At 52.2% G+C, this 57,671-nt stretch carries 44 protein-coding genes, 1 riboswitch and 1 other annotated feature (1 of these 46 running past the window's edge); of the genes, 37 read left to right on the top strand and 7 right to left on the bottom strand.

Annotation, left to right across the window (positions count from 1 at the left end; genetic code table 11):
• On the bottom strand, nt 1-118 hold the 5' end (the start) of the coding sequence (locus tag BM322_RS04640; RefSeq protein WP_075428748.1) for a phosphoribosyltransferase family protein. Its footprint begins 437 nt before the window's first position; the window shows 118 of its 555 coding nt (coding positions 1-118); its start codon is at nt 116-118; the stop codon falls past the left edge of the window.
• A gap of 201 nt (nt 119-319) precedes the next feature.
• Between BM322_RS04640 and BM322_RS04635 the strand changes: the two genes are divergently transcribed.
• Both BM322_RS04635 and BM322_RS04630 read left to right on the top strand, forming a co-directional pair.
• Entirely contained in the window at nt 320-1,501 is a 1,182-nt protein-coding gene (locus tag BM322_RS04635; protein ID WP_075428747.1) for a type III PLP-dependent enzyme, read from the top strand.
• A gap of 55 nt (nt 1,502-1,556) precedes the next feature.
• Nucleotides 1,557-1,766 (top strand): hypothetical protein, encoded by a 210-nt coding sequence (locus BM322_RS04630; protein WP_074514709.1) that lies wholly within the window; start codon nt 1,557-1,559, stop codon nt 1,764-1,766.
• A 54-nt stretch (nt 1,767-1,820) separates the two neighbouring features.
• Here the strand turns inward: BM322_RS04630 and BM322_RS04625 are convergent, their stop codons facing one another.
• Nucleotides 1,821-3,119: an aspartate aminotransferase family protein gene (locus BM322_RS04625; RefSeq protein ID WP_075428746.1), complete on the bottom strand. Its 1,299-nt coding sequence runs from the start codon at nt 3,117-3,119 to the stop codon at nt 1,821-1,823.
• Nucleotides 3,120-3,185: 66 nt separating this feature from the next.
• A complete protein-coding gene (locus tag BM322_RS04620) occupies nt 3,186-5,135 on the bottom strand; it encodes a peptidase U32 family protein (protein WP_075428745.1) in 1,950 nt (649 codons plus the stop codon).
• Nucleotides 5,136-5,318: 183 nt separating this feature from the next.
• Here BM322_RS04620 and BM322_RS04615 point away from each other — a divergent pair, with 183 nt between their 5' ends.
• Genes BM322_RS04615 through BM322_RS04600 form a run of 4 tightly spaced genes read left to right on the top strand, consistent with a single transcriptional unit; the run spans nt 5,319 to nt 9,012 of the window.
• A complete protein-coding gene (locus BM322_RS04615; RefSeq protein WP_143102177.1) occupies nt 5,319-5,864 on the top strand; it encodes a hypothetical protein in 546 nt (181 codons plus the stop codon).
• A 33-nt stretch (nt 5,865-5,897) separates the two neighbouring features.
• A complete protein-coding gene (locus BM322_RS04610; protein WP_075428743.1) occupies nt 5,898-6,464 on the top strand; it encodes a biotin transporter BioY in 567 nt (188 codons plus the stop codon).
• Nucleotides 6,465-6,466: 2 nt separating this feature from the next.
• Entirely contained in the window at nt 6,467-7,615 is a 1,149-nt protein-coding gene (locus BM322_RS04605; RefSeq protein WP_075428742.1) for a thiolase family protein, read from the top strand.
• Nucleotides 7,612-9,012, top strand: coding sequence for an AMP-binding protein (locus tag BM322_RS04600; RefSeq protein ID WP_075428741.1), 1,401 nt, complete (start codon nt 7,612-7,614; stop codon nt 9,010-9,012). Before BM322_RS04605 ends, BM322_RS04600 begins: the two co-directional genes overlap by 4 nt.
• Here the strand turns inward: BM322_RS04600 and BM322_RS04595 are convergent.
• From BM322_RS04595 to cbiM, 3 genes are read right to left on the bottom strand one after another with little or no spacing between them, the layout of a single operon-like run.
• On the bottom strand, nt 8,944-9,612 hold the full coding sequence (locus BM322_RS04595; RefSeq protein WP_075428740.1) for an energy-coupling factor ABC transporter ATP-binding protein: 669 nt from the start codon (nt 9,610-9,612) through the stop codon (nt 8,944-8,946). The two genes, BM322_RS04600 and BM322_RS04595, sit on opposite strands and share 69 nt — an antisense overlap.
• Nucleotides 9,609-10,412: an energy-coupling factor transporter transmembrane component T gene (locus tag BM322_RS04590; RefSeq protein WP_318254532.1), complete on the bottom strand. Its 804-nt coding sequence runs from the start codon at nt 10,410-10,412 to the stop codon at nt 9,609-9,611. The genes BM322_RS04595 and BM322_RS04590 overlap by 4 nt, the downstream gene beginning before the upstream one ends.
• A 12-nt stretch (nt 10,413-10,424) precedes the next feature.
• Nucleotides 10,425-11,441: a cobalt transporter CbiM gene (gene cbiM, locus BM322_RS04585; RefSeq protein WP_075428739.1), complete on the bottom strand. Its 1,017-nt coding sequence runs from the start codon at nt 11,439-11,441 to the stop codon at nt 10,425-10,427.
• Between the two features lie 176 nt (nt 11,442-11,617).
• Nucleotides 11,618-11,804: riboswitch (cobalamin riboswitch) on the top strand.
• 353 nt (nt 11,805-12,157) lie between these two features.
• Here cbiM and BM322_RS04575 point away from each other — a divergent pair.
• The 30 genes from BM322_RS04575 (at nt 12,158) to BM322_RS04430 (ending at nt 53,635) form a co-directional block, all read left to right on the top strand.
• Complete coding sequence (locus tag BM322_RS04575) at nt 12,158-14,353, top strand: methylmalonyl-CoA mutase family protein (RefSeq protein ID WP_075428737.1); 2,196 nt, start codon at nt 12,158-12,160, stop codon at nt 14,351-14,353.
• Nucleotides 14,353-16,554: a methylmalonyl-CoA mutase gene (gene scpA, locus BM322_RS04570; protein ID WP_075428736.1), complete on the top strand. Its 2,202-nt coding sequence runs from the start codon at nt 14,353-14,355 to the stop codon at nt 16,552-16,554. The genes BM322_RS04575 and scpA overlap by 1 nt, the downstream gene beginning before the upstream one ends.
• A 13-nt stretch (nt 16,555-16,567) precedes the next feature.
• Nucleotides 16,568-17,770, top strand: coding sequence for a methylmalonyl Co-A mutase-associated GTPase MeaB (gene meaB, locus BM322_RS04565; RefSeq protein ID WP_075428735.1), 1,203 nt, complete (start codon nt 16,568-16,570; stop codon nt 17,768-17,770).
• A 2-nt stretch (nt 17,771-17,772) separates the two neighbouring features.
• Nucleotides 17,773-18,300 carry a peptide-methionine (S)-S-oxide reductase gene (locus BM322_RS04560; RefSeq protein ID WP_075428734.1) on the top strand — a complete coding sequence of 176 codons (528 nt, stop codon included), beginning with the start codon at nt 17,773-17,775 and terminating at the stop codon, nt 18,298-18,300.
• 224 nt (nt 18,301-18,524) lie between these two features.
• Nucleotides 18,525-18,734: a helix-turn-helix transcriptional regulator gene (locus BM322_RS04555; protein WP_075428733.1), complete on the top strand. Its 210-nt coding sequence runs from the start codon at nt 18,525-18,527 to the stop codon at nt 18,732-18,734.
• A gap of 36 nt (nt 18,735-18,770) precedes the next feature.
• Complete coding sequence (locus BM322_RS04550) at nt 18,771-21,629, top strand: DEAD/DEAH box helicase (RefSeq protein WP_075428732.1); 2,859 nt, start codon at nt 18,771-18,773, stop codon at nt 21,627-21,629.
• A 2-nt stretch (nt 21,630-21,631) separates the two neighbouring features.
• Nucleotides 21,632-26,437: an N-6 DNA methylase gene (locus BM322_RS04545; RefSeq protein ID WP_075428731.1), complete on the top strand. Its 4,806-nt coding sequence runs from the start codon at nt 21,632-21,634 to the stop codon at nt 26,435-26,437.
• A 31-nt stretch (nt 26,438-26,468) separates the two neighbouring features.
• Nucleotides 26,469-27,851 carry a hypothetical protein gene (locus BM322_RS04540; RefSeq protein ID WP_075428730.1) on the top strand — a complete coding sequence of 461 codons (1,383 nt, stop codon included), beginning with the start codon at nt 26,469-26,471 and terminating at the stop codon, nt 27,849-27,851.
• A 28-nt stretch (nt 27,852-27,879) separates the two neighbouring features.
• Entirely contained in the window at nt 27,880-28,860 is a 981-nt protein-coding gene (locus BM322_RS04535; protein ID WP_075428729.1) for an Abi family protein, read from the top strand.
• Between the two features lie 148 nt (nt 28,861-29,008).
• The gene (locus tag BM322_RS04530) at nt 29,009-35,425 is read left to right on the top strand and encodes a DEAD/DEAH box helicase (protein WP_075428728.1); all 6,417 of its coding nucleotides are present in this window, start codon (nt 29,009-29,011) and stop codon (nt 35,423-35,425) included.
• The gene (locus BM322_RS04525) at nt 35,422-37,512 is read left to right on the top strand and encodes a UvrD-helicase domain-containing protein (protein ID WP_075428727.1); all 2,091 of its coding nucleotides are present in this window, start codon (nt 35,422-35,424) and stop codon (nt 37,510-37,512) included. Before BM322_RS04530 ends, BM322_RS04525 begins: the two co-directional genes overlap by 4 nt.
• A 36-nt stretch (nt 37,513-37,548) precedes the next feature.
• Nucleotides 37,549-38,220 carry a hypothetical protein gene (locus BM322_RS04520; RefSeq protein WP_075428726.1) on the top strand — a complete coding sequence of 224 codons (672 nt, stop codon included), beginning with the start codon at nt 37,549-37,551 and terminating at the stop codon, nt 38,218-38,220.
• Nucleotides 38,221-38,284: 64 nt separating this feature from the next.
• Nucleotides 38,285-38,479: a binding site (T-box leader), on the top strand.
• 50 nt (nt 38,480-38,529) lie between these two features.
• On the top strand, nt 38,530-39,555 hold the full coding sequence (gene pheS / locus BM322_RS04515; RefSeq protein WP_075428725.1) for a phenylalanine--tRNA ligase subunit alpha: 1,026 nt from the start codon (nt 38,530-38,532) through the stop codon (nt 39,553-39,555).
• 18 nt (nt 39,556-39,573) lie between these two features.
• Nucleotides 39,574-42,009: a phenylalanine--tRNA ligase subunit beta gene (gene pheT / locus BM322_RS04510; RefSeq protein WP_075428724.1), complete on the top strand. Its 2,436-nt coding sequence runs from the start codon at nt 39,574-39,576 to the stop codon at nt 42,007-42,009.
• A gap of 11 nt (nt 42,010-42,020) precedes the next feature.
• Nucleotides 42,021-42,281 carry a cell division protein ZapA gene (locus BM322_RS04505; RefSeq protein WP_075428723.1) on the top strand — a complete coding sequence of 87 codons (261 nt, stop codon included), beginning with the start codon at nt 42,021-42,023 and terminating at the stop codon, nt 42,279-42,281.
• A gap of 157 nt (nt 42,282-42,438) precedes the next feature.
• A complete protein-coding gene (locus tag BM322_RS04500) occupies nt 42,439-44,160 on the top strand; it encodes a methyl-accepting chemotaxis protein (protein ID WP_075428722.1) in 1,722 nt (573 codons plus the stop codon).
• Between the two features lie 179 nt (nt 44,161-44,339).
• On the top strand, nt 44,340-44,759 hold the full coding sequence (locus tag BM322_RS04495) for a prepilin-type N-terminal cleavage/methylation domain-containing protein (RefSeq protein ID WP_143102176.1): 420 nt from the start codon (nt 44,340-44,342) through the stop codon (nt 44,757-44,759).
• Entirely contained in the window at nt 44,756-45,232 is a 477-nt protein-coding gene (locus tag BM322_RS04490) for an A24 family peptidase (protein ID WP_075428720.1), read from the top strand. The genes BM322_RS04495 and BM322_RS04490 overlap by 4 nt, the downstream gene beginning before the upstream one ends.
• A gap of 9 nt (nt 45,233-45,241) precedes the next feature.
• Entirely contained in the window at nt 45,242-45,754 is a 513-nt protein-coding gene (locus BM322_RS04485) for a hypothetical protein (RefSeq protein WP_075428719.1), read from the top strand.
• Nucleotides 45,751-46,167 (top strand): hypothetical protein, encoded by a 417-nt coding sequence (locus tag BM322_RS04480; protein WP_075428718.1) that lies wholly within the window; start codon nt 45,751-45,753, stop codon nt 46,165-46,167. Before BM322_RS04485 ends, BM322_RS04480 begins: the two co-directional genes overlap by 4 nt.
• A complete protein-coding gene (locus BM322_RS04475) occupies nt 46,164-46,691 on the top strand; it encodes a hypothetical protein (RefSeq protein WP_075428717.1) in 528 nt (175 codons plus the stop codon). Before BM322_RS04480 ends, BM322_RS04475 begins: the two co-directional genes overlap by 4 nt.
• Nucleotides 46,642-47,124, top strand: a complete 483-nt coding sequence (locus BM322_RS04470; protein ID WP_143102175.1) for a hypothetical protein — start codon at nt 46,642-46,644, stop codon at nt 47,122-47,124. The genes BM322_RS04475 and BM322_RS04470 overlap by 50 nt, the downstream gene beginning before the upstream one ends.
• Entirely contained in the window at nt 47,099-48,334 is a 1,236-nt protein-coding gene (locus BM322_RS04465; RefSeq protein ID WP_075428715.1) for a PilN domain-containing protein, read from the top strand. The genes BM322_RS04470 and BM322_RS04465 overlap by 26 nt, the downstream gene beginning before the upstream one ends.
• A 16-nt stretch (nt 48,335-48,350) precedes the next feature.
• A complete protein-coding gene (locus tag BM322_RS04460; RefSeq protein WP_075428714.1) occupies nt 48,351-48,908 on the top strand; it encodes a type 4a pilus biogenesis protein PilO in 558 nt (185 codons plus the stop codon).
• Nucleotides 48,909-48,991: 83 nt separating this feature from the next.
• Nucleotides 48,992-50,152: a chorismate synthase gene (gene aroC / locus BM322_RS04455; RefSeq protein ID WP_075428713.1), complete on the top strand. Its 1,161-nt coding sequence runs from the start codon at nt 48,992-48,994 to the stop codon at nt 50,150-50,152.
• A 2-nt stretch (nt 50,153-50,154) separates the two neighbouring features.
• Nucleotides 50,155-50,685, top strand: coding sequence for a shikimate kinase (locus BM322_RS04450; protein WP_075428712.1), 531 nt, complete (start codon nt 50,155-50,157; stop codon nt 50,683-50,685).
• Entirely contained in the window at nt 50,678-51,766 is a 1,089-nt protein-coding gene (gene aroB / locus BM322_RS04445) for a 3-dehydroquinate synthase (RefSeq protein WP_075428711.1), read from the top strand. The genes BM322_RS04450 and aroB overlap by 8 nt, the downstream gene beginning before the upstream one ends.
• A gap of 154 nt (nt 51,767-51,920) precedes the next feature.
• Nucleotides 51,921-52,262: a 50S ribosomal protein L19 gene (rplS, locus tag BM322_RS04440; RefSeq protein ID WP_075428710.1), complete on the top strand. Its 342-nt coding sequence runs from the start codon at nt 51,921-51,923 to the stop codon at nt 52,260-52,262.
• Nucleotides 52,263-52,342: 80 nt separating this feature from the next.
• Nucleotides 52,343-52,864, top strand: coding sequence for a signal peptidase I (lepB, locus tag BM322_RS04435; protein ID WP_075428709.1), 522 nt, complete (start codon nt 52,343-52,345; stop codon nt 52,862-52,864).
• A gap of 18 nt (nt 52,865-52,882) precedes the next feature.
• Nucleotides 52,883-53,635 (top strand): exodeoxyribonuclease III, encoded by a 753-nt coding sequence (locus BM322_RS04430; RefSeq protein ID WP_075428708.1) that lies wholly within the window; start codon nt 52,883-52,885, stop codon nt 53,633-53,635.
• Between the two features lie 92 nt (nt 53,636-53,727).
• Here the strand turns inward: BM322_RS04430 and BM322_RS04425 are convergent, their stop codons facing one another.
• Nucleotides 53,728-55,734: a molybdopterin-dependent oxidoreductase gene (locus BM322_RS04425; protein WP_075428707.1), complete on the bottom strand. Its 2,007-nt coding sequence runs from the start codon at nt 55,732-55,734 to the stop codon at nt 53,728-53,730.
• 120 nt (nt 55,735-55,854) lie between these two features.
• Between BM322_RS04425 and BM322_RS04420 the strand changes: the two genes are divergently transcribed.
• Nucleotides 55,855-57,480 (top strand): peptide chain release factor 3, encoded by a 1,626-nt coding sequence (locus tag BM322_RS04420; RefSeq protein WP_075428706.1) that lies wholly within the window; start codon nt 55,855-55,857, stop codon nt 57,478-57,480.
• Nucleotides 57,481-57,671: the final 191 nt, after the last annotated feature.

Here is a 57,671-nt window from a genome sequence, read left to right as displayed (position 1 = left end):
TCAAGTCAGGGTCACCGAGCATGATGAAGCCGGCGATGGCCAGTTTATCCGTGACGTTCAAGATAGGCAGGGAGCGCGTGCAGCCTGCAACAGTCAATTCATAAAATCTATCAGCCATAGTACACCTCTCTCATTTAGTACCTACCTATTATACTCTCTTTCTAACTTATGTGCAAATCAATCTGACAGGAAGATAAAAAGTTGCATAAAATTGCGGTTTATCCCTTGTTCTATGCGGGATTTTGTAATAGAATACTTTCATGAGACTAACTTTAATTTTTGGTCTTAAATTTATACAATAAGGTCGTGTTAATGTGTTATGAAAAGCTTCAGACTCACCGAAAAAGAAATGAACAAGATGGCAGAGCGGATTCCTACGCCGTTCCTGGTCGCATCGCTGGACAAAGTTGAGGAAAACTACCAGTTTATGCGCAAGCATTTGCCAAGTGCTGGTGTTTATTATGCCATGAAGGCAAATCCGACACCGGAAATCCTCAAGCTGCTGGCTTCTCTTGGCTCCCACTTCGATGTGGCTTCGGCTGGCGAGATGGAAGCGCTGGCAGAGCTTGGCATCGAGGGTTCGCGGATGATTTACGCCAATCCTGTAAAGGATGTGCGTGGCCTGCAGGCGGCGGCTGTCTATGGTGTGCGCCGGTTCACCTTTGATGACGTGACGGAAATCGACAAGATGGCCAAATACGTGCCGGGGGCTGATGTGCTGGTGCGCATCCAGGTCCGCAACAACAAGGCCCTTGTCGACCTCAATACGAAGTTCGGCGCGCCGATGGATGAGGCCCTTGATTTGCTGGAGAAGGCAGAGAAGGCTGGCCTCCATGCGATGGGCATCTGCTTCCACGTTGGCAGCCAGTCGCTGTCGACGGCGGCTTATGAAGAGGCCCTGCTCTTAGTTCGTAATCTTTTCGATGAGGCGGAAGCTCGCGGAATGCACCTTACCGATCTCGATATAGGCGGCGGTTTCCCGGTACCCGATGCGGATGGGCTTGCGGTGGATCTGGCAGCCATGATGGAGGCCATCAACCGCCAGATTGACCGCCTGTTCCCGGAGACGGCAGTATGGACGGAGCCGGGACGCTACATGTGCGGCACGGCGGTCAACCTCGTGACCTCGGTTATCGGCACCAAGGATCGGGCGGGCACGCCGTGGTATATCCTCGACGAGGGTATCTATGGTTGCTTCTCAGGCATCATGTATGACCATTGGACCTACCCGCTCCATTGCTTTGGCAAGGGGGAGAAGAAGCCGTCGGTCTTTGCCGGCCCGAGCTGCGATGGCATCGATGTGCTCTATCGCGACTTTATGGCGCCTCAGCTCCAGGTGGGGGATAACCTTCTCGTAACGGAGATGGGTTCCTATACCAGCGTCAGCGCAACGCGCTTCAACGGTTTCTACCTGGCCCCGACGGTTATCTTTGAGGATCAGCCCGAGTATGAGGCACGTCAGAGCACCAGCAATGACGATGATGCCGAGGCGGCTGTCTGACTTTTGACATCTGACAAGTCAAACTGGCAGCAGTATAGAAAGGAAGAAATACAGAATGGAATTAGCAGAGATCGAGCATATGCTGCTGCATGCCCTGACGGAAGAATCCGTAGGGGAAAAGCTCGATGGTGCCAAATCCCAGCAGGAAGTATACGAGGCTTTAAAAACGCTGCCGTACTTCACGCTGACGATGGAGGAATTCCAGCAGGGAATCCAGGCACTCAAGAACGAACAGGCCGAAGTGCATGAGCACGAGGCCGAGTAAATGACATAGAAATAGCCCCGCTACGATGTAGCGGGGCTATTTTTATGTGTGGTATCAGAGGTTTTTCTCCGTCAGAACCATGTCGATGGCGTTGAGCACGTCGTCGACGTTTTCTTTGGTGATGACAAGGGGCGGCTGGAAGGCCATGACGTTGCGGCCTACGCCGTTCTTGCCGATGATGAAGCCGCGGTCCTTGAGGGTCTCTAGGACGTCATCGAGGATTTCGGGGGCCTCGGAGCCGTCGGCGTGGATGAATTCGGCACCGTCCATAAGGCCGAGGCCGCGGACATCGCCGATGACGGGATGTTTCTTCTGGAGTTCGCGCAGGCCGGCTCGCAGCTGCTCACCGCGCTCCATGGCGTTCTGGGCAAGCTTATGCTCCTCGATGTAGTCGAGGACGGCCAGGGCTGCCTCCGAGGAAACCGGGTTGCCGCCGAGCGTCGAGGCGCCGGGGCGGGTATAGGTATCAGCAATCTTGGCACTGGCGATAAAGGCCGAAATCGGCGTGCCATTGCCCAGGGCTTTCGCCATGCACATGATGTCGGGAACGACATCGTAGTTTTCGATGGCAAAGAGCTTGCCCGTGCGGGCAAAGCCCGTCTGAACCTCGTCGATAATCAGCAGGGTGTTGTATTTTTCCAGGATTTCCTTGACGCGTTTGAAGTAGCCCTTCGGCGGTACCACACAGCCGGCGTTGCCTTGGATCGTCTCGGCGATGAAAGCGCCCGGGTGTCCGGATGTTGCCGTCTTGATGAGGTCTTCGATGGCGTTGGCGCAGGCGTAGTCGCATTCCGGGAATTTCTTGTTCATGGGGCAGCGGTAGCAGTTGGGGTTCGGGGCAAAGTGGATGCCGCCTACTGGCGTCGGCGCTGTGCGCCACATGGTAAGACCCGTGACGCTCATGCCAAGTTTCGTGCGACCGTGCAGGCCTTGGCGCAGGGAGATGATCTCGCTGTTGCCGCTGTAGACTTCTGCCAGCAGCAGGGCGCCCTCGGTGGCCTCGGAGCCCGTGGAGCAGAAGAAGGATTTTTGCAGGTCTCCCGGCGTTACTTCAGCCAGTTTTTCGGCAAGGTTGACGAAGTTTTCGGTCAGGTAGATGTTGCAGACATGCTGGAGCTTATCGACCTGAGCTTTGATCTTGGCCGTGATTTCGGGATTGCAGTGACCGCAGTTCATGACGGATACTCCGGCGTACATATCGAGGTATTTCTTGCCGTTGCTGTCCCAGAGGTACTGCATCGAGCCCTTGACCATCTGCTGGGGATTTGAGTAGAAATGCGCGAGGCACGGCATGATATATTTCTTTTTCTTTTCGATGATGGCCTCAGGGCCAATGTATTTCTGTTCTTCCATTTATACGTATCCTTTCTGAAGACACCCTCCGGCACATCACTACCGGAGGGCGTTTTGCTATATGGGTCAGATGGAATTGCGGCTCTGGCGGAAGCGGTAGGTACCAAGGCCAAGCTCGCGGGGGCCCTGTTTGAGTTCCGCAAGTCTTGACTGGTTAATTTCTTGACCAGCTGCCAGGGCGTCTAAGGCCTCACGATAGATTTTCGTGACTTTGCCCGTAAATTCCGGCGTGTAGTCCTGAGCCTCGATGCGGTAGGAAGCAATGCCGTTGAATTTTGCAAGATATGGATAGAGGCAGAGGTCCTTGGCAAAGTAGATATGGTTGCGGTCGAACTGGTCGATGCGGATGGAGTGCTTTTCCTTGGCATTGTCCACCAGGGCGTAGCGGCGGTCGAGCACCTCGGGATTGTCGAGGTCGTTATACTGGGGCAGGGACATGCCGGGGATATTGTGGTCGCAAATCATGGACTCGTAGGAGCCGTGGATGATGGTCTCAATGGGCAGCTCGGAGCTTTCGACGATCTCGCGCAGCTGCTCGAAGGAAAGCTCCAGCGAGGAGCAGACCTGGGTGAGGCCGTTCTCCTTGAGGAACTTGGCAGCCAGATGGTTAAAGAGGTTAAACGAAACGTCAGCCTGAACCGGCAGCTTGGTGTACTGCTTGGCAAGTTTCAGTGAACCCAGGTTGCTGACCATGATGCCATCGGCGGCAAGCTCCGGACGGGAGGAAACCGCCGTCAGAAACTGCTCAAGCTCGCCGCATTCCCGGCGCATGGTGGTGCGCGGCGTGTTGATGACGACTTTGGCCTTGCCCTTGGCATAGGCGATGATGTCGGCGTATTCCGCCAGCGTCCATGGGCGGAACGGGCGGAAGGCCTCGCCGCCGACGTAGATGACATCGGCGCCGTTATCGACAGCGGCCTTGGCCGACTCGATGGTGTTTACGCGGACGCTAAGGGTGCGATGAGCCGCATTTTCCTTGTTGATGTCGGCCTCCTGCTTGAGGATTTCATCCTGGAAGCCAGCCTCTTTTACTGCATCGCTGAAGAAACGCGGCTCGCGCTCGCCGGTCATGCCGATGTCGTCCTTGGTGGTGCTGCCAAAGGCAAAGGTGGTCGTGAAGTCGCGGGCGCGGTTCTCGTAGAGGCTCTTCCAGCCTTCTTCGTCGACCTGATAGCCCATGGGGTCAGCCAGATAAGCATCGATGGCCTTGCGGTAAGTGGAGACGATGCGGCGGATGAACGGTGCCGGGCGCATGCGGCCTTCAATCTTGAAGGAGAAGACGCCAGCCTGGATAAGCTGAGGAATCGAGCGGTACATGCACATGTCCTTGAGGGCCAGCTTGTAAGCGCCGTCGCTGTCCTTATCGAGGACTTCGCCGGTTTCCTCGTCAATCAGCGAGTAAGCCCAGCGGCAAGGTTTGAGGCAGCGGCCGCGGTTGCCGCTCTGGCCGAAGACGACGCCCGAGTGGATGCACTGGCCGCTTTCGCTCATGCACATGTCGCCATGCATGAAGTATTCGACTTCGATGCCCGTGCGCTCGCGGAACAGGCTGAGCTCGGAGAGCGTCATCTCACGGCCAACGACGATGCGGGTGATGCCGTATTCCTTGAGTTTTTCGATGGCATGCTCGTTGTGGGTGTTCATCATGACCGACGTATGGATGGGGATGTCGATACCCATTTCATGAACGAGTTCGAGCACGGCAAAATCCTGCACGAGCAGGGCATCCGGCTTGATTTCGTTAAGGTAAGCGAGGTACTCCCGCAGGGCTGGAACCTCTTCGTCGCTGATGAGGTTGTTGAGGGTGATGTAGAGCTTGACATCATGCTCGTGGGTGTAGGCGATGGCCTTCTTGAGCATCTCGTCGTCGAAGTTGAAATCGCCTTCGTGCATGCGCATATTAAAGTGCTTGCCGCCGAGGTAGCAGGCATCGGCACCTGATTCAACACCAGCTACGAGGGCATCCCAAGTGCCAGCCGGTGCCAACAGCTCTACCGATTTACGATTAAGAATCATGATATTAATAAACCCCTTTTATAAACATTTTTAATAACTAATTAATCCAATATATAAGTATAGCAGGAAAGACAGCAACCAGCAATAATCTTATGTATGAAGTTGGTTAACTTAATTATCGACATATGGTTGACGAAAGAAGAAACGGTGTTTATAATGAGAGTGTTTGCGGGAGGTCAAGGGATGAGTACGAATCATTTACGGTCACTGGCTAAGGTGCTCGCGCGCCTGCAGGGAGAAAAGTTTTCCGGCGCCGCTATCATGCGTGCTGAATGGTCAGCGGGAACTGACAGAAGGCAGGTTGAGGAATTGCAGGTGCTTAAAGACCGACATAATCTTATGAGGGTCTGCTGCAAGGCCTGCGGAGAGCAGCTTTTAGTGACCATGCTGCTTGGTCATAAGCCCCAGCAAGATGTTGATTTGTCAAAAGTTGACCAGTCAGATTTGACAAGTCAACAGACGGAGCTGGAACGTTGGGAGGTCAGCGCTGCTGAGGTTTGGGGATTTACAGCAGCTGTTGGTGACACGAATATCATCCATCAGCGGGAGACGCCCGTGATTCCCGGACTGTTGCTGCTCGAAAAGCTCTTGGCGCAGCGTCCGGCAGGGACAGCAAAGCTTTCCATGCGCTTTTCCCATGCGGCGTATGCGGGTTTTGTGTTTGTTGACTGGTCAAAGGGAAGGTTTTTGCAAGGGAAACGCTGCACAGCATCTTTTGCCTGGCAGTGAAATCAATCTATTCGGTTAAGGCAGGTCTTTATTATGCAGAAAGAAACAGCAATGGCATTACCAGAAGAAAAATTCACGACGCGGCAGATGACGAAGATGGCTCTTTGTCTGGCTTTCTGCTGTGTGTCGGCATTCATATCATTTCCGCTGCCATTTACGCCGGGCCTGGTGACGGCATTGACGGTGGCCCTTACGGTGACGGCACTCGTACTGCCGCCGAAACTTACTTTTATCACGATTGCGGCCTACGTGTTCTTAGGGGCGGTGGGGCTGCCGGTATTTCCAGGCGGCATGGGCGGTCTTGGCCGTCTCTTAGGGCCGACGGGGGGCTTTTACTTTGGCTGGCCCTTTGTCTGTCTGCTGGTCAGCCTGCTCAAGGGTAAAGCCATCGCGTTTCGCCGCTATGCGCTGGTGGCAGTGCTGGTGGGCGTGCCTCTCACGTATGTGGGCGGTTTGATCTCGATGATGCTGGTCATGCAGGTCGGCCTCTGGCAGGGCCTTGTCATGGCGGTGTTTCCCTTTATCCCCGGCGATATCATGAAGGCGCTGCTGGCGGCATTTATCGGCGTGCGCGTCAATAAGATGCTGGAAAATCTTTAAGTATGCAGGAGGTATATGTACTCGATGTGCTGCGGACACCGATTGTCGGCAAGAACGGAAAGTTCAAGGCGATACGGCCCGAGGTGCTGGGGGCTGAGGTAGTAAAGGCGCTGCTGCGGCGGTGTGAGCTGACGGCAGTGGATGGCATCCTGGGGGGCAATGCCGTGGGAACTGGTGGCAACATCACGCGGCTTATGGCGCTGCTGGCTGGACTTCCCGAGGAGGTACCAGCCTGCACCATTGACATGCAGTGCGCGTCAGCGGCTGCGGCAATAGGGATGGCTTATGCGAAAATCGCAAGTTACCAAGGGGAGATATGGCTTGCGGGTGGATTGGAAAGCTCGTCGCTGCAGCCCTTGCGGACCTACGCGCCGCTGGATGACCGCTATGGCTTGACGCCGCAGGGGGATGGCAGATACTATACGGCGCAGTTCGCCCCCGACGATATGGCTCCTGATACGATGCTGCGTGGCGCTGAGCGCGTGGCGGCAGCAGAGGGGATAACGCGGGGCGCACTCGAAAAATGGGCCCTGTGCTCGCATGCGCGGGCGGCAGCTGCCGCTAAGACAGGTGTCCTGCAGGATGTGATCGTGCCGGTTCAGGGATGGGCGCGTGATGATGGTATCCGCCTGCATATGAATCAGCGCCTCCTCGACCGCTTGCCATTGCTCTTGGGCGAGGGCACGACCCTTACGGCAGGGACGGCCTGCTCGATCAATGACGGCGCAGCCTTTGCGGTGCTGGCAGCGGGCAATTATCTGCGGCGTTATGGACGGCGGCCGCTGGCACGCATCGTGGGCACGGCTGCCGTGGGCGGCAGTCCTGCTCAGAGTCCGCGCGGGGCCATGCGCACGGCGGATGGCCTGCTAGCGCGGCTTGGCTGGCGCTATGAGGATCTGCAGGCCATCGAGTTCAACGAGGCCTTCGCCGTCATCGATGTGCTGTTTGAGCGCGCACATCCAGACTGCATAGAAAAGTACAACCGGTTTGGCGGAGCGCTGGCCTACGGCCACCCGTATGGTGCGTCGGGGGCCATCCTGCTCGCCCATCTTATCAAGTCGCTGCAGGCAGCTGGCGGCGGCCGCGGCATTCTGTCGATTGCTGGCGCAGGGGGTATGGGCGAGGCGATTGCATTGGAGTTGGTAGAATGAATTATCATGAACTGCTGCGCAGCTGGGCGGAGGTTCAGCCGGATAAGCTGCTGCTCGTCGTGGATGGGGAGTCGTGGACGTATCGGCAGCTGCTGGCGCAGGTGGAGCGGTTGATGGGGAAGTGGCAGACGGGATTGCCTGCGGGTCTCACAGGGGGCAGCGTGCTGGTGCTGGCCGATAATCTGACCGGCCAACTGGCAGCCTTTTTGGCCTTGCAGGCGCTGGCGGTGCGGCCGGTCCTCTTGCATCACGGCTTGCGGCCCCAGGAGGTGCAGGCTATCCTGCAGGAGAATCGTCTGCAGGGACTCTTGTCACTGTCCGCAAACAAAAATGACCAGTCAGGATTTGACTGGTCATTTCAATTGGTTGGGAATGAAAAAATTCCGCATAGCGAGCCCGATATCCTCGGTGTGCTGAGCTCGGGCTCCACGGGCACGCCCAAGGTCATGTACCGCACTTATGACAGTTGGGCTGGCTTTTTTTCTGTGCAGAATCCAATCTTTCATGTCGCGCGGGAGACGCGGCTTTTCCTGCAAGGCAGCCTGAGCTTTACCGGTAATCTGAATACCTTGCTGTCGGTGCTCTACGCGGGCGGTACCATCATCACGAGCCGGGGCTTGCATTGCCGCCGCTGGACGCAGCTCATGGACAAGTGGGCCGTCGATGTGATCTATCTGATTCCGACGAAACTGCAGCTTTGGGCAGCGGCCCGTTCAGCGCCTTTGACGGCGGTAAAGTGTCTGTTCACTGGCTCGCAGCTGCTGAGTGCGCGCAACATCCGCGCGCTGCAGCAGCTGCTGCCCCAGGCTGCGCTTATCCTCTACTACGGGGCCAGCGAGCTGAACTATATCACCTATGCCATCTGCGAGGATGCTGACCGTGACCCGTGTAATCTGGGGCGGCCGTTTCCGGGCGTTGCGGTGACGGTGCATGATGGCCTTATCTATGTCGATACGCCTTATCATGTCAGCGGGGTATCGTTGCCTTTTTCGGTCAAGGATACGGGCCATCTGAATGAAGCTGGCGAGCTTATCTTTGCGGGGCGCCGCGATGCCTGGGTCAATAAAGGCGGCGTCAAGATCAGCACCTTGCGGCTGGAAAATGAGCTGCGGGCAATCCCAGGCATCTGCGCGGCTGTTGTGTTGCCCTATAGTGATACGCTGCGCGGCAGCACCTTGGCGGCTTTCCTGGTAAAAGAGGAGATGGCAGCAGCTAGTGATGTGCGCCGCGCTATCCGGCATGAGCTTGCCCCCGTCGAGGTTCCGCGCGTCATCGCGTTCTTGCCCCGGATGCCCTTGAATGACCGTGGCAAAGTTGACCGCGGGGCGCTACGAGAGCAACTCCACCGAATGGTCGGCATGAATGGTAAGCATCCTGTCGGCCAGTGTGCTAAGTGACGCGTCGTGGGTGGCAATGATCAATGTCTTGCCGGCGTCTTTGAGGGCCTGCAGGAATTCGCGCAGCCAGGCCTGGGCTTTTTCGTCCAGGGCGCTTAAGGGCTCGTCGAAGGTCCAGACGCTGGGGTTCATGGTCAGGATGGAGGCAATGGCAGTCTTTTTCTTTTCGCCTCCGGAGAGCGTATAGGGAGCGCGTCCGCGCAAACGTGCAAGGCCGAGGAGCTCGAGGGCGTCGTCGACGCGGCACGCTATCTCGTCAGGCGCAAGGCCCATCTGCTCGGGGCCGAAGGCCAGTTCCTCGGCGACGCTGGCGCAGAAGAGCTGCGCATCAGGATTCTGCCAGACGAAGCCCATCTGCTGATGGAACCATTTGGAGTAGCAGTGGTCGCGCATCTTGTCGGCGGTAATCTTTGTGTCACAAAAATGATAAGTACCAAGTTCTGGATAGATGAGGCCGTTCAGCATGCGCAACAGCGTGGATTTTCCCGCTCCGTTGGGGCCGCGCAGCACGACGGTCTCACCTTTTTTTATGGTGAAGCTGGCATGGCGCAGCACAGGCTCGCCATCATAGGCATAGCAGACATCGTCAAAATGGATCATAGGATAGCCTCCAGTCGCAGGAATAGATAAAGATAGAGAAGGTGGATGAGCAGCAGCAGGTTGTCGCCTGGGCGGAAGGACTGCTGGCGTGCTGGCAGGTATTCGCCGGTAAAGCCGCGGCAGATCATGGCCTCGTACATGGTCTCAGACATTTCCTTCGAGCGCAGGAACATGGTGCCGAGTATGCCGCCAGCGGCGCGCTGCTTGTGCCGGTTCTTGCCAATGGAGCGTAGCTTGAGGGCCGTCAGCATGTCGCGGGCAATCTCGCCGAGCAGGATGATATAGCGGAGCGTGGTATCCAAAAGGAAGATGACAGTCTGCGGTACATGAAACCTGCGCAGCGCTGCCGTGAGCTCGTTCCAGGGCAGGAGGGAGCGCAGGATGCTGAGTGCTGCAACGGACAGGAAGGTCTTAGCTGGCAGCAGCAGGACAAGGGCTCCGCTGCCAAGGGCTATGGCTGGCAGGATGAGCAGCAGCGAAAAGAAGGCGGCAGCAAGGGAGGCTTGAACGGCTGGCCAGAGCATGCGGCCAGGCAGCAGGCATAGGAGCACCAGTGTCAGGGCCAGCTCGCAGAGCAGGAAGGCGCTAGTATGGGCAGTTACGCAAAGGAGCAGCCAGAAAAACAGGAAGCAGAGGGCGCTGCTGGCGGAAATATAACGCGGCAGTGAATGGCCAGCTTGTTGACGGATGGCGAGCAGTACAGTCATCACACGCAAAAGAGACCGGGAGATGAAATAATCCCGGTCCCGATTTGGCTGATAGTTTTCTTCCTGTATTGCCCATGGTGGAAGTTTTATCATGCAGAAAGCCCCTTAGTGTTTGGCAATGGAGGCGTCATAATCGGTAGATTTGTGGATAAATGACGCGAGAATCTTGAAGGTCAGCACCAGAAGTGCCGTGCCGATGATGGCCGAAAGGATATAGCCGAAGGATTCTGGCAGTCCGGCAATCGCATAGTCGGGGAACAGGGCATCAAAGGAGAAGCCGTCTTCCATGCCAGCCGGTGTATAGCCAAGGGCTGAGCCTAAGAAGTCCTGCTCGGCGAGCTCCTCAGGATCCCACTCACCCCAGGCAGTACCTGTGGCCAAAAGTCCGAGGGGCGTGCCGATGATCAGCAGAGCGACCAGCCCGTAGACAGCCTTGATGCCCGCCTCTGCCTGCTGGGCCGTTTGCGAAAGCAGCGAGGGGGCAGTCTTTTTCAGATAGCCCAGGATGGCTGTCGTGAAGACGACTTCGGCAAGACCGAACAGCGTCAGATGGCCGGCCATCATCGCTGGAATCGAGATGGCAATGGGATACGGGCAGTAGAGGGCCTGGCCGGCTGCATCGGTGAAGAGCAGCGGCTGGATTCCAAACTCGATGGCAGCACAGAGGGCGGCTAGATTGATGCCGACGTAGGCACCGATGCCAGCGGCGATAAGATCGTGGCCGGGCAGTTTCTGCTGCAAGGTGCGATAGATGGCATAGCCAGCAAAGGGCATTACGAATGCCATGTTGAAGCAGTTGGCGCCGAAGGCGAGCAGGCCACCGTCCCCGAAGAAGAGTGCCTGGACGAACAGGGCGACGCTGACCGCAAGGCAGGCCGACCAGGGGCCAAACATTATGGCCAGCAGCACGGCGCCGACGGCATGGCCTGTCGTGCCGCCCGGCAGCGGCAGGTTGAACATCATGCCGAGGAATGAGAAGGCCGCGCCAATCCCCAGCAGCGGCATCTTCTCTTTGGGGACTTCCTGCTTGACTTTCTGTACGGCCAGCCACCAAACAGGCACCATGGCGGCACCGAAGACGGCGCAGGTGGATGGGCTCAGATAATTTTCCGGAATGTGCATAGTATCACTCCTATCATTGAATAAGAAAGTAATAAGATCTCAATACGGTTTCAGTTTAAAGTATTTTCACATAATTTGTAAGCCCCAAGGGGGGATACTAATTTGACCTGTGATTTTTTTCGGGAAAATTTGACAATTAGCCAAAACAATAGTAAAATAAATTTCAGTTAAAATAGAATATAGCGATTGGATTAGGTGTCGCAAGACTTAATAGGGAAGCCGGTAAAATCCGGCGCGGTCCCGCCACTGTAACAGCGAGCGACTCCGCAGATATGTCACTGGAGAGGGAAAAAGCCTCTTTGGGAAGGCGCGGAGGAGCGATGAACTGGAGCCAGGAGAACTGCCTGATTGACGATCACCGTTTGACCTGCGAGCGATGGGGATGGGGATCTTGGACGATTTAGTTTAGAAAGAGTCAGGCTTTTACCTGACCGTTAGAACTGAATGTTTTTCAAGATGAGCCTATTTCCGCATGCAGCAGGGAATGGGCTCATTGTGGTATGTATTCTCGCTGTTCTTGACTTTAGGCGAAAGGTTTTTCCTCATGGAATCTTCTGTGGGGAAGAAATTGCTCATACATTTCATTCAGTTCTATGTATTGGCTGCCTTTGTTGCAGCAAGGGTCTCGATTTGTGGAAGGATCGAGACCCTTCTTTTTTTGCCTGGGCGGATGAAATGGAGCATATATTATTCTACCTTTAAAGGGGGAAATGTATATGAGTAATGAAACAAAGACACAGGCAGAGTCGGAACTCGACCTGCAGGCCATCCTGAAGAAGGCTGAGCAGCAGACCGAGTTCCCCGATGTACCGCTCGACGAGTTTACGCCGCCGACGTATGAAGAATGGAAGGAGAACTGTATTACGCTCCTGAAGGGCGCACCCTTTGAAAAGAAGATGTTCACGAAGACCTACGAGGGCATCACCTTTGATCCCATGTACTTCCGCAATACCACCGAGGAAATCCTTCCACGCACGTCCTTCCCCGGCATGGATGATTTCCTGCGTGGGTCCCGGCCCAATGGCTACATCAAGTCGCCCTGGGGCGTTGCCCAGGCCTGCGATGAGACGATGCCTGCTGAGAACAATGAGCTGCTGAAATACGAGCTGGAAAAAGGCTCGACGATTTACCATATCAAACTTGACCAGTCAACGCTTACCGGTCAGGATGCCCGTGAGGCGGAAAAGCCCGGGGACGAGGGCTGCAGCGTAACGACGCTGGATGACCTCCATGTATTGCTGGATGGCTTAAAGCTTGACGAGCATCCGCTGTACATCTATGCGGGGCAGACGGCCCTGCCAATGCTTTCCATGGTGGCGGCGGTGCGCCGGGCATCGGGAAAAGACATGCAGGCGGTCCGCGGCTTTATCGGTGCTGACCCCATTGGCGAGCTGGCCGAGCGGGGAACCCTGGCGGCAGCCCTTAGCGACCGCTATGACGAAATGGCGGAGTGCGCCAAATGGGCTATCGCCAATGCACCGGGCCTGCGCACCATCATGGTTCGCAGTGACGTCTACAGCCGCGGCGGTGCCAGTGACATCCAGGAAGCCTCCTATACGATTGACACGGCAGTAACCTACCTGCGGGAACTGCAGAAGCGGGGGCTTTCCATTGATGAGGCGGCCAGCCAAATCCTGTTCGGCTTTTCCATGGGGGCGAATTTCTTCCTGCAGATTGCGAAGCTCCGCGCGATGCGGCCCATCTGGGCACAGATCATCGCGGCCTTTGGCGGCAATACCGAGTCCCAGCGCATGCATGTCCATGCCAGACCAGCACTTTTTTTCAAGACGGTCTATGACCCTTATGTCAACATGCTGCGCAATACCACGGAAATCTTTTCGGGGGTTGTCGGTGGCATCGACTCCTTTGAAAATGCCCCCTTTGACGAACCGATTCGCAAGGGCGACGTGTTCTCGCGCCGCATCGCCCGCAACGTGCAGATTATCCTGCAGGAAGAGTTCGGCCTCTTGCAGCCTATTGACCCGGCCGGTGGTTCCTGGGCAGTAGAAACGCTGACGAAACAGGTCAAAGAAAAAATCTGGGAGGCCTTCAAGGAAGTGGAAGGCGCCGGCGGCATCGTGGAGGCACTGAAGGCGGGGAAACCTCAGCAAGCCATTGGCGAAGTGCTGGCGGAGCGGTTCAAGAATGCGGAACTCCGGCGCGATCGCATCGTCGGCAACAATATGTACCCGAATATGACGGAGAAACTTCTCGACCCGCGCACCGAGGATTGGGCCGAAAATAAAAAAGCGCGTACCGAGGCCATCGAAGCGTATCTGGCGGATATCGACGGCAAGTATCGCGCGGAGAAACTCGCGGCCCTGTCGAAAGCCCAAACAGACCGGGTGACGGCAGCTATCGCGGCTGCCGAGGCTGGGGCAACTCTGCCGGAGCTTTGGGCAGCACTGCCAAAGACTGGTGAGGCGCCAAGTGTCGAGAAAATCACGCCGCACCGCTGGAGTGAACGCTTTGAGGCCCTGCGTCACCGCACGGAAAAATATGCAGCCGACAAGGGGGATAACGTGCGCATTTTCCTGGCGAATATGGGGCCGATTCCGCAGCATAAGGCAAGGGCGGACTTTACCACGGGCTTTTTGCAGGTCGGTGCCTTCGAGGTACTGCGCAACGATGGCTTCAAGACGACGGACGAGGCTGCTGCTGCTGCCGCTGAATCCGGGGCCGATGCCGTGGTCATCTGTTCGACCGATGCGACCTATCCGGAAATCGTTCCCGATTTAGCACCAAAACTTCATAAGGCGCTGCCAGCGGCTACGGTCTATCTGGCTGGAGCCGCACCGAAAGAATTGCTCGAAACGTACAACGCGGCGGGCATTGACGATTACATTTCGGTACGAGCCAATTGTTACAAAATCCTGCAGTTCCTGCAGCAGAAGAAAGGAATGATGGCATAATGGCAGCGTTCAAGAATCCGGATTTTACGAGCATGAATCTGCGGGAGGCACCGCAGCATACGAAAGAAGAATGGCAGAAGCTCTTTGAACAGCAGGTCAGCGCCAGCTATGACGAGATGACCGCGCGCACGATGGAACATATTCCCGTAAAGCCATTCTATAACCATGATGAATACGACCATATGAATCATCTCGATTTTGCCAGCGGCATTCCGCCATGCCTGCGCGGACCGTATTCGACGATGTACGTATTCCGTCCCTGGACCGTCCGTCAGTATGCAGGCTTTTCGACGGCGGAGGAATCCAATGCGTTCTACCGCCGCAACCTGGCTGCCGGCCAGAAGGGCCTGTCCATTGCCTTCGACCTGCCGACCCATCGCGGCTACGATGCCGACAATCCGCGTGTGCTCGGCGATGTGGGCAAGGCTGGCGTTTCGGTTTGCTCGATGCTCGATATGAACATCCTGTTCTCGGGCATTCCCCTTGACCAGATGTCGGTATCCATGACCATGAACGGCGCGGTGCTGCCAATCCTTGCCTTCTATATCCAGTCCGGTATCGAGCAGGGCGTTGACAAGTCAATCATGGCGGGCACCATCCAGAACGATATCCTCAAGGAATTCATGGTGCGCAACACCTACATCTATCCGCCGGACATGTCCATGCGCATCATCGGTGATATCTTTGAGTACACGACGAAGAACATGCCGAAGTTCAACAGCATCTCGATTTCGGGCTACCATATGCAGGAAGCCGGTGCTACGGCGGATATCGAGCTTGGCTACACGCTGGCCGATGGTCTCGAGTACCTGCGCACGGGTATCAATGCCGGGCTGGCGGTCGATGCCTTCGCCAAACGCCTGTCGTTCTTCTGGGCGATTGGCAAGAACTACTTCATGGAAGTGGCGAAGATGCGCGCGGCGCGCGTTCTCTGGGCCAAGATTGTCAAATCCTTTGGCGCGGAGAATCCAAAATCCATGGCGCTGCGCACGCATTGCCAGACTTCGGGCTGGTCGCTGACGGCGCAGGACCCCTTCAACAACATTTCCCGTACCTGTATGGAGGCTATGGGCGCGGCCCTCGGGCACACCCAGTCCCTCCATACCAATGCGCTGGATGAAGCCATCGCTCTGCCGACGGACTTCTCGGCCCGCATTGCCCGCAACACCCAGCTCTACATCCAGGATGAGACGCGGGTCTGCAAGATTATCGATCCTTGGGGCGGCTCGTATTATGTTGAGGCATTGACCAACGAGATCATCCGCCGGGCCTGGGCCCATATCCAGGAGGTCGAGTCCCTGGGCGGCATGGCCAAGGCCATCAGCACGGGGCTGCCGAAGATGCGCATCGAGGAGGCCGCGGCCCGCCGGCAGGCCAGAATCGACTCGGGCAATGAGACCATCGTGGGCCTCAACAAATACCGTCTCGACAAGGAAGATCCGCTGGAAATCCTTGCCATCGACAACACGGCGGTGCGCCAGGCCCAGATCGAGCGCCTGGAGAAATGCCGCAGCGAGCGCAACGAAGACGATGCGCGCCGCGCGCTCGAGGCCATCACAAAGGCGGCGGACAGCCGCGACAACGGCAACTTGCTCGAATGCGCTGTCGAGGCCGCGCGCGTACGCTGCACGCTCGGCGAGATTTCCGATGCGGTCGAGAAGGTTTCGGGACGCTATCAGGCCGTCATCCATACGATTTCGGGCGTCTATTCGTCGGAGTTCACGAATAAGAGTGCTCTGGAAAAAGCCCGCCACATGGCTGATGAATTCGAGGAACTCACGGGCCGCCGGCCGCGTATCTTTGTCGCCAAGATGGGCCAGGATGGCCACGACCGCGGCCAGAAGGTTATCGCCTCCAGCTTTGCGGACATGGGCTGGGATGTCGATGTCGGGCCGCTGTTCCAGACGCCGGAGGAAACGGCGCAGGATGCCGTCGATAACGATGTGCATATGGTCGGGTTCAGCTCGCTGGCCGCTGGCCACAATACGCTTTTGCCACAGCTGGTTGAGGAGCTTAAAAAACTCGGCCGCGAAGATATCATGGTCGCTATCGGCGGTGTCATCCCCGTACAGGATTACGATTTCCTCTACGAGCATGGGGCAGTGGCTATCTTTGCGCCGGGGACGAATATCCCGGAAGCTGGCTGCAAGCTGCTGACGCTGCTCATCAACCGGGCGAAAGAAGAGCTCGCAGAAGCATAGGGAGGTAATACGCATGGCACAGAAATATTCGGTCAGCAAACCGAGCTGGGTGCCAGAAGAAAAGGATGAGAAATTTGCCTGCTCGGTCATGGGCGGCATCGAAGGCATCAAGGATACGACAGTCGGCAATATCAATCCGGCCATCCAAAGTGGCAAACTGAAACCCAAGCGGCGCTTGGTGCTGACCGAGGATGAATATGTCGAAGGCGTGGCGCGCGGTGACCGCATGACACTGTCGCGGGCCATTACGCTTATCGAGAGCAACAGCCCGCGTCATTTCAAGAAGGCCCAGCGTGTGCTCCAGCGGCTGCTGCCGCGCACGGGCAAGGCCCTGCGCATCGGCATCACGGGCGTTCCGGGCGCCGGCAAAAGCACCATGATCGAGGCTTTAGGCAATATGCTTTGCGATGAGGGGCATCGCGTGGCAATCCTGACGGTCGATCCGACAAGCTCGGTTACGAAAGGCTCGATTCTTGGCGACAAGACGCGGATGGGAACGCTGTCAAGACGGCCCGAGGCTTTTATCCGCCCGTCGCCGGCCGGTGGCACTTTGGGCGGCGTAGCCCGCAAGAGCCGCGAGACCATGCTGATGTGTGAGGCTGCCGGCTACGATATCATCCTCATCGAGACGGTCGGTGTCGGCCAGTCCGAAACGACGGTGCGGTCGATGGTGGATTTCTTTATGCTCGTGGTGCTTACTGGCGCTGGCGATGAACTGCAAGGCATCAAAAAAGGCATCATGGAACTTGCCGATGCCATCGTCATCAACAAGGCCGATGGCGATAACCTCGTCAAGGCCAAGGTGGCCCGCGGCGAATTCGAGCGCATGATCGAATACATCCGTCCGGCTACGCCAGGCTGGCCCACGCATGCGTATCTGGCCTCAGCCATCGAAAAGACAGGGCTTGAAGAGCTCTGGGAGGTCATGCAGGCCTTTGAACAGATGACCAAGAAAAGCGGCGTCTTCCAAAAGCGCCGCGATGGCCAGCTGCTCGACTGGATGCATAGCATGATCGATGAGCATCTGCATAACCTGTTCCTCGAAGATCCGGTCATCAAAGGCCGGATGCCCGAGGTAAAGGACGCGGTTCTTGACGGTACGATTTCGCCGACGCAGGCAGTGGCCGAGCTTATCGGCATGTTTGATGTACAGCGGGCGGCCGCAAGGCAGGATGATTTGTTCCATCCGCGGGAAGAGAAGGGAGGCGGCCGTTAGGCATGTATACGAAAAAAATTTACTTTTCGGGGGGCGATTTCCACGAATTGCAGGCCGTATTCACTGGCTTGCCCGGCGTCCTATCCACGCGGACAGGCTACCTAACGGGAGAGGGTAACGACGATGAGGTGCATGGCATCGAAGTCGAGTACAATCCGAAAAAAGTGGATCTCTCCATGCTGATGGATATCCTGTTCGCCGTCGTGACACCATACCGTCCCGACGGCCAAGGCAAGGCGGTGGGCAAGGCTTTCCGGGCTGGTGTCTGGTATACCGATGCCGAAGACGAGCCACATCTGCAGTTTTACATGCACTTTCTGGCCAATCGCGGCAAAGCTCCGGCGGCAACAGCAGCTGGACTCACCATCAACGACCCCAACAGCAAAGCCGTACGCAAATGCTACGCCAAGGCTGCGCCGCTGAAAGATTTCCGCGCAGCCGCCGAAGAGCATCAGCAGTACTTTGCCAAACACCCCGACGCCGAATCGTTCATCGACTGGAAGGCATTCCGGGAACAGGTGCGGTACTAGCTGACAAAAAAGAGAAATTAAAAATAGAGCCGACATCGAAGTGGTCAAGTTGACGATTTCAATGTCGGCTTTTTTGATGCTGGTAGAAATACGGCACATACTTGTTTGAAAGGTCATTGGCAGTGGTTACATAAGGTTGGGCCATACATTCTTATTTATGTGCGCAAAGTCGTATATTTTTGTTATAATTAATAATATAATGCGCATGTAGTAAGGAGGATGTTATGGCAGTTTCTTATAACAGATTGTTCAAGCTCCTAATCGATAAAAATTTGAAGAAGACAAAGTTTGCGGCAATGGCTGGAATCAGTGGAAGTACCTTGGCTAAGTTATCTCGTAACGAATATATCTCACTGGCTATTTTGGTGAAAATCTGTCAGGTGTTGGATTGTACTTTTGATGATGTGATTGAGATTGTGCCAGAAGATGAGTGAAGGCTAGTCGTATAGGTAGAGGTTCGGGAGGTTGACATGACGAAGTTTGCACCGGGGATGCGCGTCATCATTCGTGACGAAGAATGGATGATTAAGAAGATAGAAAAGAATACCATGGGAGCTCGTGCACTTCATTGCATCGGCATCTCTCCGTTGGTAAGGGATCGCAATGCGATTTTCTTGGATGATATTGATACAGTTATTCCAGTAGATCCGACAAAGGTAAAGCTGATTGTGGATGAATCGCCACAGTATCGTAATACGCTCCTTTATCTTGAAAGTCAGTGGCGTAAACGTATCCCTACCGATAATGCTATCCATGTAGGTAATCGTGCTGCGATGGATACGATGAATTATCAGCTGGAACCGGCGCAGATTGCATTGAATCAGTCACGGCAACGTATTTTGATTGCAGATGCAGTTGGTCTTGGTAAGACTCTTGAGGCGGGAATTCTCATGAGCGAACTTATCTTACGTGGTAAGGGGAAAAGAATCCTGGTCGTAACCGGCAAGGCTATGATGGTGCAGTTCCAGAAAGAAATGTGGAATCGCTTCACCATTCCTTTGGTGCGCCTTGATTCCAATAAGATTCGTCAGATTCGTGCAAAATTGCCATCTACCTATAATCCGTTCTTCTATTACGATAAAACCATCATCTCTATCGATACGTTGAAAAATGATGTGGCTTACCGTACCCATCTGGAACGTGCTTATTGGGATATCATTGTCATTGATGAGGCACAGAGCGTAGCATCCCGTAGTGACCGTACCTCTCAGCGTGCAAGATTGGCAGAACTGCTGGCTGGCCGTTCGGATACCATGATCATGCTGTCGGCTACGCCGCATGATGGCAAGGCGAAAAGCTTTGCTTCGTTGATGAATATGCTGGATCCGACCGCTATTGCAAATCCGGAAGAATATACGGCAGATGAAATCAAAGGACTTTTTGTTCGCCGCTTCAAGAAGGATGTCAAAGACCAGATGAGCGGTGTAGTCTTGGACCGTAAGATTTCTGAGGAAAAATGCCGGGCATCTTTCGCGGAAGAAGATGCCTATCAAGTATTCACAGAAATGCAGCTGGATATGGATATCGAGAAAAAGCAGGGAAAAGGCCAGCTCTTCAAGACAAGCCTGGAAAAAGCATTATTTTCCAGCCCCGCTGCCTGCATGAGGACCATCGAGTCTCGGTTAAAGAAGCTGCGGAAGAAATATGAGGATGACCAGATCAAAGATATCCGTCTGCTGGAAGAGCTTCACTCTGCACTGGAACAGATTACTCCCAGTAGCTTTTCACGCTATCAGAAATTGTTAGATATTCTGCAGGATAAAGAGTATGCCTGGAACCGCAAAACTGACGATGACCGTATCGTTATTTTTACGGAACGTGTCGATACGATGGAATATCTGTATGAACAGTTGGCGAAAGATCTGCGCTTGAAGAAGGGCGAGATTGAGAAAATCTCCGGTGCCATGAGCGATGAGGACCAGCAACGGATTGTTGAGGATTTCGGTCGTGCTAGTGCGAAGGTTCGTGTACTGGTGGCTTCAGATGTCGCATCAGAAGGTTTGAACCTCCATTATCTAAGCCATCGCATGATTCATTTCGATTTGCCCTGGTCTCTGATGGTATTCCAGCAGCGCAATGGTCGTATTGACCGTTATGGACAGACGAAGCAGCCAGATATTCGTTATCTGGTCAATGAAACGGAGAATGAGAAAATCCGTGGTGACATCCGTCTGTTGCAGATTCTTGTGGAGAAAGAAGAACAGGCTCTGAAGAACATTGGCGATCCGGCAACGCTTCTGGGACAGTATGCTGTGGAGGAAGAAGAGTCTGTGGTATCCCAGGCAATGGAGCAGGGGCAGAGTGCTGAGGAGTTCAGCAAGATGATGGATGATAACGTGGCAGAGTTCGATCCATTGGAATTCCTGCTGTCTGATGCATCAGAAGTGGAGGATTCTGCACCAAAAATCAGCAAGGATGAAACTTTGTACAGTGATACGGAGTATCTCTTCCAGGCCATGAAGTATTTCAATCAGTCGGAGGAGCATCCCGTCTCGAAACTTGAGACTGTGCATGGAGTCGATATCAACCTGACTGCAGACATCAAGCATCGCATGAAGAGTCTGCTGCCTGCAGAAGTATCGGATATGCTCAAGGATAAAAATTCCTTGCGTCTGGTCAGCGATAAAACGTACTGCATGGATGAAGTCCGTAAATGTCAGCAGGACAAGAATGGCGATGCCTGGCCGGAAGTCCAGTATCTGTGGCCGCTTCACCCTATATTCGATTGGGTGAATGATAAGGCAAGCCTGATTTATAATCGGGATGAAGCACCGCTGGCTGTCATGCCGAATCTGCCGGATGATACCTGCATTTTCCTGATGAATGGCAGTATTCCTAATCGAAAATCCACACCATTGGTCGATGAGTGGTTTGGTTTGCGCTATGAAAAGGGAAAATTCGTTGAGGCAATGTCCTTGGAGAGCGTGTTGTCTGCAGCACATGTTCAGGCTGAGAATGCTATACCCAATCAGGTAGACCGTGAGAATCATCATGCAGGAGAAAAGACCGCAAATCAGGGACTGCTGCAGGATGCAGTTGCACAGGCAAAAGATTATCTGGCAGGATTCTATCAGGCGTATCAGGAGCGAACAAAAGATCAGATTGATGAAGAGCTCACGAAACTGGCAGAACTGGAAGACAAACATAAAGCTTATCAGCTCACGTTGTTCCAAAATAAGGGTGAGCGTAAGCGTGAAGAGAAAATGCGTGAAGTGGATGCGTTATTCAAGGACTTCACGAAGTGGGTCAATGATTCTATGACTATCGAAAATCAGCCTTATATCCGTGTTATTGCTGTTTTGACTGGTCAGCAGAAAGGAGCTAACTGACAATGGTGGGGAAAGATATCGATTTGACTGGCATTGATAATGTCAATGAATACTATACAAACCATTATCTGAGCACGATTTTTGCCGACAACATCAAAACGCAGATTACGGATTGGAAAACGTCCGCAAAAGAGACGGAATCGAAAACGCCATGGTCGGAGCTGCGGGCTGCCAGCCGACATTACTATATGGCTCATGAACGATTCCAGAAAGAACGCTTTGATACAGAGACGCTGGAACAAATTGCCGGTCTGGCAGGCGAATATCTGACGGCTCTTGGTTATCCTGCTATGAAGACGGAAATGGTAATGCTGGGAGAGGGGCAGGAAGAACTGCCAGTTCCAGTAGCTTTGGAAATCAAGCAGAGTACTGGCGCGCCCTTGTTGTGGGTACTGTTATCCGCTTCTCAGGATTTTTCTGCTGGAGTCATGGAAAGCCGTGTATTCTCTCCTGACATGGGGGAACTAAGCCTGACAAGTATTGGTAACGAAGAATTGGCCAATAAAATTCTGTTTGACCAGACGGAGCCGCCACGTTGGCTGCTGTTCATCGGGATGAATCAGATTGTCCTGGCGGATCGTAATAAATGGAATGAGAAGCGCTGCCTGTCCTTTGATTTGGAAACCTTGTTCAGCCGCAATGATGAGAGTACCTGGCAGGTCGTGGCAGTACTGCTGCATCATGACAGCCTTTGCCCGGAGGATGGTAAATCTCTGCTGGATGAGTTGAATGAAGCATCGGAAAAGAATGTGTCGGGAGTTTCCGAAGACCTCAAATATGCGCTGCGGGAAAGCATCGAGCTGCTGGGCAATGAGGTCCTTTATGACTTGAAGAACAACAAGGGCAGGGATATGGTAGCGGAGCCTGTGGATGCGGGGGATTTGACGCTTCAGTGTCTGCGCTACATGTATCGGATGCTCTTCGTCCTATTCATGGAGTCAAGGGAAGATATCGGCTATGCACCAATGAAGGCAGCTTCCTATGTGACTGGCTATTCCATAGAGAGCCTGCGTGAGATTGCCGAGCAGATGTCTATCCAGCCTGATGAAAAGGTACTGGAAGGGACGTTTATTGGCGATACGCTGAAGAAACTCTTCGAGCTTATCTATACCGGTTACCCTACAACAGAGGAAAAGCAGGCGGAATACCGCAAAATCGAAAGCCATACGGATGACTTTATCCTGCCACCGCTCAAAGCACATATTTTCGATCCGGAGCGTACGCAGTTGGTTCATTCTGCCAAACTTCGGAACCGTGTGATGCTGCGTATCATCAATCTCATGAGCCTGACCCGTGATACGGGCAAAAAGAATGCCCGCCGGGGGCGTATTTCCTATGCAAATCTTGGCATCAACCAGATGGGTGCCGTTTATGAGGCATTGCTTTCATACCGTGGTTTTATTGCACAGGAAAAGCTCTATGAAGTTAAGCGTGCCAAGGATGAGTTCAATGAACTGGATGTTGGTTATTTCGTACCAGAGGAAGAACTGGACAATTATACGGAAGAAGAGCGTGTCCGTGTAGAACCGAAGAATCCAAAGAGTAGCCTGCGTACCTATGAGCAGGGCAGCTTCATCTATCGTCTGGCAGGCCGTGAGCGCGAGACTTCCGCTTCCTACTATACACCGGAAGTATTGACGAAATGTCTGGTCAAATACGCGTTGAAGGAACTGCTGAAAGACAAGACCGCTGATGATATTCTGCAGCTGACCGTCTGTGAGCCGGCTATGGGCTCAGCCGCATTCCTCAACGAAGCCATCAATCAGCTGGCAGAAGCCTACCTGAAGAAGCGTCAGGAAGAACTGGGCGAGTCTTTGTCCTATGACCGCCGTCCTCAGGAACTGCAGAAAATCAAGATGTTCATTGCGGACCGCAATGTCTATGGCGTTGACCTAAATCCAACGGCTGTAGAGCTGGCAGAGGTGTCTCTCTGGCTCAACACCATCCATGAAGGTGGCTTCGTGCCCTGGTTCGGCACGCAGCTGGTCAATGGCAACTCCTTGATTGGTGCCCGCCGTGAATGCTATACGGTCAGTGAGCTCCAGTCTACAGGCAAAGGTATGCGCTGGTACGAAAATGCGCCGGAGCGCATCAAGACAGATAAATATCGTATGCCGAAGAAGCAGGTATATCATTTTCTGACTGGTGATCCGGGGATGGCAGACTACGGTGATAAAGTCATCAAAAGTTTGGAACCGGAGAACATCAAGAAAATCAAAACCTGGCAGAAAGATTTCACGAAGCCGTATGATGATGAACAGGTTTCGGTTATGCTGAAACTTTCCAAGTCCATCGATACCTTATGGCATGAACAGGTGGAACTGCGTAAGGCAATTGAACGGGAGACACGTGATAAACTCTCCATCTATGGTTATCAGGATGATGTATACGATAGCCATACGACCATTCGTTGCAAGGATGAAATCTATCGCAAATACTATAAGTCTGAGCATATGAAGAATGCTGGACCGTATGCTCGTTTGCGGTTTGCTATGGATTACTGGTGCGCACTGTGGTTCTGGCCAATCAATCAGGCGGATTTACTGCCAACCCGTGACCAGTTTCTGGCTGAATTAGGCTTTATTCTTGATGGAACGGTTTCTACCAGTGGTGGTGAAGACCTGATGAGTCCGGAGCAGAGTCTGTTTGATCATGATCAGCAGTTGGGACTCTTTGCCAGTGCCCGCGAGGAAGAACAAGATGCTATGGCGGAAAAACTGCGTAAAATCAGTCCGTCGGGAACTGTAGTGGATATCGATCAGTTGTGTATGGTGTTCCCACGTATGGCACTGGTGCGAAAGATTGCTCGTCAGAATAAATTCCTGCATTGGGAGTTGGAGTTTGCCGATGTATTCAAAGATCAAGGAGGTATGAGCCTCGAAATCGGGAACCCGCCTTGGGTCAAGTTAGAGTGGAATGAGCAGAGCATCCTTGGGGATAAAAATCCAATGTTTGCTGTGAAAAAATTGACGGCAATGCAGACCACACAGGAACGTGAAAAGGCATTGGAAGATGCAGCGACGTATGCCCATTACTTTGAAGACTATGAACGAATGGCTGGTCAACAAAGTTTCTTAAACGCTACGACAAATTATCCATCACTTAAAGGACAGAAGGCAAATCTTTACAAATGTTTCTTACCCCTTTCATTCTATACAATTTCTAATCGAAAGAATCAGGAAGGCATCGCAGCTTTCGTGCATCCAGAAGGCGTCTTCGACGACCCGAACGGTGGTGCACTTCGGGAAAATTTATACGGGCGTTTGCGGACGCGTTTCGCGTTCGTAAATGAACGTAAAATTTTCCACGAAGTGCACCACCATACCACGTTCTCTTTGAACGTTTATGGTGGTCCACACGCTATCGCGTTTACAGTTATCAATAATCTGTATTGGCCAACTACTATTGCGGAATGTTTTGATGGTGACGAATGGAAAGCTATTCCAGGATTCAAAGATGAAAAAGGTGGATGGAATATTACTGGTCATCCTCATCGTATGATTCATATTACCCAGAAGGAACTGCAACTTTTTGCTAACCTGTTTGATGGTGGATGTAAATGGCAGCAGGCACGCCTTCCTGTTATCCATGCAAAAGAACTTCTTGAGGTGTTGAGGTGCCTAAATCAACAAAAGGATAAAGTCGCAGGTTTAGAAGATGCTGTGTATACCACACAATTCTGGAATGAGACAAATTCACAACAAGATGGTACTATGGTTACGAATGTATCTTTTCCTGACTCATATCAAGAGATGATTTTATCTGGTGCGCATATCAATATAGCAAATCCGTGTTTCCAAACTACACGACGAATTTATAAAGTCAATAGCGACTATGATCGAGTAGATCTGACGGATATGTCCGAAGGCTATCTTATTCGTAGTAAATATAAGCCATCTTGTTCGATGGATGAATATCAACGGCGGATTCCTATAACACCATGGAAAAAGAAATTTTATTCACTTTATCGTATTGTGAATCGTGAAATGGTTGGTTCTACATCGGAACGTACTTTAGCAGCATGTATTATTCCGCCAGGAACAGCTTATGTAAATACCGTTTTTGGTATAGCTTATCAAGATGAAGCTTTTGTGCCATTGATGGCAGGTTTGGAATGCAGTTTACCATTTGATTTTCTGGTAAAAACCATTGGAAAGGGTCATGTAAATTATAATACGAATATGCTTTTTCCGATTGTTCATTCGAAGTTTGATAATGCCATCAAATTACGCGCTTTATTACTGAACTGTTTAACTGTTTACTATGCTGATCTTTGGCAGCGGCAATTTGACAAGTCATATGGCACTGATTCATGGGCAAAAAAAAATTCCCGGCTTGATCAGTCAAAATTTGCAAATCTGACCAGTCAATGGGATTGGCATACGCCGTTGCGTACAGACTATGAGCGCCGTGAGGCATTGGTGGAGCTTGATGTTCTGACGGCGATGGCTCTAGGCATGACGCTGACGCAGCTTAAGACCATCTACCGTATCCAGTTCCCTGTTTTACAGAGCTATGAAGCCGATACCTGGTACGATGCCAATGGTCGTATTGTCTTCACCGTCAACAAAGGCATGACTGGAAAAGATGACCAGGGACGCAAATACATCGGTGTAGACAAGAATGAATGGGAAACAATCAAAGATTATTCGGCTGGAAAGACCTATGCTCATTCCTTCACCGACGATACTCAGCCAGGCGGTCCTCGCGAGCGCACGGTAGAATACGTCGCGCCATTCATCTGTTGTGATCGTGAAAAAGATTATGATACGGTATGGGGATTTTTTGAAAAAAAGTATAAGGATTAATTCCATAGTAAAAATACATCGGAGGATTTTCATGAGCGTACTTTTTTCAACTTATTTCTCTATAGATAAAAGAGTTATACGTCAAAAAGGTGTTTTTGATTGTTTGTTAGATAAGGATAGTCCATTTTTTATAAATATTAAGAGACTTCAAGTGACGACTATTCCTGAATTTGCTGATTCGTATGCTAATATTAATAAATATTTTAGTGAAATAGAAATGCTATTAGAATCTGCAGAATCGACAAATCTAAAAGACAAATTTTATAAATCCGCTTTTAAGAAATTTTCTTTTTCAGAAGTAAATGGAATAAATCTTGGATTTTCTAAAAGTGGTCATGGAGCGGGCTTTGGTGATACCCTTAGAGAACAGATAATCAAAGATGCATATCATATTATCAAAAAAGCATCTATTCATCCTGAGCTGTTTCACTTGATTAGTTTGTTTGAAGAAAATGTTGGACCAGATAGAATCAGTGATATGATTGCTAGATTGGTATATGACGATATTAATGCATATTCTAGAAGAATATATGAAGAATTGAAAATTAATGAAACGGCTTATCCTAATATTAGTTTTGAAGAAGGAATACCATTAAATCCTTTTAAAAAAACAAAGATTTTATTATTGCCAATTGACATTCTTCAAGAAATGCCAATTGCTCGTAACTGGGATGATATTGAACGCGTTTGTCGAGAAAATGAAGTTATTCGAAATGAAATAAATGAAATAGTTTTGGATAATTGGAACAAAAATTCTATTAAAGAGAAGAAGAAATGGATTCGAGAAAACGTTTTGAATGATCCCAAAAAACTTATGAGAATTCTTTCAGGATATAATGCTGAAAATGTAAGTCGATTAAATGTCATGGATAATGAACAGTATGTAATAGATACGATACTTGATGAAATTAGATTTTCTGAGGAAAATGCTAATAACTCATTTGAGGCATCAAAGAAGATATTAGATGCTTTTAAACATTGGGTTGAATTTCAAAAAGGAAGTGATTTAATAATAAATCCTTTCAATTGGGACTCGGAAAAGTTTGTACAAAAAACAATTCAAGCAGTTGGTTATTTGTATTGTCAAGAGCATAATTGGGATATGAATCCGGAAGAAAATATGGGGAGAGGACCAGTCGATTTCAAAATTAGTCGTGGGAATGATAAGACTGTTATAGAAGTAAAGCTCACTTCAAACGCTCAGTGTGTTCATGGGTTGGAAATACAGATTGAAGAATATGCAAAGGCGGAAAAAACAGAAAATAAAATTTTTGTATTAGTTGATAATGGAAAATGCAGCAAAAGGATAGAAGCAGTCAATGATAAATTCCAAGAAATGACCTTGAAAGGCTTAAATCCAGCAACTGTTATAATTATAGATGCAAAAGCAAAAGCATCTGCTAGTAAGTATTAAATGTGGGGCGTAGAAGTGGTGCATATTTATGTGTAATCGAATATTAAAACCAAAACGAAAATCCGAAGAACTGATTGCAATGATGCGGAATGAAAAGGGAATTCGCTTCGACCTCATGAATGAAGAGGATGCTATCCTTTACCTCAAGAAGCGTAATAACTATATGCGGACGGCAGCTTATCGCAAGAACTATCCGAAGCATATTTTCGGTAATAACAAAGGAAAATATATCCAGCTGGATTTTCAGAATCTGACAACATTATCTGCATTGGATAAAGAGTTTCGAGAAAAGCTGCTGCAGATGAGCATTGATGTGGAGCATGCCATTCAGGTACATTTGCTGCAGGAACTTGAGGACAATGATGAAGAAGATGGTTATCAGATTGTTGAGGATTTTCTGAGGGATAATCCGTATATTCGCGAGAATTTAGTTCGAACCAGTGGGGGCGTCTATACCAAAGGCCTGTTTGAAAAATACTTTACTGTAGAGATTGTAACAACAGATGAAGGTTATCCTAAGAAAAAGATAACGGAGATTGATTGTCCGGTATGGGTATTGCTGGAGCTCTTGACTTTTGGCGATTTGCTGAAGTTTTTCGAATACTATAGGAATAAGTACCCGCATCCGAATACTATTCCAAAAGGTATTCTTAACATGGTAAAGAGTATGCGCAATGCTTGTGCACATAACAATTGCTTATTCGTAAACTTTGCTCCTAGTGATGGGACAAGACCGCCGAAATATATCTCAGATTATGCATCCCATGTATTGGGCATGAGCAAAGATGATCGTTCGAAAAAGCTCTCGAATCGTCCTTTATTGGAGATGACGGGCTTGTTTTATGTATATGATCAGCTGGTTTCCTCGGAAGCCAAGGAGCGAATGAAGAACACGTGGGATCAGCTTTCCCATAAAATGATTGAGCCATCATTGGGGCAGTTTGAAAATAACTTATTAGTAGTTTCCTCACTGCGGTTTATCTTAAATCTGATTCAGCATATTCATTGACATTTCTATCCATGTCGGTTATAATGGTGTCAACATCAAAAAGGTTTACCTTTTGTAAGGGCATCGTTGCTGACGATGCCCTAGTTTTATGTGAGGGCATCTGTCTTGGACAGGTGTCCTTTTTCGTTTATATATTGGAGGGATTCCTTTGCTTCCATCTATTTTGGCGAAGCAGCTCCAGCAAGGAGTGCGGGATTATATTGAGACAACATTTCCGATGACGAACGCGCCCTTTGCGGGATCATTGTCATCTATGTTTGATGAGCATGATGCGGTCTATCATGAGCCGTATGTATCCGTGAAGTTGCCTTTCCGTAAGGCAGAGACGATGCCAGACTTTTTTGAAGGAGTAGAATTATCCTTTCTTCCGTATGTGCATCAGCAGAAGTCCTATGAGCGGTTGACTGGTGATGCAGGCCGTTCGACCTTGGTAGCAACAGGCACCGGTTCAGGTAAGACAGAGTGCTTCCTGAATCCAATCCTGGAATACTGCTATCAGCATCAGGGGGAGCCAGGCATCAAGGCGCTCATTATTTATCCAATGAATGCTCTGGCAACAGATCAGGCCGGGCGTATTGCCAAGGCTATCTATGTCAGTCCGAAACTTCGTGCGGCAGGCATCACGGCAGGTATGTATGTTGGTGGTGGTCGTGGCAAAGGCTCAACTATGATGTCTGAACCCAATAAGGAAGAAAATATTCTGGGGGTTATCACTGACCATGAGACGATGATCAATCAGGCTCCGGATATCCTGCTGACTAACTATAAAATGCTGGACTATTTGCTGGTGCGTCCAAAGGATGCAGGTCTTTGGCATGATAATAATCCGGAAACGCTGAAATATATCGTTGTGGATGAGTTTCACACTTTCGATGGTGCGCAGGGAACGGATTTGGCCTGTCTATTGCGTCGTTTGAAAGCTCGCCTCTATACGCCTATGGGATATCTTTGCTGCGTAGGAACATCGGCTACGATGGGCGATAAAGGGAGCGACAAGGAGATTCGTCAGTATGCATCAGAAGTTTTTGGTGAAGTATTTGACGATGAGTCTGTGGTCACGGAGAATCGTCTGAGTCCTGAGGAGTTCTTTGCAGGGATTGAACGTGAATCGGTCCAGCTGCCATCCGCAGAGGATGTGCAGGAGCTTGTGGAATTGTCTGATATGGAGGATGAAGCAGCATATCTGCGTGCGGCAGCCAGAGCATGGTTCCCGGAGGCCGGACTTACTTTTGGAGAGAATGTTGTTTCTGAGCGCCTGGCATTGGGGGAAGCGCTGAAGTCGCATGGCTTTTTCCAGGATGCCATTACGCTGATGAAGGGAAACTACTGGCAGTGCAGTGGCCTTTACGAAGAATTGCGGAGCCGTTTTCCGGCTATGGATAGCTGGACGGATAAAGATGCTGGTTTGAATTCTCTTTTCGCATTGGTATCTTATGCACGGACAGGCAGCGCTGATCATCCCATTCCGTTTCTTTTCGTTCAAGTTCAGCTCTGGATGCGTGAACTTCGCCGTTTGATGGGACGTGTCTCTGGACATAATATCGACTACATGTTGGCTCCAGATCTCAATGCACAGCAGACGAAAGCCTATTTACCGGTAGTGAACTGTCGTGATTGTGGCGCGACGGGCTGGGCTGCGGTAGAGGATGAACAGCATCATGCGGTCATCAAGAATCTGGAGGGATTCTATAATCTCTATTTCAATGCCAGTGACAAGATTGTTTTGATGTATCCGGGAAGCCATGATCATGCATCCCAAGACTTGCGTCCAGCTAAGCTCTGTCCAAACTGCCACTATCTTTCCTTCATAGATGATAAAGCAACGCATTGCCCAGAGGATAACGGCGAATACATTGATGTCTTAGTGCCGAGAATCAAGACGTCTGGGTCGCAGAAGCATAAGCAGATTGAATGTCCTTTCTGTGGTAGCCGTCGCGGGGTTTCTCTGATGGGCTTGCGGAGTACAACGGAAATCAGTGCCAGCATCTCTCAGATGATGGCATCGCCATTCAATGATGATAAGAAGACGCTGGCTTTTTCCGACAGTGTGCAGGATGCCGCTCATCGTGCCGGTTTCTTCAATTCGCGAACCTGGCGATTTGGACTTCGTGGAGCTATTCAGCATTTTATTGGAACAGAACATTTCCATCACCAGAATCTGGTGGATTTTGTGCGGGATTTCCTGGATTACTATGAGAATACGATGCCACGGGAAACGTTTGTCAGCTACTTCATTCCACCAAATATGACCTGGATGCGTGGCTATCAGGAGCTGCGAGAGAATAGACAGTTGGGCGAGGATCAGACGGCTGAGGACTTGCTGCATGATATCCGTCGACGTCTTGGCTATGAAATCATGCTGGAATATGGCGTTACAAGCCGTATCGGCAGGACTTTGGAGAAGTCTGGTTGTTCCTGTCTGACGTTTGACAGGGAAGAAATCGATGCTTTGGCAGAGGCAGTGCAGGAGCATGTAATCAATGAATTAGGAGTCATGACTTCGTCGTCAATTATTGATTTCCAGCGTATGGTCTATGGCTGGCTTACTGTTCTGCGTCAGAATGGCGCTTTTGATGACAGGGTATTTTATCGTTACTGTGCGGAAAATGGTCATCCTTACCTTCTGTCGAATGATCATGTACGCTGGATGCCAGGTCTGCAGTCTGGACGTAATACGCCACGCTTCCTGTGTGATTGGCATGGTCAGGGGAAGAGTCCTTATTATTTCGATACGACTAGAAATTGGAAATACACATCCTTGATTGAAAGCTGTATGGACGCAGATGACTTGATGCGTGAAGATCTAGCTGATCAAATCAGCAGCATTATTTTGGCGGAAGCTGTCAAAATAGGCATCTTACAGGAAATGCCTTCTCAGGACAGCCATGCGAAAATCTATGGACTCAACAAAGAGCATGTTTATCTTTCGGATGATGTTCTGTCCTTTACTTGTGATGACTGCAGAAATGAAGCAGCATTCTCACGCGATTTTGCAGATGTCATGGAAGGGGCTTCCTGCGCAAGACGGAATTGTGGTGGCTATCTGCAAATCGACGAAGATGCAAATCTGGGCTATTATGGGCGATTGTATCGGTCAGGGAATTTGGTACGTATCCATGCCTACGAGCATACAGGTTTATTGGAGCGTGAGGATCGAGAGCGTGTCGAGAATGATTTCAAGCGCAGTGAGAAAGAGCAGCGACAGGATTGGGATCCAAATGTACTGTCCTGCACGCCAACCTTGGAAATGGGGATCGATATCGGTGATTTGTCTTCGGTCATTCTGTGTAGTATGCCGCCAGCACAGGCTCAGTTCCTTCAGCGCGTAGGCCGAGCTGGCCGTACGGATGGCAATTCTCTGGTTCTGGTGGTGGCGAATACCAGTGCCCATGACTTGTATTTCTATACAGAGCCCCTGGATATGATGCAGGGAACGGTGGCTACACCACATATTTTCTTAAGGGCATCTGCGGTGCTCCAGCGTCAGTTTATGGCTTTCTGCATGGATAACTGGATCAAGAATGGAACAGAAGAAGCTGCGATACCCAAGCATCTTGGGCAAGCGGTAACGAATGTCAAGAATGGTACAGCAGATACCTTCCCGCATAATTACCTGAATTATGTCCAGAAGAAAAAGGCGCAGTTGTTCCAGATGTTTACCCGTTTATTTGAGAATGAACTGGATGACCAAGCCAGGGAAGAATTGGAGATTTTTGCCAAAGGAAAAGGCTTGTCAGAGCCGCCTTTACAGAATCGTGTGTTGGAAAGTTTCCGTGAAATGGCGGAGGAGATTGACAGCATCAATAAGAATATCAAGACTTTGAATATCCTGCAAAAGGAATATGAAGCAAAGCCGAAGGACGCTTCCTATGAGGAAGAAATCAAGACTCTAAAATATGAAAAGATGGCGTTGCTGAATGTCAAAAAGAATCTGAAGCGTAAGGATATCTTTAACTTCCTTTCGGACGAGGGATTGCTGCCGAATTATGCTTTCCCGGAAGAAGGAATTACGCTGAAGGCCGTCCTGTTCCGCAAGGTCGATGATGATGTTAAGGATGCGTCATCAAAGAAAAAGAGCAAATATCAGAATACGGTCTATGAGTATAATCGGGCTGCTTCGTCAGCAATCAGCGAGTTTGCGCCCGATAATAGCTTTTTTGCGGGAGGCCATCATTTCACCATCGACCAAGTGGATATGAATTCGTCGAAGCCTGAGCTTTGGCGTCTTTGCCCGAACTGTGCTCATGCAGAGCCGGAATCGACACTGAAGAATCGGGCAGCATGTCCGCATTGTGGCAGTCCTATGTGGGCCGATGATGGGCAAGTTCGTGAGATGCTGAAGGTTAAGATGGTCTATTCTAATATGGATATGAACAAAAGTCTCATTGACGATGGAAGTGATTCACGTGAGGTGAAATTCTATACGAAACAGCTTCTGGTCGATGTAGACGAAGATCAGGATATCGTCAGTGCCTATTCGATGAATAATGATGAATTTCCCTTTGGCTATGAGTTTGTCCGCAAAGCAGATTTGAGAGAGATAAACTTTGGTGAGGCAGATATTGCTAAGACAGAGGAGATGACCGTCAATGGTATCGAGGAAGCACGTAAAGGATTCCATGTCTGCAAATATTGCGGTCGTATCAAGAATGATGAAGGCAAAATCAATCATGCACCATACTGTAAAACGCGTAAGAATGAAGCGTTGGTAAAAGATGCAGAAGAAGAGTGTCTGTTCCTTTATCGTGAATTCTCAACGGAGGTTCTCCGTATCCTGATTCCGGAGACAACAGCTGTGGGAACACGGATGAAAACAGAATCCTTTACAGCAGCATTTATGCTGGGCATGAAGGAGTACTTTGGCAATGTAGATCACCTGCGGGCTACAGTCAGTGAAGTTCCTGTCAAGAATGCGGATTACCGTAAACAATATTTGGTCTTATATGATTCTGTCCCAGGTGGAACAGGTTATCTCAAGCAGCTTATGCAGCATAATGATGCTTTGGCTACTGTTTTTGAGAAGGCACTTCAGGTACTGGAGAATTGCAACTGTAAGGATGATCCCCATAAAGATGGATGCTATCACTGTCTCTATGCATATCGTCAAAGCCGTAATATCGGCGATATTTCCCGTCGGGTGGCTATCAAGCTGCTTCGTACTATTTTGAGTGGTAAGGATAATATCGAGAAAATTGATAAATTAGACAGTGTGCAGACAAATCATCTTTTCGACAGCGAGTTAGAGCAGCAATTCATCGTTGCTCTTGGTCAGATGGGGAATGAGCACCGCAAGGTGGAAATCCAACAGGCTCTCGTCCATGATAAGCAAGGTTACATCTTGAACATCACAGAAGAGAATATTGTGCATCATACGGTTGAGCGGTATTCTTGGGAAATTGAACCACAGGTGCTTTTTGATCAGGTGCAGGGTGTCAGTGTCAAATGTAAGCCTGATTTTGTTCTGTGGCCGAATTTCGATACCAGTGATGGGCAGCATTTACCAGTCGCTGTTTTTACGGACGGATTCCTCTATCACAAGGATAAGGTGGCCGATGATACCTTAAAACGTGAGGCAATTCATCGCAGCGGTAATTTCCGTGTCTGGTCGTTGAGCTATAAGGATGTACAGTCTGTTTTCCAAGTGCAGGACGATTTCGCGACCAATGCACTGGATGCCAATCAGATGCCCTCAGGTCCGCAAATGTATAGCCCAATGGTTAAAAAGAAAAATGCAATGTCTCTGCAACCTTCACGCAGCACAGCAATGGAAATGTTGATGCAGTACCTGAGTCTTTCCAATGCCGAGGACCAGTTCCGTGGGCAAGCAGACGCTTATGCAATGTCGCTTTCGGAGAAGAGCAAGGCAACGGCAAAATTGGAATTCAATCGATGGAATCAGAAAATCGGAGCTATTGCAGAAGAGAGTCATTTTATTGATATGAGCTTTGGTTTTGGTAAGACGATATTTGGCTGGTGGCAGCCACGTTCTTCACAGTCGGATTTAAGCTGTTTGATGGGCATGGATATTGTTCGCTACAAGGAAAATCCTGCTAAAGCTATAACGGTCGCAGCGGTCCTTGAGGATAGATCCGATTGGCGTGGTGATAAATATGAACAGGAATGGAATGGTTTCTGGCATTTCCATAACGTGATGCAGTTTATGGATAATTTCATTGGTGTTTCTGAACTTGGTATACAGGATAAAGTCTATCTGGCATTGCCGATTCCAGATTTGATTACGGATGACAATGAGATGACTGATGGTGTTCTTTCGCCTTGGAATGAAATTATTGAGAAATTGAAGGAATATGCAGATGAACAGGAGATGATGTTACTGTCGTCTATGTGTGAACAGGGAATTGAATTGCCTGATGTTGTTGCTGAAGACGTCCAGGATGGCGATACTGTCCTTGACGGTGTCGAATTAGCTTGGAGCAATCGAAAACTGGCCTTCATTATCAGTGATTGTGAGGAGAGCCGTGATAACTTCGAGAAGGCAGGATGGACTGTCTTTGATGAGACGGTAGACAATGTGAATGAGTATTTTGGAGGGGATAAGGCATGAGTGATGTGAAAGTAGTCATTGGTGATACATTTCTGGATTCGTTTGCCCGACTGCCATCGCAGGCACAGAAGCATACCTCAGATTTCTTGGTAAAGTTCCGCAGCAATCCGACGTCACCTGCAATAAATTATGAGAAGATTGCCAGCAAACTGGATAAGAAGGTTTGGTCTGTACGAATCGATGATACTTATCGTGGCATTGTTCTTCGTGAGGATAAGAGTGGTGTATTTTTACTTGTATGGGTAGATCATCATGACGAGGCCTATGCGTGGGCAGAACGGAAACGCTGCAATATCAATCCTTTCACAGGTGCGATTCAGCTTTATACGGTACAAGAAATTACAGAACAAGTGCAGGTAAAGGGAATCTTTGAGGATATTACCGATGATAACCTTCTGAAGTTGGGAGTCCCTGAAGAACAGCTGCCATTCATCCGAACTTTGACATCCAAAGATATGTTTATTCAAAGCAAAGGTATCATTACGCCAGATGTCTACGAGGGTTTATCTTGGATTCTAGAAGATATTCCAGTAGACGAAGTAATTGAACTTTTGGAAGCTGAACGAGAAAATGCAGCTCCTAAAGCAATGGACCTTCGTGCTGCTTTGGATAATGTTGAAAATCAGAGATTCTTCCGTGTGGTAGAAGGCGAAGATGATTTACAAGCGATGCTGGAGCGACCTCTTGAAAAATGGCGTGTGTTCCTGCATCCGGCACAGCGTAAAATTGTCAATAAGGACTATTCAGGATCAGCCCGTGTAACTGGTGGTGCCGGTACTGGTAAAACGGTGGTAGCAATGCATAGGGCTAGACGCTTAGCGGGGAAACTGACAGGACGTCAGCGGGTGCTCTTCACAACATTCACGGCTAATCTGGCAGCGGATATTCAGGACAACCTGCGAAAGATCTGCACCAATGACGAATTGCGTCATATTGAAGTCATCAACCTGGATTCCTGGGTAAGTGATTTCATGCGGAATGCTGGTTATGATGCCCGTATTGAGTATAATGATGCGTTCCTGAAGAATTGCTGGGAAAATGCAATCGGTGAAGCTATGGCTGAAGACACGGGCCTGACAGTTGATTTTTATGCAGAAGAATGGGCACGCGTGGTTATTCCACAGCATGCTATGAATCTTGCAAAGTATATTCGTTGCTCGCGTAATGGGCGTGGGGTACGCCTGAATCGCAATATGCGTAAGCAAGTCTGGGCCGTGTTTGAAAGCTATCAGCGCCAAATGAAGGCTGCAGGTAAGCGGGATGTTCAGTGGGCAATGGATGAGTGCCGTTTCCTCATTGATAAACAGCATGAAACCTTATATCCGTATATCGTTGTGGATGAAGGACAGGATTTCAGTCCTATTGCTATGGAGCTGATCCGCAGCATTGCCGGTGAAGAACACCCGAATGATATCTTTATTGTTGGTGATTCCCATCAGCGTATCTATCGCAATAAAACAGTCCTTTCCAAGTGCGGCATCCAGGTACGGGGACGCAGCAGCATACTGCGCATCAATTATCGTACGACGGAAGAGACAAGAGCGTATGCGTTTGCCTTGTTAGAAGGCATCTCTTTTGATGACCTGGATGGCGAAGCTCTCGATAAAGACGAGTGCCAATCATTGACACATGGAGAGAAACCGATGGTAAAATATTTCCGTTCGGCTAATAAGGAAATTGAATTTATCGAAGAACAGATTAATAGCCTGGAAGCAAGTGGCATACCGCTCAAAGATATCTGCATTACGGCTAGGACTCATAATATGCTGGATAACTATATCAAAGCATTTACTGAGTGTGGTTTCCGCTGTTATGAACTGAAAAAAGAAAAAATGGATGATCGCCATCAGGAGGGCATTCGTTTAGCAACGATGCATCGGGTAAAAGGATTGGAATTTCAGTATGTGTTTATCGCAGGAGTAAATAAAGGCATAGTTCCCTTGAGTAATGTAGTTGATATCGATGACTCTGTGGCAAAACAGGAAGCAGAAGTTTCAGAAAAATGTTTGCTGTATGTAGCCCTTACTAGAGCACAGAAGGGGGCATACATAACTAGTTATGGAAAAAAATCAGATTTATTGAGATGATATTTACCATGGGAGATTTTTGTTGGTGTATGCGTGTTGTTTTTATATGCGCCAACACAGACGTGGGCGCAGGAAGGTGTATGGCTGAAGTCATTGATTCCTGTATTTCGCATCGAAAATAAAACGGGATTGGATGAGAATTGTACTGGGGATCTCATGTGGTCAAATTTTACCTATGAAGATGAGGTCTTAGGGCTGGAACCGGAATTGCGAATGTATAATGCAGGGGGGTGCCGAAAGAACGGCGGCGGACGCATTAAATTGATAGCGGGCAATAAGGAGTGTATGTCCTTTCCGGTTAATCAAGACGAATCGGTGAAGGCGGATTTGATTCAGACAAATCAGAAGAAGGCGTTTTTACTGATTCGCACCTATAAAGATTCTGCAAATGGAAGTTCAAGTTGTAAGAATATGTGGCTGATTGGTAAAACGGGGGATGGTTTCGTGACTTACGCTACCAAGGCGACGCTTGACCAGGCTGGTTTGGTATATGATGATATAGTGCCCAAGGTGCATGATGGACAGTTGGAGATAATGAGCATTGCTCGTTGCTATGCGATGGGCGTAAATGGGACGCGAGGCCCTATCGGAGAAAAATATCGGGGCCACAAAATACACATACTCGATTCTTGGTATGCAGCTGCGAATTCGGTATATTTTTTCTGGGATGAAAATGCACAATGGTTTGGGTTCCGGCTGGTGGAATGATGCTGATAAAATTTCGTGGGTGAGCGATTTGCAAAATACCTGTATCTATGTTACACTTTAACGTATCGTGACGATGAAAAAGAAGAGTAGGCTTGCAGAGCATCTTTAGAGAGTCCCCGGTTGGTGGAAAGGGGACGGTGTGGTGGGTTGAACGTTCGCTTTGGAGTCTTTCGGAGGAAATGCCGGACGTAGGACTGCGTTAAAGTCATTTGAGTGAGAAATCAGGGTGGTACCGCGAATTTATGCCTTCGCCCCTCGTGCGCTGTTGCGCAAGGGGCGAGGGCTTTTTTGATAGTAGGAGGTTATTCGATGGAAGAGAAGATTGCACAGCTGAAGGCCGAAGCTGCCGCAGCCGTCAAGGGCGCCAGCGATGTGGCAGCCCTCAACGATATCCGCGTCAAATATCTGGGCAAGAAGGGCGAGTTCACCGCGATCCTGCGCGGCATGGGCAGCCTCAGCCCGGAGGAGCGCCCGAAGGTCGGCGCTATCGTCAACGCCGCCAAGGGCGAGATTGAAAGCCTTATCGGTGAGCAGAATGAGGCTCTCAAGGCCAAGGAGCTGGAAGCAAGACTGGCCAGCGAGCGCATCGATGTGACGCTGCCGGGCCGCAATGTGCCGATGGGCCATCTGCATCCGCTGACGCTGACGCTTGAGCGCATCAAGGACATTTTCGTGCACATGGGCTTTAGCGTAGAAGAAGGTCCCGAGATTGAGCGCGACTACTTTAACTTTGAGGCGCTGAATCTGCCGAAGGATCATCCGGCCCGCGATATGCAGGATTCCTTCTATATCACGGAAGAGATTCTTATGCGTTCGCAGACGTCGCCGGTTCAGGCCCGCACAATGCAGAGCAACGAACCGAATAAACCGATTCGCATGATTGCACCGGGCCGCGTCTATCGCCGCGATGAGTACGATGCGACGCATTCGCCGATGTTCACGCAGGTTGAGGGCCTGGTCATCGACGAGGGCATCAGCCTCGCGGACCTCAAGGGTACGCTCGAGCTTTTCCTGCATCAGATTTTCAACGAGAATGTCGGTGTCCGTTTCCGCCCGAGCTTCTTCCCGTTCACGGAGCCGTCGGCTGAAGTCGATATTTCCTGTGTCATGTGCCATGGCGAAGGCTGCAAGGTCTGCAAGGGCACGGGCTGGCTCGAAATCCTCGGTGCCGGCATGGTTCATCCGCATGTCCTCGAGATGAGCGGCTACGATCCGAAGAAGGTCAGCGGTTTTGCCTTCGGCATGGGCGTCGAGCGTATCGCCATGCTGTCCTACGGTGTCGATGACCTGCGCTTGTTCTACGATAACGACACGTGTTTCCTGAGCCAGTTCTGAGATTGAGGAGGTTATACGATGCAGGTTTCCATTAAATGGCTGAACGATTACATTAAATTCAACGAGACGGCAGAAGAACTTGCCGATAAATATACGATGTCCGGCGTGCCGGTCGAAAACGTCATCCGTGCGGACGAAGGACTCGACAAGGTCGTGACGGGCCGGATCGAAAAGCTCGAGGCACATCCAGATTCGGACCATCTGCAGATTTGCCAGATGAATGTGGGCGAAAAAGATCTCATCCAGATTATTACGGGGGCTCAGAATGTCAAAGAGGGCCAGATCGTGCCGGTGGCTATGATTGGCGCGCATCTGCCCAATGGCCTTCATATCAAGAAAGGCAAGCTGCGCGGCCTGCCGTCCAACGGCATGCTTTGCTCGGCCGATGAGCTCCACATGGATCTTGATAAACTGCCGGAGGAGCAGAAGAACGGCATCTACATCCTGCCGGCGGATACGCCGGTGGGTGTGCCGGCCAAAGATGTGCTGGGCCTTGACGATGTGGTGCTGGAGTTCGAGCTCACGGCCAACCGTGGCGACTGCTTCAGCGTCATGGGCCTCGTGCGTGAGGCTGCTGTGCTCACGGGCAATGAGCCCCACTATCCGGAAATCAAGGTCAATGAGGACGATGCGGCAAGTGCTGCTGACATGGTCAAGATTGACATCGAGGCCCATGACCTCTGTGACCGTTTCTCGGCCCGCGTGCTGAAAAACGTTAAGATCGGCCCGTCGCCGGAGTGGATGCAGCAGCGCCTGGAGGGGGCTGGCATCCGCGCCATCAACAATGTCGTCGATGTCACGAACTTTGTCATGATCGAGCTGGGCCAGCCGATGCATGCGTATGACTATGATGAAATCAAGGGCCATCACCTGACGGCTCGTGTCGCCAAGGCTGGCGAGAACCTCCATACCCTCGACGATTCATCGCGGGTAGCCAAGGGCACGGAGCTCGTCATCGCTGACGATGAGAAGCCGGCTGGCCTGGCTGGTGTCATGGGCGGCCTGGAGACGGAAGTCACCGAGAAGACCACGACGGTCGTTCTCGAGGCAGCATCTTTCTATGGCCCGAACATCCGCCGCACCTCCCGCAGCTGCGGCCTGCACTCCGAGGCATCGGGCCGCTTTGAGCGCGGTGTCGATGTGACGAATACGCCGCGTGCTCTCGACCGTGCTGCCCAGCTCCTGCAGGAAATGGGCGCCTGCACGGTTACGAAGGGCATCGTCGATGTTTATCCGCAGCCGAAAGAGCCGGTCAAGATTGACTTCACGGCGGAGCAGATCAACAAGCGCCTGGGCACGAAGCTGGCTGGGGCTAAGATGGTCGAGATTCTTGAAAGCCTTGGCTTTGCGATTGAGGACAAGGGGAACGAGACCTACACGGCTACGGTTCCTTCCTGGCGTAACGACTGCACTTACATGGAAGACCTTTCCGAGGAAGTTTCCCGCATTTATGGCTTTGACAACATCCAGTCCACGACGCCTTTTGGCCGCGTCATGCAGGGCCGTCAGAGCAATCGTCAGAACTTTATCGATAAAATCAAGCACGTACTGGCTGGCCTCGGAATGACCGAGGAGTTGTCCTTCAGCTTCACGAGCACCGAGATGTTCGACAAGATGCAGGTGCCGGCCGATAGCAAACTGCGTCAGGCTATCCCTATCATGAATCCGCTGACGGATGATGCGCCGTTGGTTCGCACGAGCCTGCTCACAAGCATCATGGAAAATGCTGTGCGCAACTTTGCCCGCAAGAATACCGATATCCGCCTCTTCGATGTGGCGCCGGTATTCTATCCGAAGGCATTGCCGGTGACGGAGCTTCCCGATGAAGTGGTAAAACTCACGGGGCTTATCACGGGCCGCCGTTATCCCTTCGGCTGGAACCAGAGCAATGAGATGGTGGACTTCTACGATATGAAGGGCATCGTCGAGGAGCTCTTCCGGGCTCTGTCCATTTCCGGTTACTCGGTGGAGGCTGGCGAACACTTTGCCCTGCATCCGGGCAAGACGGCCCTCTTCAAGAAGGGCCGTGAGGTGATCGCCACGGTGGGCGAGCTGCATCCGGCAGTCGCCGCTAACTTTGGTATCAAGCAGAAGGTTTACCTCTTCGAGATGGATGTGGAGACGCTGATGAAATACACGGCCAAGAACTTCCACTACGAGTCCCTGCCGAAGTATCCGGCTATTGCCCGCGACCTGGCTATTGTCGTTGACGAGTCGGTGGCCGAAGGCGATATCAAGGCAGTCATCGAGAAGAACGGCGGCAAGTTCTTCTGTGGTGTGACGTTGTTCGACGTCTACACGGGTGAGCATGTGGCCGCAGGCAAGAAGAGCCTGGCCTTCAACCTCAAGTTCCAGTCCAAGGACAAGACGCTGACCGATGAGGAGGCCGATGCAGGCTTCAACAGCATCCTCAAGGCCGTTGAGGACAAGTTCCAGGCGGAACTGCGCGCGTAAGGAGATCCGCTATGGCAGATGAAAAAAAGAAACCGTCGGAGCGCGTTGTCGTAGAGATCTATGGCAACAGTTACCCGCTCAAGACGGATAATCCGCAGCATATGCTCAAGCTTGCGGCTGAGCTCGACAAGAAGATGAAGTTCATGTCGCGAGCTGTCCGCAGTTTTGACGATCGCAAGATTGCGGTGCTGACGGCGCTGCAGATTGCCGAGGAGTACTATCAGCTCAAGAAGGACTACGATGAGCTGGTGGACTTGCTCGAGGAAAAATAAACACGTACGATGAGGAAATAGAACCATGGAAACAACATGGTTCTATTTTTTTTATTCGATTTGGGAGGAAAATATGTTTTTTTAGCGAAATAACAAGTAAAAATAAATTTAAGGGATAAAGGGATACCCTGCATAAAAGGTAAAGGAGTGTTTTATAATGGGATGGATGAATAATTTACGGGTGGCTTACAAGCTGCTGATCTTAGCGGTAGTTGCCGTCATCGGCATGAGCTTTATCGGCTGGAATGGCTACTCAGCTGTCACGAAGGCACAGCGGGATATGGAAGTGATGTATGAAGGCACGGTCAAGGGTGTCGATGCGGTCGGCAAGGCCGGCTATGGTATCCGTTATGCCCAGGGCATGGCGGTTATTGCAACGACGGTCAAAAACAATCCACAGCGGCTGCAGGACCTCAAAGGCAAGTATGAGAGCGGCGTCAAAACGGTAGAAGACAGTATTGCGGCCTATGATGCAATCCCGCATAAAATTGCTGGCGAAGACCCGATCATGGACAAGGTCAAGAAGGATTGGGCCGCTTTGAAGACGAACCTTGGCGAAGCGGTGGCTTTAAGCATGGAAGGCAAGAACGAAGAAGCGCTGGCTCATTACGAGAAAACTGGTTCGCCGCTGGCAGCAGCCTTGGGAAAGGAACTAGGTGAACTGTCAGAGCTCAACAGCAAACATGCGGAGGAGCTCAATACGCAGAATGATATTGACTCGGCTGCGGCTGTCCGCAATACGGTCATCCAGCTGCTGGTCACGCTGATTATCCTGATTGCCTGCGCGCTCTGGATCACGAAGGAAATCACGAATCCGCTGGAAAAAATGATGCTGTCACTCGATCGTCTTGAAGGTGGCGATTTCAGCGATCATGCGCGTACAATCATGCGCGGCGATGAATTCGGCCAGATGGCCGATAAGGTTGCATCGGTTCGCATGAGCCTCAACAAGCTCATGCGTGAGACGAGCTCGACGGCAGAGCAGCTGGCAGCATCGTCTGAGGAACTCACGGCAAGCTCCCATCAGTCGGCACAGGCTTCGGAGCAGGTGGCCCAGTCGGTAACGAATGCAGCTGGTGCTGTGGCTGAGCAGCAGCAGGATGTGGGTGATACGATTGCAGCCATCGACAAGACGGCAGCAGCTATCGATCGTCTGAATCAGACGGCTAAGGAAGTCTCGGATCATGCGGCAGTCACCAATGATGCAGCTACGAGCGGTAACGAGTCGGTCAAGACGGCAGTCGAGCAGATTGAAAGCGTTGCCCGCATCGTCAATACGTCGGCGGCTACGGTCGATAAACTCGGTCAGAGTTCCCAGGAAATCGGCCAGATCGTTGAGACGATTTCGGCTATCGCTGAGCAGACGAACCTCCTGGCACTCAATGCAGCTATCGAGGCTGCCCGTGCTGGTGAGCATGGCCGCGGATTCGCAGTCGTTGCTGACGAGGTAAGAAAGCTCGCCGAGGAATCCCAGGAGGCTGCACAGCGCATCACGAGCCTTATCAATGGCATCCAGGGCGATACGGCTGAGGCCGTCCGCTCGATGCAGGCAGGCAGTGACGCGGTCAAAGAAGGCACTCAGTCGGTCGAAGAGCTGCGTGAGAACTTCGCAAGTATCCGCGATGCGGCAATGGCCATGGCTGAGCAGGCTAAGAACATGTCGATGGAAATCCGCGCTGTAGCATCGGAGACCGAGATCGTCAAGGAGAAATCCGATGGCATCCTCAAGAAGGGCGGCATGGTCGCTTCTGAGATGGAGAGCGTATCGGCTGCCTCCGAGGAGCAGTCGGCATCGGCTACAGAAATCGCCGATGCGAGCACGTCGCTTGCTAACCTGGCCCAGGGCCTGCAGAATTCGCTGCAGAAATTCAGATTCTAACTGCATAATAGGGAATGGGAAGACTCCGTTGGATCGTAAGATTCAACGGAGTTTTTGATTTATGTGTAATGTTGTAACATATATTTTTTTAGATGCACAGGAAATTCCTGCAGTGTGGCGAAGTCTACCACCGGTAAACATCTATGTCGTGAGTAAGAGATTGGAGTAGAAAGGAGAACATGATGGAAAAGACAGATGAAGCGGGATTCTCATTGTTGGGCGTGCTCATAGCGGTCATGATCATCGGCGTGGTGGCAACGATTGCTGTGCCGAAGTTCAACTCGATGATTGTCATGGCCAATACGAGCAAGATACAGGCTGACCTCAGTACCCTCGATGCGGCAGTGGCTGTCTATGAGGCCCAGGAGGGCAACGTGCCAACTGAATTGTCGCAGCTGAAGGATTATGTCAATGATGTGGAGAAGCTCAAACCGCCGGTGGGGGAATGCTTTTTGAAAGACAGTGATGGAAAGGCTGTAAAGCATACGATCAAAGATACTGCTTACAGGCTGGTGGAGACGGAACACAGTGCCCTGGGGCCTGTGAAAACGAGGCGGGCTGCCTGTGATGATCATTTTTCGGGTGATTTCGGCAAATGATGGCAAATGATATGGAGAAGGTTATCGGCGGTATCTGGCTGGGCTATTGGCTCTGGCGTTTGGCCTGCATCGATAGGCAGTTGGGGGTGCTGCCCAATCGGTGGGTATTGTTGCTTGCCGTGTCAGCGGTATATCCCTTAGGGTGCGGATTGGTGGATTTTGCCGCGGCGGTACAGGGAAGTGTCTGTGGTGGCGGAGCCTTATGGTTCCTTCGTTGCCTCAGTCGGAGCGGCATTGGCTGGGGCGATGTCAAGCTGACAGCAGCCATGGGGTTGTGGCTAGGCTGGCAGGCAATGGCAGTAGCCTTGGGGGTGGCATTTTTTCTAGGCGGTATCGTGGCTGGTATCCTTGTGCTGCGGGCTGCGTATCGTCCTTCTGATAAGCTGCCGTTTGGTCCATTCTTGGCTATGGGCTTTTTCGGAGCTTATTGGTTTGGTGTGGCTTGCTGGCGATGGTATTGGTCATTATGTTGAGGTGAGGCTATGAAGGATGAACAAGGCTTTGCTTTATTGGAGACTGTCGTGGCAGTAGCTGCGGCTGCATGTCTGGCTGCTGCTATCGCGCCGGGAATCCTTAAATTCTATCGTGAGACGGCACTGGAATACGAGTCGGAATGCTTGTTGGCTGATTTGCGGCGCACGCAATCATTGAGCCGCATGGTAGCAGAGCAGGGCTGGATGTATGGGCAGGAAGAGCCGAATGAACAGAAGGCGCAGATACATGTGGAGGGAACATACTATGCTTTTCGTGTGAAGAGCCAGGCGGGAATCGTGGAAAATGTGCATCATTATCTGCCGCTTATACATGTCAAGCGCAAGGATAAGTCGGAGAGCAGCGGCAGTGGGATAATCGCTTTCCGGCAGAATGGCAGTCTGGAGGATATCGGTACGGATATGATGACCTTGGTCATGTACTGCGATGGCTGGGAAGATGAAGGGCGGAAAATCATGATCAGCCGGGCGGGAAGGATGCGGATGAAGAGGATGATGCGATGAAGAAAGAAGAGCAAGGCTATATATTGCTGGAAACCCTGATTGTTGGTGTGATACTGCTGGCAATGGTGGCTGGTATGCGCCTTTATCGTCAGGCTGTGCGTGTGGAGGATTTTGACAGCATGCGTACGGCAGGCATCTTTTTAGCCCGGGAAGAGTTTTCGTGGCTGGAGTGGCAGGCTGAGCAGACGGGACTGATAGCAGGACACGTCGAGTGGCTAGGCGATGAGAAGGCGTTGATGATGGCGACAGGACGAGGGCGGTTTGCAGTCACTGCTGATGTGACGCCACTGGCGGATAATGCTTGGCATGTCCTAGTAACCGTGGTGTGGCCAGGCGATACGAAGCAGGAGACCATGCAGTTTACGCGCGTACTGTGCCGGCAGGGCAACAGGGAAAGAGGCTATGGCGGATGAGGAAGGACAGGCAGAAGGGCTTTGTCGTATTGGAAGCTGCGGTGTCGCTGCCAATGCTGGCTTTGCTGTTGACCGCGGCGGGGGCAATGGTCTTGTGGAGCATCAAATATTATTTTGTCGTCATGGCCGATGCTGAACTGCATCAAGAGGTACAGATAGCTTTTGAACGGGTGGTAGAGGATGCGTTGGAATCAAAAGCTATTGAGCCTAATTGTACGTTTGATTACGGTTATGATTTTTGCAAGCGCAGCTATGTGTTAACGCCTGTTGAAGCGCAGGAAATCCGCAAGGTATATTGGATAAATCTTGTCGAAGATACTTGCAAGCTGGTTGAGGGAAGCGATGCGTCGGCACCGATGACTGGTGATTCGGCGATGGCAGAAGTAACTATTCGTGACTTTTCCTGTCAGGAGGTGAGTGGTCATAAAGGGCTGTATATCATCAAGCTCAGCGGCCAGAGTCAGAGGACCGGGCATGTATATACCTTGGAAACGGCTGTTTATCTGTCGCTGGGTAGAGAGTGAAGATGATCGTGATGAAGAGGGGGCAGTCACGGTTGTGATGCTATGCCTGCTGATGGTGGTCGTGATGTTTGCCTTGGCTATGATGCATACCGTGCATACCATGCAAAAAGCTAATGCGGATTATCAGCAGGAGATGCAGCTGCGATTGGCAGCTGAAGGGGTGACGGAGCAGGCGGCGCAGCAGCTCATGGCACAGCCGGGAATGGCAGCTTCCTGGCAGGATGAAGACAGTCAGCCGCTGGCTGGGAATCGTTTTATCTATCCAGAGACGATGGCGGTACAGGTTACCGCTTTGCCGCGGAAGGATAAGCTGTATCTGATTGGGTTTGCGCGTTATAAAGACCGCGGGGCCAAGTGGGAACGTCACCGCATGGTCAAAGGTGTGCTGAAGAAAGAGGGGGATGCGTATGTATGGCTGGGCTGGGCTCCATGACTGGGGACAAAGTCTCTGGCAAAAGTGCCAGAAGGATTGGCCGGCAATCCTCGGGCTGGAGATAAGAAAAGATGGTAGCATCTGTCTGCTGCGGGTTGAACGGGGCGAGCCGTGGCTGGTAACGGATGCGGTGCTATTACCAGCTGAGCCGTTGGAACTTAGCGAGCAGGCAGAGCGCATCAGCGCTCGCTTGGCGCGGGAAGGCTGGGAGGATATTCCGCGGGTGCTTTGGGCAGATGAGGAGCAAGTCCTTGTTCGTCTAATCAAAATACCGCCGGACATGAAGCCTAAGGAACAGTTCGAGGCGGCTTATTGGGAATTTGAATCACAGCTTGGCAATGAAGGCTTGGCGATTGAAGATTTTCAAGTTGCCTGTATGGATTTAAACGAGCAGCAGGAGGTATGGATGGCAGCTGTGAGTCACGAGTATATCGCGCAGGCAGAGGCGGCTTTTTCCCAGGCAGAGATTCCGCTGGCGGAGCTTGTGACAGGTGATCCGTTGACAAGTCAAGTGGAATTTGACCCGTCGGATGGGGGCGGGCTGATTATTGGCGATACGAGACTAGGCTATGGGCAGTCCGCTGCTGGTCTGCCGGTAGATGCGTTGGGCGGTGCCTTGCGTGCTGCCTTGATATTTGGCCAAGGGATTGAGCAGGCGGCCAAGCGGGCACTATGGCTGTTAGAACCGGATAGCCGTGTTGACCGCTGGGATTATCAGCACTTGGCAATGATCATGCTGGCTGTTGTATTTAGTGTAGCCAGCATGCTGCTTGCTTGGGATGGCTGGCAGCTTTACCAGGCACAGCAGCATGCAGTGCAGAGCCGGCAGGAGCTGCAATCATTATTGCCCGTGCAGCAGAAGATGCAGGGGGAGGAAAAGATCCGGGCAGGGCTGGAGCAGAAGGAGCAATGTCTGCAAAGTTTGTCGCAGACGCGGTTTCCTTGGTACAGCCTGCTGGTTCATCTGGGGACGATGACGGTGGATGGCGTCTGGCTGGATGGCTTGGAATTACAGGAGCAGGATGAGATTCGGATTGAGGGGCAGGCTGTGAGCTACGATGCCATCGCCGATTTCGTACAGGCTTTTGAGAAGGATAAGGATTTCTTTTCCGCAGGGCCTGTGCTGGAGTCTTCGGGCAGTGCGGCTGGCAAGGAAAAGCAGGCGGCAGGGAACAGCGCAATTGGTTTTCGCATGCGGCTGCATCTGTAGGAGAGAGGCGTAGGATATGGTTTGGCGGCAATTAGCAGGGAAAGAGTGGCTGACGGCGGCAGCTGGCGCCTGTATGGTGCTTGGTCTAGGCGTTTATTTTTTCATTCATCAGCCGTTGCGGGAAATGCAACAGGCAGCGGCGACTGAGGCCGGGCAGGTGCAGGCACAGATCGTGCAGGTCACGAACTATCAGAATGCGCATCTTGACCTGGTGGCTTATGAAGAGGAGCTGACTAAGCGGCAGGAGCTGGCGGATAAGGCGCTGCCGTCTGCGTTGGAGCAAGGTGCGTTCCTCAGTATGCTGCAGCGCGAGGCATTGCGCAATCATATGGAGCTGCAGCAGGTAACGCCACAGGCAGTACAGCAGCAGGAAAGTCTGCAGGTATTGCCGGTGGAGGTAAGGTTTCGCTGCCGGTATTTTGATTTGCTGGCCTTTTTGCGCGGCTTGCGCGAAAGCGAGCGCTATGTCCAGGTGGAGCGGATAAAGGTCAAACAGCAGGATGGAATCCTGTTATGTGCCCTGCAGCTGCGGATCTACGCCTTGCCAGAGGGAAAATCCGTGGACAATGATTGATATTCAGAGGACTTGATTTATCACATGCAATAAATTAAACTAGTAATGATAGAAATTTGAAAACCTGCGAGGTGTATCCTGTTATGAGTATATTACGTTTTATGACGGCTGGGGAGTCCCATGGCCCGTGTCTGACGGCAATCCTGGAGGGGCTGCCAGCGGGGCTGAAGCTTGACCTTGAGGCCATCAACCGCGATCTGGCCCGCCGTCAGCAGGGCTATGGCCGCGGCGGCCGCATGAAGATCGAGAAGGATAAAGTCGAAATCGTTTCGGGCGTGCGCTTCGGCGAGACGCTGGGCGGCCCGGTGACGCTTCAGGTGGTCAATAAGGACTTTGCCAACTGGACAGATCGCATGGCGGTATTCGGGGAGCCGGCTGGCCCGAAGGTCACTGCTGCGCGCCCGGGCCATGCCGATCTGACTGGCGTCAAGAAGTATGACCGCAAGGACGTCCGTGATATCCTTGAGCGGTCCAGCGCCCGCGAGACGACGATGCGCGTGGCTGTGGGCGCAGTTTGCAAGGAATTCTTGCGGGCGCTGGGCATAAGCATTGTCTCGCAGGTTACGAATATCGGCGGCGTGGCTGTTGACTTGTCAAAGATTGACCGGTCAAGACTCGGCACGGAGAATGGCTCGGAGCTCAACTGCTATGATGCTGAGGCTGAGCAGCAGATGAAGGCCAAGATTGATGCGGCCAAGCAGGCTGGCGATACGCTGGGCGGCATCTTCGAGGTGACGGTCCGCGGCCTGCCCGCAGGCCTCGGCAGCCATATCCAGTGGGACCGCCGTCTCGATGCGAAGCTGGCAGCGGCGATGATGTCGATCCAGGCCATCAAGGGCGTGGAGATCGGTGCAGGCTTTGACTGCGCCATCCTGCCGGGCAGCCAGATCCATGATGAGGTATTCCTCGATGAAACTGGCGAGGTGTACCGCAAGACGAACCGTGCGGGCGGCCTGGAGGGCGGCATGACGAATGGCGAGGAGGTCGTGGTCAAGGCGGCCATGAAGCCAATCCCGACGCTGATGACGCCGCTGCATTCCATCGACATCGAGAGCCGCGAGGCTGTGCTGGCCTGCAAGGAACGCAGCGATACCTGCGCCGTGTCGGCGGCAGCCGTAGTCGGCGAGGCTATGACGGCCTTTGTCATGGCGGAGGCTATTTGCGACAAGTTCGGTGCTGATGCGCTGGTGGACGTCAAGGCGGCAATGGACAGCTATAAACAGCGCATCGGGAAGGATTGGTGAGCATGAGGAACGTCGTACTCATCGGTTTCATGGGCACGGGCAAGACGAGCACCGGCAAGATGCTGGCGGCAAAGCTGGGCGCGGCCTTCATTGATATGGATCAGAAAATCGAGGAAGAGGCGGGCATGAGCATCCCCGATATGTTTGCCCGGAAGGGCGAGGCGTATTTCCGGGAGCAGGAACGGGCGCTGGTGAAGCGGCTGGCGGCGCGCCGCAACGCGGTCATCTCGACGGGAGGCGGCACGGTCAAGAATCCGGACAACGTGGCGGATTTCAAGAAGAGCGGTGTCATTGTCTGCCTGAGTGCAAGTGTCGATGCGGTGCTGGCGCGCACGAACCGCCGCGGCACGCGGCCCGTTCTGGACGGTGCCGACCAGGGCGACCGCCGCAAGGCGGTGGAGCAGCTGATGGCTGAGCGCCGGGAGCTTTACAAGCAGGCGGACTACACCATCGATACGAGTGAGCTGTCGCCCCTGCTGGTCGTGGAAAATATCGTGCGTTTTTTGAAAACAAGAGGTGTACTGCATGCGTGAGGTCAAGGTAGAGTTAGGCGAGAAGAGTTATTCCATCTATATCGGCTATGGATTAGAAGAGGAATTGCAGGCCTTTGTGCGCAGGGCAGGGTTTTCCCCGAAGGCCTTGCTCGTGACGGATACGAATGTCGGCCCGCTCTATGGCAGCAAGGTCAAGAAGCTGCTGCAGGCGGCCGGGCTGCAGGTGGAGATCGCGCAGGTTCCCGCTGGTGAGAGCTCCAAGTGCCTGGCCGTGGCCGAGGGGCTCTATACCAAGGCCATCGAGCTTGGTCTTGACCGCAAGTCGCCGATTTTCGCGTTGGGCGGCGGTGTGGTCGGCGATCTGGCTGGCTTCATCGCGGCGACCTATATGCGGGGCGTGCCCTTCGTGCAGCTGCCGACGAGCCTGTTGGCGCAGGTCGACTCAAGCGTGGGCGGCAAGGTGGCTGTCAACCATGCCTTGGGCAAGAATCTCATCGGGGCCTTCTATCAGCCCAAGGCCGTCTTCATGGATCTGGCGCTGATGAAGACGCTGCCCAAGCGCGAAATCTATACGGGGCTGGGGGAGATCATCAAATACGGCATCATCTATGATGCGGAGTTCTTTGCGTTCCTTGAGCAGAACCAGCAGGCAGTGCTGAGCTTGGAGCCTGAGGCGGCAACGCATATGATTGCGCGTTCGTGCGAAATCAAGGCAGCTGTCGTGAGCCAGGATGAACAGGAGGCAGGGCTGCGGCGTATCCTGAACTTTGGCCATACGATGGCCCATGCCATCGAGAAGGAGACCGGCTATGTGCGCTACAACCATGGCGAGGCCGTCGCCATCGGCATGGCTGGCGCCGCCGATATCAGCGTACAGCTGGGGCTGCTGCCTGCGGATACTGCAGCGCGTGTGAACAGGCTCATTGCGGCACTGCATCTGCCGGTGCAGGCCGAGGGCTGCACCGTGGAGGCGATGTATGAAGATATCTTCCACGACAAGAAGACCGTGGGCGGCAAGGTCAACTGGGTGCTCATGACGGGAATCGGCACGGTGGTATCCCGCAATGACGTGCCCGAGGAGGTCGTCAAGCGGGCGATGGCGGCGCGTATTTCCCGCTGATTTTCAGTGAAAATTAATTTTTCGGGGTGTTGAAACGCTCTTCCTTTTATGATAAACTATCAGAGTATATGTGGGCGGTCCTCTGAGTGAGCCGGTGACTTGTCACCCATGAGATGCTTGCCACGAACGTCTGAAATAAGGAGGAAATATACAAATGAACATCATCGAAACTTTGGAAAAAGAACAGCTCCGCTCTGACATCCCGGCTTTCGGCCCTGGTGACACGGTTCGCGTTCATGCGAAAATCGTCGAGGGTTCCCGCGAGCGTATCCAGATGTTCGAGGGCGTTGTCATCGCTCGTCAGGGTACGGGTGTCCGTGAGACGTTCACGGTTCGTCGTATTTCTTACGGCGTAGGCGTTGAGCGTATGTTCCCGGTTCATTCCCCGCGCATTGAGAAGATCGACGTTGTCCGCAAGGGTATCGTTCGTCGTGCAAAACTCTATTATCTGCGCAACCTTACGGGTAAAGCTGCTCGTATCAAAGAGAAACGCTAATTGGCGTAACGGTAGGGACTGCTTTTGGGCAGTCCCTATTTGTTTGTAGATTAAAAGTCGATTAGGAGGAGGATACTGTAATGAGTTCTTTAGGAGAAGAAGCCAAGGATTGGATTATCTCGATTGTCGTCGCTGTTGTGCTGGCATTCATCATCCGTCAGTTCGTCGTAGAGCTGTACATCGTTGATGGGCCGTCGATGCGGCCAACGCTGCAGTCCCAGGAGCGCCTGGTGGTCAACAAGTTCATCTACCAGTTCCGCGAGCCGCAGAAGGGGGAAATCCTCGTCTTCCAGTATCCGCGTGATCCGAAACGCGATTTCATCAAACGCGTCATCGCGACGGCTGGCGATACGGTCGAAATCAAGGATGGCCGCGTATTCGTCAATGACCAGCTCTTGAACGAGGACTATATCCTCGAGAAGACGAAGAGCGAATATCCGAAGTCCACGGTGCCGAAGGGGACGATCTTCGTCATGGGTGACAACCGCAACAACTCGGAGGACAGTCGCTTCGCCGATGTCGGCTTTGTGCCGCTCAATCTCATCAAGGGCAAGGCGATGCTGGTGTTCTGGCCCTTTGATGCGTTCAAGACGCTGCCGTGATAGCATGAGGTATTGCCGATGAAATTTATCTCTTGGAATGTCAATGGCCTGCGGGCCTGCCTCAAAAAAGGCTTTATGGAATCTTTCTGCCAGCTGGGGGCGGACGTCTTCTGCTTGCAGGAGACGAAGATGCAGCCGGATCAGGCCATCCTCGACCTGCCGGGCTATAAGCAGTACTGGAACAGCGCCGAGAAGAAGGGCTATTCGGGGACGGCGGTCTTCACGCGCATCGAGCCCCTTTCGGTAAGCTACGGGCTCGGCATCGAGGAGCACGACCACGAGGGCCGTGTGATCACGCTGGAGTTCCCAGAATTCTACTTCGTGACGGTCTACACGCCGAACTCCAAGCGCGAGCTGGAGCGTCTGGCCTACCGCATGGAGTGGGAGGATGCTTTCCGTGCCTATCTGCTTGAGCTTGACAGCAAGAAGCCGGTTATCGTCTGCGGCGATCTCAACGTGGCCCACACGGAGATCGATCTCAAGAATCCGAAGACGAACCATCATAATGCAGGCTTCACCGATGAGGAACGGGGCAAGTTCACGGAGCTTCTGGAGGCGGGCTTCATCGATACCTTCCGCACGCTGTATCCGGAGCGCGCGGGCATCTACACTTGGTGGTCGTACCTGCGCAAGGCCCGTGATACGAATGCGGGCTGGCGCATCGATTACTTTGTGACGTCGAAGCGGCTCCAAGACCGCATCGCCGATGCGACCATCCACAACGAAATATTTGGCAGTGACCATTGCCCGGTGGGCTTGGAACTGAAATAAGCACGTAAAAACGGCAGCTGCAATCTTGACATGTCAGGATTGCGGCTGCCGTTTTTTGACTTGTCAGCATTGACTTGTCAAAATTTGACCGGTCAGATCTTGCTGATGTTGACTTTGACATCGTAGAAGGTGCTGCCGTCGTCTTTGTCGGTGGTGCGGGCATGGGTCAGCTGGTTGGTGTTGCCAGTCTTTGTCAGCGTGTTCCACCAGACGCCCTCGCTGACGACGCGGCCCGGGGCGGTGCGTGTCGTCAGGGTCAGCGTAAACTGCGCACTTCCCTGGGCATTGCTGGCCTGCACGGTATCGCCTTCGCAAAGGCCCAGGTGCTGGGCATCATCAGGATGCATCAAAAGCTCCATGACATGGCCACGCGTAAGCTCGGGCCGCTCGTTGAAGGAGCTGTCGAGGATACGCGGGTCCGGGGCGTTGATCAGCAGGAAGGACTCGTCATCCTTGGCGTAATGGGGCGGACGGTAGTCGGGCATGGCTGGTTCGATGGCGGGATTTTTGATTTCGATTTTTCCCGAGGGTGTTTTAAAATCGAGTTTGTAATTTTCGGGCAGAGGCAGGTCGACTGGCTCGCCGTTTGCTAGTTTTGCTTTGTCGACAGGCAGTGGCCAGGCGGTGTCGGTGCTGGCGATGAATTTTTCGATCAGTTCCGCTTCCGTCTGCTGGAAGAAGGTATCGTCGATGCCCATGGCCTTGGCCAGCAGCGCGAAGACCTGCCAGTTGGATTTGCTTTGGCCGACCGGCGGGATGGCGGCATCGCCGCGCTGGACGGTATAGTGGCCGTAAGAATAGTAGATGTCGTCGTGTTCCAGGGAAGTCGTTGCAGGCAGGATGATGTCAGCGTAGCGGGCCGTATCGGTCATAAAGCGCTCGTGGACAACGGTGAAGAGGTCTTCGCGCAGCAGGCCCTGCTGGACAAGTGCCTGCTCGGGAGCCGTGCAGGCAGGATTGGAGGAATAGACGTAAAGGCTCTTGATGGGGGGCGCGAGTTTTTTGTCGGTAAGTGCCTGGCCGAGTTTTATCATATTGATATGTCGGACGCCACCCTTTTCCTTTTCGGGGCGGCGGATGATGCTCTTGTCAAAGGCATGACTGCCCGAGGCTGAGGTCAAAAGGCCGCCGCCAGTATGGGCATAGGCGCCGACGATGGCGGGCAGGCAGGTGATGAGACGGGAGGTCATCGCGCCGTTGCCGTAGCGGGATTGGCCACTGCCGAGGCGGATGAAGGGGGCCCGGGCGCGGCCGAAGGCCTTGGCAAGCTCCTCAATGGCTGCGGCAGGAACCTCGGTGATGGCTGCTACGTCAGCTGGTGAATAGCGGGGAAGGACGTTGTCGCGAAGTTCCTCCCAGCCCGTGACATATTGCTGGATGAATTTCTCGTCGACAAGCCCGTCGCGGCTAAGCACATGCATAAGGCCCAGGGCCAGGGCACCGTCGGTGCCGGGCTTCACGCAGGTGAAGTGGTCGGCATAGCGGGCCGTCGGCGTCTCATAGGTGTCGATGCACCAGATTTTGGCGCCGTTCTGGCGGGCAAGCTCCACGTCGTGACGGAAGTGGATGTCGGTGGCCAGCATGCTGATACTCCAGAGAATGATGAAGTCACTGCAGCCGGCCTCCTGGGGTGCCGTGGGCAGCGTGCCGCCCATGACGTCGCGATAGCCGCGCGATTTTGCCGGCGCGCAGATGGTGCGGTCAAGGCTCGTGGCGCCCAGCTGATAGAAGAAGCTGTGGCCGGCACTGTACTGGATGGTGCCCATGGTGCCAGCATAGGAGTAGGGCAGGATGGCCTCGGCACCGTACGTATCAATGATGGTTTTCCATTGGCTGGCGATGGCCGCAATGGCGGTGTCCCAGCTAATCGGCGCAAATTCCCCGCTGCCCTTGGGGCCGACGCGTTTGAGGGGCGTCGTAAGGCGTGCCGGCGAGTGCACCGTGCGCTCGTAGCGCGCCATCTTGGGGCAGAGCGTGCCGCGGGTATAGCTGTGGCTCGGGTCGCCCTTTACTTTGATAACTTCATCGCCCTCGGTATAGACAAGCAGCCCGCAGCAGTCGGGGCAGTCGTAGGGGCAGGCGGATTTCTTGATTTCCATGTGGACACCTCCATTGTGTTCATTATTCTCTATTATACGACAAGAAATTAATTATTGCGATGATAATAGTCCTTATGATAATATGTAGATTAGTGTTATTTGCATATGGGAGGATTTACTTTGTCAGCATTAAGTGAAGAACTCAATAAAGAAATAGAAAAGCGCCGCACCTTTGCCATCATCTCCCACCCGGATGCTGGTAAGACGACGCTTACGGAGAAACTCCTGCTCTACGGTGGTGCCATCCATCTGGCTGGTTCCATCAAGAGCCGCAAGACCCAGCGCCATGCGGTATCCGACTGGATGGAAATCGAGAAGCAGCGTGGTATCTCGGTCACTTCGTCGGTGCTGCAGTTCGACTACGACGGCTGCCGCATCAACATCCTCGATACGCCGGGCCATCAGGACTTCTCCGAGGACACTTACCGCACGCTGATGGCCGTTGACAGTGCTGTCATGGTCATCGACGTCGCCAAGGGCGTCGAGGCGCAGACGAAGAAACTGTTCAAGGTCTGCAAACAGCGCAACATTCCGATTTTTACCTTCGTCAACAAGCTCGACCACTATGGCAAGGCGCCAATCGACCTCATGGACGAAATTGAAAACGTGCTGGGCATCCGCTCTTATCCGATGAACTGGCCAATCGGCCAGGACGGGCAGTACATGGGCGTCTATGACCGCCGCAACGACAAGGTACTGCTCTTCGCTGAGGATACGACCCATGGTCAGGAGGCGCGCATTGCCGACGTCTACGAGCCCGATGACCCGGCAGTTATCGAGCGTGTGGGCGAAGACGTCTGGGAAGCTCTGCAGGAAGATCTGGAGCTACTCAATGAGGCTGGCGAAGAATTCGATATGGAACTTGTCAATGCTGGTGAACTCACGCCGATGTTCTTTGGTTCGGCCATGACGAACTTCGGTGTGCAGGACTTCCTTGAGGGCTATATCCGCATGGCGCCAATCCCGCAGCCCCGCAAGTCTTCAGAGGGTATGATTCCGGCCAGCGATGAGAAGTTCTCGGGTTTTGTCTTTAAGATCCAGGCCAACATGAACCCGGCCCATCGCGACCGTCTGGCCTTCATCCGTATTTGCTCGGGCAAATTCGAGCGCAATATGGAAGTCTGGCATGAGCGTACGGGCAAGATGCTGAAGCTGGCTCAGCCTCAGCAGTTCCTGGCTCAGGACCGCCAGATTGTGGATACGGCATACCCGGGCGATATCATCGGTCTCTTCGACCCGGGGGTCTTTGGCATCGGCGACACGGTCTGTGATGCCAGCCATAAGTTCAAATATGCGGACTTCCCGGTATTCCCGCCAGAAAAATTCGCCCGCGTCCAGGCGAAGGATACCATGAAGCGCAAGCAGTTCGTCAAGGGCATTGAGCAGCTGACCCAGGAGGGCGCAATCCAGCTCTTCCAGCAGGCTGGCGCCGGTACCGAGTCCTATATCGTCGGCACCGTCGGCACGCTGCAGTTCGAGGTGCTGGAGTACCGTCTCAAGAACGAGTACAACGTTGACATCGAGATGAACATGCAGCCCTTCGAAGTTGCCCGTTGGATGGCCTTCGAGGATGGCCGCGAAGTGACGCCGGCAGCGCTCAAGGGCGCTGACCGTGGTATGTTTGTCTATGATCGCAACCAGAATCCGGTACTGCTTCTTAGCAACGAGTGGGCCATTGGCTGGATTACCGACAACAATCCGGATCTCGTGCTCAACCACGTCCCCTTTGACAAGAAAGAAGCATAAAGAAATACAAACGCCTGTTGACGAAAATATCGACAGGCGTTTTGCTATGTAAATTACAGTTTGTCTGTTAGTTCGAGATTACAATAAGTTTGATACAGCTCAGCTGGGGTGAGGGTGGGTGCACTTTTTCTCCGCTCCGCTAAATGACCCGCGCTGGTAGGTTGTACGTACCTAGGTACATGCGCCGGGCA

The organism is Selenomonas sp. GACV-9 (genome assembly GCA_900116485.1).
In the GTDB taxonomy this organism is placed as follows: Bacteria; Bacillota; Negativicutes; order Selenomonadales; family Selenomonadaceae; genus Selenomonas_A; species Selenomonas_A ruminantium_G.
Note: the sequence above shows the minus strand (reverse complement) of the source record. Positions and strands in the feature narration are given on the sequence as shown.

What these genes read in the sequence shown, in the direction of transcription:
- BM322_RS04475 (WP_075428717.1), top strand. Translation starts at nt 46,164, where the DNA reads ATGAGGAAGGACAGGCAGAAGGGCTTTGTCGTATTGGAAGCTGCGGTG.
- cbiM (WP_075428739.1), bottom strand. Translation starts at nt 11,441, where the DNA reads ATGCACATTCCGGAAAATTATCTGAGCCCATCCACCTGCGCCGTCTTC.
- pheS (WP_075428725.1), top strand. Translation starts at nt 38,530, where the DNA reads ATGGAAGAGAAGATTGCACAGCTGAAGGCCGAAGCTGCCGCAGCCGTC.
- scpA (WP_075428736.1), top strand. Translation starts at nt 14,353, where the DNA reads ATGGCAGCGTTCAAGAATCCGGATTTTACGAGCATGAATCTGCGGGAG.
- BM322_RS04620 (WP_075428745.1), bottom strand. Translation starts at nt 5,135, where the DNA reads ATGATTCTTAATCGTAAATCGGTAGAGCTGTTGGCACCGGCTGGCACT.
- BM322_RS04425 (WP_075428707.1), bottom strand. Translation starts at nt 55,734, where the DNA reads ATGGAAATCAAGAAATCCGCCTGCCCCTACGACTGCCCCGACTGCTGC.
- BM322_RS04480 (WP_075428718.1), top strand. Translation starts at nt 45,751, where the DNA reads ATGAAGAAAGAAGAGCAAGGCTATATATTGCTGGAAACCCTGATTGTT.
- BM322_RS04615 (WP_143102177.1), top strand. Translation starts at nt 5,319, where the DNA reads ATGAGTACGAATCATTTACGGTCACTGGCTAAGGTGCTCGCGCGCCTG.
- aroC (WP_075428713.1), top strand. Translation starts at nt 48,992, where the DNA reads ATGAGTATATTACGTTTTATGACGGCTGGGGAGTCCCATGGCCCGTGT.
- BM322_RS04540 (WP_075428730.1), top strand. Translation starts at nt 26,469, where the DNA reads ATGAGCGTACTTTTTTCAACTTATTTCTCTATAGATAAAAGAGTTATA.
- BM322_RS04430 (WP_075428708.1), top strand. Translation starts at nt 52,883, where the DNA reads ATGAAATTTATCTCTTGGAATGTCAATGGCCTGCGGGCCTGCCTCAAA.
- BM322_RS04500 (WP_075428722.1), top strand. Translation starts at nt 42,439, where the DNA reads ATGGGATGGATGAATAATTTACGGGTGGCTTACAAGCTGCTGATCTTA.
- BM322_RS04610 (WP_075428743.1), top strand. Translation starts at nt 5,898, where the DNA reads ATGCAGAAAGAAACAGCAATGGCATTACCAGAAGAAAAATTCACGACG.
- BM322_RS04460 (WP_075428714.1), top strand. Translation starts at nt 48,351, where the DNA reads ATGGTTTGGCGGCAATTAGCAGGGAAAGAGTGGCTGACGGCGGCAGCT.
- BM322_RS04450 (WP_075428712.1), top strand. Translation starts at nt 50,155, where the DNA reads ATGAGGAACGTCGTACTCATCGGTTTCATGGGCACGGGCAAGACGAGC.
- BM322_RS04600 (WP_075428741.1), top strand. Translation starts at nt 7,612, where the DNA reads ATGAATTATCATGAACTGCTGCGCAGCTGGGCGGAGGTTCAGCCGGAT.
- BM322_RS04560 (WP_075428734.1), top strand. Translation starts at nt 17,773, where the DNA reads ATGTATACGAAAAAAATTTACTTTTCGGGGGGCGATTTCCACGAATTG.
- BM322_RS04535 (WP_075428729.1), top strand. Translation starts at nt 27,880, where the DNA reads ATGTGTAATCGAATATTAAAACCAAAACGAAAATCCGAAGAACTGATT.
- BM322_RS04550 (WP_075428732.1), top strand. Translation starts at nt 18,771, where the DNA reads ATGACGAAGTTTGCACCGGGGATGCGCGTCATCATTCGTGACGAAGAA.
- BM322_RS04525 (WP_075428727.1), top strand. Translation starts at nt 35,422, where the DNA reads ATGAGTGATGTGAAAGTAGTCATTGGTGATACATTTCTGGATTCGTTT.
- BM322_RS04575 (WP_075428737.1), top strand. Translation starts at nt 12,158, where the DNA reads ATGAGTAATGAAACAAAGACACAGGCAGAGTCGGAACTCGACCTGCAG.
- BM322_RS04545 (WP_075428731.1), top strand. Translation starts at nt 21,632, where the DNA reads ATGGTGGGGAAAGATATCGATTTGACTGGCATTGATAATGTCAATGAA.
- BM322_RS04555 (WP_075428733.1), top strand. Translation starts at nt 18,525, where the DNA reads ATGGCAGTTTCTTATAACAGATTGTTCAAGCTCCTAATCGATAAAAAT.
- BM322_RS04595 (WP_075428740.1), bottom strand. Translation starts at nt 9,612, where the DNA reads ATGATCCATTTTGACGATGTCTGCTATGCCTATGATGGCGAGCCTGTG.
- BM322_RS04630 (WP_074514709.1), top strand. Translation starts at nt 1,557, where the DNA reads ATGGAATTAGCAGAGATCGAGCATATGCTGCTGCATGCCCTGACGGAA.
- BM322_RS04485 (WP_075428719.1), top strand. Translation starts at nt 45,242, where the DNA reads ATGAAGGATGAACAAGGCTTTGCTTTATTGGAGACTGTCGTGGCAGTA.
- rplS (WP_075428710.1), top strand. Translation starts at nt 51,921, where the DNA reads ATGAACATCATCGAAACTTTGGAAAAAGAACAGCTCCGCTCTGACATC.
- BM322_RS04470 (WP_143102175.1), top strand. Translation starts at nt 46,642, where the DNA reads ATGTATATACCTTGGAAACGGCTGTTTATCTGTCGCTGGGTAGAGAGT.
- BM322_RS04635 (WP_075428747.1), top strand. Translation starts at nt 320, where the DNA reads ATGAAAAGCTTCAGACTCACCGAAAAAGAAATGAACAAGATGGCAGAG.
- BM322_RS04490 (WP_075428720.1), top strand. Translation starts at nt 44,756, where the DNA reads ATGATGGCAAATGATATGGAGAAGGTTATCGGCGGTATCTGGCTGGGC.
- BM322_RS04625 (WP_075428746.1), bottom strand. Translation starts at nt 3,119, where the DNA reads ATGGAAGAACAGAAATACATTGGCCCTGAGGCCATCATCGAAAAGAAA.
- BM322_RS04495 (WP_143102176.1), top strand. Translation starts at nt 44,340, where the DNA reads ATGATGGAAAAGACAGATGAAGCGGGATTCTCATTGTTGGGCGTGCTC.
- BM322_RS04605 (WP_075428742.1), top strand. Translation starts at nt 6,467, where the DNA reads ATGCAGGAGGTATATGTACTCGATGTGCTGCGGACACCGATTGTCGGC.
- BM322_RS04590 (WP_318254532.1), bottom strand. Translation starts at nt 10,412, where the DNA reads ATGATAAAACTTCCACCATGGGCAATACAGGAAGAAAACTATCAGCCA.
- lepB (WP_075428709.1), top strand. Translation starts at nt 52,343, where the DNA reads ATGAGTTCTTTAGGAGAAGAAGCCAAGGATTGGATTATCTCGATTGTC.
- aroB (WP_075428711.1), top strand. Translation starts at nt 50,678, where the DNA reads ATGCGTGAGGTCAAGGTAGAGTTAGGCGAGAAGAGTTATTCCATCTAT.
- BM322_RS04465 (WP_075428715.1), top strand. Translation starts at nt 47,099, where the DNA reads ATGTATGGCTGGGCTGGGCTCCATGACTGGGGACAAAGTCTCTGGCAA.
- meaB (WP_075428735.1), top strand. Translation starts at nt 16,568, where the DNA reads ATGGCACAGAAATATTCGGTCAGCAAACCGAGCTGGGTGCCAGAAGAA.
- pheT (WP_075428724.1), top strand. Translation starts at nt 39,574, where the DNA reads ATGCAGGTTTCCATTAAATGGCTGAACGATTACATTAAATTCAACGAG.
- BM322_RS04505 (WP_075428723.1), top strand. Translation starts at nt 42,021, where the DNA reads ATGGCAGATGAAAAAAAGAAACCGTCGGAGCGCGTTGTCGTAGAGATC.